The organism is Mycolicibacterium sarraceniae, from assembly GCF_010731875.1.
In the GTDB taxonomy this organism is placed as follows: domain Bacteria; phylum Actinomycetota; class Actinomycetes; order Mycobacteriales; family Mycobacteriaceae; genus Mycobacterium; species Mycobacterium sarraceniae.
Genome location: NZ_AP022595.1, coordinates 2,841,453 through 2,899,123, shown reverse-complemented (window position 1 = coordinate 2,899,123; position 57,671 = coordinate 2,841,453). Strand labels below are relative to the sequence as shown.

General features: G+C 63.1%; 36 protein-coding genes and 2 pseudogenes (2 of these 38 cut by a window edge). 11 read left to right on the top strand and 27 right to left on the bottom strand.

Features of this window, described 5'->3' with window-relative positions; translation table 11 throughout:
* The 6 genes from G6N13_RS14450 to G6N13_RS14425 form a co-directional block, all read right to left on the bottom strand.
* A protein-coding gene (locus G6N13_RS14450; RefSeq protein WP_456320139.1) for a non-ribosomal peptide synthetase crosses the window boundary here: on the bottom strand, positions 1–3,032 show its beginning. 9,484 nt of this gene lie to the left of the window's left edge; only the first 3,032 of its 12,516 coding nucleotides appear in the window; it begins with the start codon at positions 3,030–3,032; the stop codon falls past the left edge of the window.
* A complete protein-coding gene (locus tag G6N13_RS14445; protein ID WP_163698031.1) occupies positions 3,025–7,584 on the bottom strand; it encodes a non-ribosomal peptide synthetase in 4,560 nt (1,519 codons plus the stop codon). The genes G6N13_RS14450 and G6N13_RS14445 overlap by 8 nt, the downstream gene beginning before the upstream one ends.
* Positions 7,585–7,608: 24 nt before the next feature.
* A complete protein-coding gene (locus G6N13_RS14440; RefSeq protein WP_163698029.1) occupies positions 7,609–7,836 on the bottom strand; it encodes an MbtH family protein in 228 nt (75 codons plus the stop codon).
* A 245-nt stretch (positions 7,837–8,081) separates the two neighbouring features.
* Positions 8,082–9,350: a glycosyltransferase gene (locus G6N13_RS14435; RefSeq protein ID WP_163698027.1), complete on the bottom strand. Its 1,269-nt coding sequence runs from the start codon at positions 9,348–9,350 to the stop codon at positions 8,082–8,084.
* A gap of 2 nt (positions 9,351–9,352) precedes the next feature.
* Positions 9,353–10,102 carry a class I SAM-dependent methyltransferase gene (locus G6N13_RS14430; protein WP_163698025.1) on the bottom strand — a complete coding sequence of 250 codons (750 nt, stop codon included), beginning with the start codon at positions 10,100–10,102 and terminating at the stop codon, positions 9,353–9,355.
* Between the two features lie 14 nt (positions 10,103–10,116).
* Entirely contained in the window at positions 10,117–11,184 is a 1,068-nt protein-coding gene (locus G6N13_RS14425; protein ID WP_163702122.1) for a class I SAM-dependent methyltransferase, read from the bottom strand.
* Positions 11,185–11,511: 327 nt separating this feature from the next.
* On the opposite strand from G6N13_RS14425, the gene G6N13_RS14420 reads away from it, so the two are divergent.
* From G6N13_RS14420 to G6N13_RS14410, 3 genes and pseudogenes are all read left to right on the top strand, one after another.
* Positions 11,512–12,009, top strand: coding sequence for a DUF2505 domain-containing protein (locus G6N13_RS14420; RefSeq protein ID WP_163698023.1), 498 nt, complete (start codon positions 11,512–11,514; stop codon positions 12,007–12,009).
* A 155-nt stretch (positions 12,010–12,164) separates the two neighbouring features.
* Positions 12,165–14,367 (top strand): annotated as a pseudogene (locus tag G6N13_RS14415) (acyltransferase family protein).
* A 63-nt stretch (positions 14,368–14,430) separates the two neighbouring features.
* On the top strand, positions 14,431–15,495 hold the full coding sequence (locus G6N13_RS14410; protein WP_163702120.1) for an NAD-dependent epimerase/dehydratase family protein: 1,065 nt from the start codon (positions 14,431–14,433) through the stop codon (positions 15,493–15,495).
* 3 nt (positions 15,496–15,498) lie between these two features.
* Here G6N13_RS14410 and G6N13_RS14405 read toward each other — a convergent pair whose 3' ends face one another.
* The 5 genes from G6N13_RS14405 to G6N13_RS14385 form a co-directional block, all read right to left on the bottom strand.
* On the bottom strand, positions 15,499–16,686 hold the full coding sequence (locus G6N13_RS14405; RefSeq protein ID WP_163698021.1) for an acyltransferase family protein: 1,188 nt from the start codon (positions 16,684–16,686) through the stop codon (positions 15,499–15,501).
* Positions 16,683–17,951, bottom strand: coding sequence for a glycosyltransferase (locus tag G6N13_RS14400; RefSeq protein ID WP_163698019.1), 1,269 nt, complete (start codon positions 17,949–17,951; stop codon positions 16,683–16,685). Before G6N13_RS14400 ends, G6N13_RS14405 begins: the two co-directional genes overlap by 4 nt.
* Before the next feature lie 9 nt (positions 17,952–17,960).
* A complete protein-coding gene (locus G6N13_RS14395; protein WP_163698016.1) occupies positions 17,961–18,944 on the bottom strand; it encodes an NAD-dependent epimerase/dehydratase family protein in 984 nt (327 codons plus the stop codon).
* 45 nt (positions 18,945–18,989) lie between these two features.
* Entirely contained in the window at positions 18,990–20,372 is a 1,383-nt protein-coding gene (locus G6N13_RS14390) for a nucleotide sugar dehydrogenase (protein ID WP_163698014.1), read from the bottom strand.
* Positions 20,373–20,630: 258 nt separating this feature from the next.
* On the bottom strand, positions 20,631–21,911 hold the full coding sequence (locus tag G6N13_RS14385) for a glycosyltransferase (protein WP_163698012.1): 1,281 nt from the start codon (positions 21,909–21,911) through the stop codon (positions 20,631–20,633).
* Positions 21,912–22,106: 195 nt separating this feature from the next.
* Here G6N13_RS14385 and G6N13_RS14380 point away from each other — a divergent pair, with 195 nt between their 5' ends.
* Positions 22,107–23,744: a GMC oxidoreductase gene (locus tag G6N13_RS14380; RefSeq protein ID WP_163698010.1), complete on the top strand. Its 1,638-nt coding sequence runs from the start codon at positions 22,107–22,109 to the stop codon at positions 23,742–23,744.
* Here G6N13_RS14380 and G6N13_RS14375 read toward each other — a convergent pair.
* From G6N13_RS14375 to G6N13_RS14365, 3 genes and pseudogenes are all read right to left on the bottom strand, one after another.
* Positions 23,741–24,529 (bottom strand): class I SAM-dependent methyltransferase, encoded by a 789-nt coding sequence (locus G6N13_RS14375; protein ID WP_163698008.1) that lies wholly within the window; start codon positions 24,527–24,529, stop codon positions 23,741–23,743. The two genes, G6N13_RS14380 and G6N13_RS14375, sit on opposite strands and share 4 nt — an antisense overlap.
* An 88-nt stretch (positions 24,530–24,617) precedes the next feature.
* Complete coding sequence (locus G6N13_RS14370) at positions 24,618–25,949, bottom strand: PE-PPE domain-containing protein (RefSeq protein WP_163698006.1); 1,332 nt, start codon at positions 25,947–25,949, stop codon at positions 24,618–24,620.
* A 257-nt stretch (positions 25,950–26,206) separates the two neighbouring features.
* Positions 26,207–27,435: pseudogene (locus tag G6N13_RS14365) on the bottom strand (IS3 family transposase).
* Positions 27,436–27,901: 466 nt separating this feature from the next.
* On the opposite strand from G6N13_RS14365, the gene G6N13_RS14360 reads away from it, so the two are divergent.
* Positions 27,902–28,750: a glycosyltransferase family 4 protein gene (locus tag G6N13_RS14360; protein ID WP_163698004.1), complete on the top strand. Its 849-nt coding sequence runs from the start codon at positions 27,902–27,904 to the stop codon at positions 28,748–28,750.
* A 16-nt stretch (positions 28,751–28,766) separates the two neighbouring features.
* On the opposite strand, the gene G6N13_RS14355 is transcribed toward G6N13_RS14360, so the two are convergent.
* Positions 28,767–30,041 (bottom strand): glycosyltransferase, encoded by a 1,275-nt coding sequence (locus G6N13_RS14355; RefSeq protein WP_163698002.1) that lies wholly within the window; start codon positions 30,039–30,041, stop codon positions 28,767–28,769.
* Positions 30,042–30,335: 294 nt separating this feature from the next.
* On the opposite strand from G6N13_RS14355, the gene G6N13_RS14350 reads away from it, so the two are divergent.
* A complete protein-coding gene (locus G6N13_RS14350; protein WP_163698000.1) occupies positions 30,336–31,160 on the top strand; it encodes a class I SAM-dependent methyltransferase in 825 nt (274 codons plus the stop codon).
* A gap of 36 nt (positions 31,161–31,196) precedes the next feature.
* Positions 31,197–32,846 carry a GMC oxidoreductase gene (locus tag G6N13_RS14345; RefSeq protein ID WP_235677765.1) on the top strand — a complete coding sequence of 550 codons (1,650 nt, stop codon included), beginning with the start codon at positions 31,197–31,199 and terminating at the stop codon, positions 32,844–32,846.
* 12 nt (positions 32,847–32,858) lie between these two features.
* Here the strand turns inward: G6N13_RS14345 and G6N13_RS14340 are convergent, their stop codons facing one another.
* The 8 genes from G6N13_RS14340 to G6N13_RS14310 all read right to left on the bottom strand — a co-directional run bounded on the left by G6N13_RS14340 (position 32,859) and on the right by G6N13_RS14310 (position 40,752).
* Positions 32,859–33,857, bottom strand: a complete 999-nt coding sequence (locus G6N13_RS14340; RefSeq protein ID WP_163697998.1) for a Gfo/Idh/MocA family protein — start codon at positions 33,855–33,857, stop codon at positions 32,859–32,861.
* A 27-nt stretch (positions 33,858–33,884) separates the two neighbouring features.
* On the bottom strand, positions 33,885–34,928 hold the full coding sequence (locus G6N13_RS14335; protein ID WP_163697996.1) for a Gfo/Idh/MocA family protein: 1,044 nt from the start codon (positions 34,926–34,928) through the stop codon (positions 33,885–33,887).
* A 22-nt stretch (positions 34,929–34,950) separates the two neighbouring features.
* Positions 34,951–35,940, bottom strand: coding sequence for a Gfo/Idh/MocA family protein (locus G6N13_RS14330; protein ID WP_235677764.1), 990 nt, complete (start codon positions 35,938–35,940; stop codon positions 34,951–34,953).
* 54 nt (positions 35,941–35,994) lie between these two features.
* Positions 35,995–36,810: a TylF/MycF/NovP-related O-methyltransferase gene (locus tag G6N13_RS14325; RefSeq protein WP_163697994.1), complete on the bottom strand. Its 816-nt coding sequence runs from the start codon at positions 36,808–36,810 to the stop codon at positions 35,995–35,997.
* 85 nt (positions 36,811–36,895) lie between these two features.
* Entirely contained in the window at positions 36,896–37,687 is a 792-nt protein-coding gene (locus tag G6N13_RS24135) for an ABC transporter permease (RefSeq protein WP_170310450.1), read from the bottom strand.
* Positions 37,684–38,424 carry an ABC transporter permease gene (locus G6N13_RS24130; protein ID WP_235677763.1) on the bottom strand — a complete coding sequence of 247 codons (741 nt, stop codon included), beginning with the start codon at positions 38,422–38,424 and terminating at the stop codon, positions 37,684–37,686. Before G6N13_RS24130 ends, G6N13_RS24135 begins: the two co-directional genes overlap by 4 nt.
* Before the next feature lie 11 nt (positions 38,425–38,435).
* Positions 38,436–39,365: an efflux ABC transporter ATPase subunit, DrrA-related gene (locus tag G6N13_RS14315; RefSeq protein WP_235677762.1), complete on the bottom strand. Its 930-nt coding sequence runs from the start codon at positions 39,363–39,365 to the stop codon at positions 38,436–38,438.
* A gap of 124 nt (positions 39,366–39,489) precedes the next feature.
* On the bottom strand, positions 39,490–40,752 hold the full coding sequence (locus tag G6N13_RS14310) for a glycosyltransferase (protein WP_163697990.1): 1,263 nt from the start codon (positions 40,750–40,752) through the stop codon (positions 39,490–39,492).
* 87 nt (positions 40,753–40,839) lie between these two features.
* Between G6N13_RS14310 and G6N13_RS14305 the strand changes: the two genes are divergently transcribed.
* The 4 genes from G6N13_RS14305 (at position 40,840) to G6N13_RS14290 (ending at position 48,945) form a co-directional block, all read left to right on the top strand.
* Complete coding sequence (locus tag G6N13_RS14305; protein ID WP_235677761.1) at positions 40,840–42,219, top strand: condensation domain-containing protein; 1,380 nt, start codon at positions 40,840–40,842, stop codon at positions 42,217–42,219.
* Positions 42,220–42,733: 514 nt separating this feature from the next.
* A complete protein-coding gene (locus G6N13_RS14300) occupies positions 42,734–43,153 on the top strand; it encodes an MmpS family transport accessory protein (protein WP_163702111.1) in 420 nt (139 codons plus the stop codon).
* Positions 43,150–46,029 (top strand): MMPL/RND family transporter, encoded by a 2,880-nt coding sequence (locus G6N13_RS14295; RefSeq protein WP_163697988.1) that lies wholly within the window; start codon positions 43,150–43,152, stop codon positions 46,027–46,029. Before G6N13_RS14300 ends, G6N13_RS14295 begins: the two co-directional genes overlap by 4 nt.
* A complete protein-coding gene (locus tag G6N13_RS14290) occupies positions 46,030–48,945 on the top strand; it encodes an MMPL/RND family transporter (RefSeq protein WP_179964988.1) in 2,916 nt (971 codons plus the stop codon). It begins immediately after the preceding gene.
* Here G6N13_RS14290 and G6N13_RS14285 read toward each other — a convergent pair.
* The 4 genes in view from G6N13_RS14285 to G6N13_RS14270 are tightly spaced (at most 10 nt apart) and all read right to left on the bottom strand, a layout consistent with a single transcriptional unit that may run on beyond the window.
* Positions 48,942–50,378 (bottom strand): sugar nucleotide-binding protein, encoded by a 1,437-nt coding sequence (locus tag G6N13_RS14285; RefSeq protein ID WP_163697985.1) that lies wholly within the window; start codon positions 50,376–50,378, stop codon positions 48,942–48,944. The genes G6N13_RS14290 and G6N13_RS14285 overlap by 4 nt on opposite strands.
* A 10-nt stretch (positions 50,379–50,388) precedes the next feature.
* Positions 50,389–51,387 carry a dTDP-glucose 4,6-dehydratase gene (gene rfbB / locus G6N13_RS14280; RefSeq protein WP_163697983.1) on the bottom strand — a complete coding sequence of 333 codons (999 nt, stop codon included), beginning with the start codon at positions 51,385–51,387 and terminating at the stop codon, positions 50,389–50,391.
* Positions 51,387–52,256 carry a glucose-1-phosphate thymidylyltransferase RfbA gene (gene rfbA, locus G6N13_RS14275; RefSeq protein WP_163697982.1) on the bottom strand — a complete coding sequence of 290 codons (870 nt, stop codon included), beginning with the start codon at positions 52,254–52,256 and terminating at the stop codon, positions 51,387–51,389. The genes rfbB and rfbA overlap by 1 nt, the downstream gene beginning before the upstream one ends.
* A gap of 7 nt (positions 52,257–52,263) precedes the next feature.
* Positions 52,264–57,671: the 3' portion of a beta-ketoacyl synthase N-terminal-like domain-containing protein gene (locus tag G6N13_RS14270; RefSeq protein WP_163697980.1), read on the bottom strand. The gene runs 1,039 nt beyond the window's last position; 5,408 of the gene's 6,447 nt are visible here — the last part of the coding sequence; its start codon lies off the right edge, out of view; its stop codon occupies positions 52,264–52,266.

Here is a 57,671-nt window from a genome sequence, read left to right as displayed (position 1 = left end):
AGACCGGTATTGATCGCGGCGATCAGGCGCATCGCCGACAGGGAGTCTCCCCCCAGATCGAAGAACGAATCGTCGACCCCGATCCGCTCGACACTCAAAACCTGCTCGTAGATGCCGGCCAAGATCTCCTCGATGGCCGTGGTCGGCGCACGATAGCTGTTGGCGCCCTGAAGATCGGGCGCCGGCAGGGCTCGGCGGTCAAGTTTGCCGTTGACTGTCAACGGCAAGGCGTCAATAACCATGATCGCCGCAGGAACCATGTATTCGGGCAGCCGTCCGGCCAATGCGGAGCGCAGCGCGGCCGGATCCGCCGACCCGGTGATATAGCCCACAAGCCGTTTGTCGCCCGGACGGTCTTCGCGAGCGATCACGACCGCCTGTTCGACGCCGTCCAGCCCGGCCAAGACGGCTCGGACTTCGCCCAACTCGATGCGATAGCCACGGATCTTGACCTGCTCGTCGGCACGCCCGACGTATCGCAGTTCACCATCGGTGCCCCACCACACCAGATCCCCGGTGCGGTACATGCGCTCACCGGGCGCGCCGAAGGGGCACGCCACGAACCGGGAAGCACTCAGCCCCGCGCGCCGCCAATAGCCAAGTCCCGCACCGTTGCCCGCCACATACAAATCGCCGACCACGCCTGCGGGCACCGGACGCAGCCACTTGTCGAGGACGAAGAAGGCATAACTCGCCAGCGGAACACCGACCGGACTGACATCGCTGCCGGTGTCCCCGTCGACGATCTCCCGGAACGACGCGTGCACGGTGGTTTCAGTGGTGCCATACAGGTTGAGCAGCCGCGGGGTGCCAGGGTGACCGTCCAGCCACGTCCGAAGCCGCTGGGGTTCAAGGGCTTCTCCGGCGAAGATCACCGACTGAAGCTTCAGCTGCCGTCCGAGTTCGGGTTGCAGCGCGTCGGCGGTCTGCAATGCGTAGAAGGCCGAAGGAGTCTGGCTCAAAACCGTGACCCGTTCGCTGACCAGCAACGCGTGGAATTCTTCTGGACTGCGGGCAACCGACTCCGGCACCACCACCAAGCGCCCGCCGTACAACAGGGCACCCCACATCTCACACACCGAGACGTCGAAGGCCAATGAGTGCCACTGCGACCAAACCTGGCCTGCCACTTCCATGTTGGCGCTCATGGCTTCGAGCAGCTGAGTCACATTGCGGTGGGTGATCGCCACGCCCTTGGGAACGCCGGTGGTCCCCGAGGTGTAGATCAGGTAGGCGATGTCGTCCGGGGCGGGCTCAGGCAGCTTGCTGTCTGCGGCACTGAAGTCAGCGTAGGCATCGACGACGATATCGGCGATTCCGTGGGCGTCGATGACCTGAAGACCTTCGTCCGCCAGCCGCTGCGTCAGGTCGGCGTTGCTGATAGCCGCGGTCGGAGCGGCGTCGGCGAGTACGAGATCCATCCGAGCCGCGGGCGCCGACGGGTCGATCGGCACATACGCCGCCCCGGTTTTCAGGACAGCCAGAATCGCCACGATCGCCTCGGCCGACCGCGGCAACAGCAGGGCGACGCGATGGCCCGCGCCGATCCCACGGTCGGCCAACAGCAGCGCGAAGCGGCCGCTGGCCTGGTCGAGCTCGCGGTACGTCCACGACCGCCCACCCCACGTCAGTGCTAGGTCCTCGGGAGCGTGGGTCACCTGCGCGGCAAACATGGCCGGGATCGACATCGGTGGACCTACAGGCTGAGTCAGCACCGCCCGGTTACTCCACTGGTCCAGCCGGTCGCGCTCATCGCCGTCGAGCACATCGATTGCCGACAGCGGCCGAGACGGGTCTGCGGCCATCGCAGCCAGCACCCGTTGGAGCCGTCCGATCAGCCGGTCGATCTCAGCTTCGTCGAACACATCGGTGTCGTATTCGACACGCAACCTCAGTTCGGTGTCCGGCAGAGCTTGAATCGCCAGTGGGTAGTGGTTGTACTCCCGGTGGGCGAAGTCCGTGACGGTCAATCCATCCGTGCCGGAGAGTTTGGCGGCATCGATCGGATAGTTCTCGTAGACGAAGAAAGTGTCGAAGAGATGATCCTGGCCCGTGATCCGGTGGACCTCGCTGAGGGCCAGATGCTGGTGATCAAGGGTTTGGGCATAGGCGTGCTGCAGCTGGTCCAGCAGTTCGGCGGTGGTGGTCGCCGCCGTAGCGTGCGCCCGCACCGGCACCGTATTGATCAGCAAGCCGACCATCGAGTCGGCACCGTAGACCTCGTCTGGGCGTCCCGAGACCGTCGTGCCGAACGCGATGTCGTCGTGGCCGGTCAGCGACATCAGCAGCTGGGCGTAGGCGGCCTGCAGCACCGTGCTGACGGTGGTGTGGCAAGACCGCGCCAACTCGCCGAGGGTTTTGGTGAACTGCTCTGACAATGTGAATGTGGCGACGTCGCGCTGCCCTTGCTCGGCCCGGCCTGCGGGTCCGATCAGGGTCGGGGCATCGAAGCCGGCAAGCACCTCGGCCCATGCGGCACGCGCGGCGTCGAGGTCGCGCCCAGCCAGCCAGCTGATGAACCGGCGATACAGGGCCGGCGGAGGCAACCGCTTCCCGTAATAGCTGGCAAATATCTCTCCCAGCACGATCGGTAGCGACCAGCCGTCGAGCACGATGTGGTGGTTGGTCAGCACCAGCCGGTGCTGACCGCCCGCAGTACGGATCAGTGCGGCCCGAAAGGCGGGCTGATCGGCCAACTCACAGACGGCAACGCGTTCTTCGGAGTACACCCGGTCGATCTGCTGATCGAAGTCGACACCGGCCGCGGACAGGTCGATGTACCGCCATGGCACGACCGGGTCTGCCGGGATGATCTGGACCGGTTCAGCAAACCGCTGGGAGAACCGGGCGGCCAGGTTGGGATGGCGGGATGCCACGGCCTGCACTGCGGTGCCCAACCGGTCCTGATCGAGCGGACCGGACAAGGTGATGTACAGCTGCACCGCATAGACATCATCGCTGCCCTCTGCCGCGGTGCTCGCGAGGAACAGCAGCCCCTGCTGTAAGGCAGTCAGGGGTAGAACGTCAGCTATCCGCATATTGCCGCTGAAGTTCGTCGATCTGCTGCTGACTCAGGCCAACAGCGATATCAGATGGCGTCAAGCCGCCCCCACCCGCGCGCACATGCGCGCACAGGCCGGCAAGAGCGTCGAACCACAGCTGGCTCAACCGACTGACCTGCGCCTGATTCAAAGTCGAGGGCGCCCACGTCCAGGTGGCACACAGGAGCGGACCGAAATCGGTGTCCACCGTTCCGGCGTTGAGTTCCAGGGTGTGCACCAACGGTATCGGTGGGCGCACGCTGGGGCTGATAGTCGCCAACCCGTCCCAGCAGATCCGCCAATGCTCACCCGAGTCCTCGGTCGTCATCGCACCTTGGCGGCCCAGATAGTTGAACCCGATGGGCGGATCGGCGCTCTCCAAGTCCAGGTCATCATTCAGATAGCGCAGCAACCCGTAGTTAAGACCGTCCGGAAGTGCCAGAAGTTGCTCTTTAGCGTCCTTGATCACCGCGCCCAACCTCGCTTCACCTGCCACCACCTGCGACCAGTTCAGACCACCCAGGTCCAGTGACACGGGGTACTTCGCGGTGAACCAGCCCACGGTGCGGGAAAGGTCGATGTCGGCGGCCAATTCTTCGTCGCGCCCGTGACCCTCAACGTCGATACAGATCGGCGCACCGGACGTGCCCAGGAATTCCGCCAGTGCCAGGCCGAATGCGATCAACAGAATCTCGTGCACGCCGGTGTGAAACGCCGCGGGCACCTCACCGAGCAACATCAAGGTGGTCTCGACGTCCAGATTCGCCACCAGATCACCGGCGGTACGAAGTGTGTCCGTTTCGGGGCAAACCGCCGGCAGAGCCGCTGGCGTCGCCGCAACCTGCCGCCATGTGTCGGCCTCGTCCATCACATCAGAACGGTATGCGCGCTCGTGGAGCAACGATGCCCAGCGGGCGAATGACGTCCCCGACTCGGGCAAGGCCACCGGCTGCCCAGCTCGGTGCTGTGCCCAGGCGATGTTGAGGTCTTCCAACAGGATTCGCCATGACACTCCATCGACGGCCAGATGGTGCACGATCGCCACTAGCCGCCCCGTCGAGGTCACCCACAGCGCGCTCAGCATCACCCCGGCCGCCGGATTCAGCTGTGATCCGGCGTGCACGACAGCCTCATCTGACAGCGCCTCGACGGTATGGAGCCGCGAGCGGGCATCCACAGATCCGGCCTCGGGCACAGTCAACGACCAACCGCCCGCATCGTCCCGGTCGACGCGCAAGCGCAGTACCGCATGCCGGTCGAGCAAAGCCTGCAACATGACGAGAACGTCGGCCTCAGTGGTCCCCGCCGGCGCCTGAACCGCCACGGTCTGATTGAAGTGATCGACTGGGCTACCCGCGGCTTCCTGGCTTTCCAGCCAGCGGATGATCGGAGTGCTCAGCACCGGACCGACCCCGTCGTCGGCCACATCAGCGTTAACGTCGGCGACCACAGCCACCCGGGCCAACCGCGCCACGGTTTGTTCGACGAACAGATCACGCGGGCGGCAGAGCACGCCCGCGGCTCGCGCCCGGGCGACCACCTGCATCGACAGGATGCTGTCGCCGCCGAGCTCGAAGAACGATTCATCGACGCCGACCCGCTCGAGGCCCAATACCTGGGCGTAGATGGCAGCCAGGATCTCCTCGACCGCATCGGCCGGGGCGCGGTAGGACTCGGCGTCCTGGTACTCCGGTGCGGGCAGGGCCCGGGTGTCGAGCTTGCCGTTGACGGTCAGGGGCAAGGCATCCATCACGACGATGGCGGTCGGCACCATGTAGGCCGGAAGTCGCTCGCTCAGTGCGGTACGCAGGGCGGTCGCGTCGACGGCCCCGGTCGCATAGCCGACCAGGCGCTTGTCGCCGGGGCGATCTTCGCGGGCGATCACCGCGGCTTCCCGGACGCCATCCAGCTCGCTGAGCGCCGCCTGGATTTCGCCGAGCTCGATGCGGTAGCCGCGGATCTTGACCTGCTTGTCGGCCCGACCCACGTAGCGCAGTTGTCCGTCGGTGCCCCAGTACATCAGGTCGCCGGTGCGGTACATGCGCGCTCCGGGCTCACCGAACGGGCAGGCCACGAAGCGAGTCGCGGCCAGGCCGGGCCGGCCCACGTAGCCGTCGGCCAATCCGGCACCAGCGACGTAGAGCTCGCCGACGACACCGGTCGGCACCGGCTGCAGCCAGGTATCGAGCACAAAGAAGCCAAGGTGGGCCAGCGGCACGCCGATCGGGCTGACAGCGCTTGCGAGGTCCTCGGCGTGGATCTCCCGGAACGAGGCGTGCACGGTCGTCTCGGTGATGCCGTACATGTTGATCAGGCGCGGGCGCTGCGGGTGGCGCTCCAGCCACGTCCGCAACCGGGACGGTTCCAGTGCCTCCCCACCGAACACCACGGCCTCGAGCTTCAGCTGATCGCCGGCCTCGCGATTGGCGTCATCGGCGGCTTGCAAGGCATAGAACGCCGACGGCGTCTGGCTCAGGACGCTGACTCCTTCGGCGGCCAGCAGCGCGTGGAAATCCTCCGCGGAGCGGACCACCGCGTCGGGCACCACGACCAGACGACCGCCGTAGAGCAGTGCGCCCCAGATCTCCCATACCGAGAAATCGAAGGCCAGCGAATGACATTGCGACCACACCTGTTCCGCCAAGTTCATATCGGCGTCGAGGGTCTGCAGCAGCCGGGTCACATTGCGATGCGGGATCGGCACGCCCTTGGGCTGTCCCGTCGTGCCAGAGGTGTAGATGATGTAGGCGACGTCGTCGGGGCGCGGCCCCGGCACTGCCGAGTCGGCGTCGCCGGCGGTCTCGATATCGGTCACTGAGAGGTCGTGTCCACGCAGCCGCTCGGCCAGCGCGCCGGTGGTGATCGCGGCAACCGGAGCGGCATCGCTGAGCACGAATTCCATCCGCGCCACCGGCACCGACGGATCGATGGGCACATAGGCCGCGCCCGTCTTCACCACGGCCACCATCGCCACGACTGCCTGCGCCGAGCGCGGCAACAGCAACGCCACCCGCTGACCGGGGCCCACGCCCTTGCCAGCCAACACCCGCGCCAACCTGCTGGAGGCGTCGTCCAGCTCGCGATAGGTGATCGACTGACCCTCGAAGGTGACAGCCGCCGCATCGGGTGTGCGGGTCGCCTGGGTGGCAAACACGTCGGCGATCGACACCGGAGGGGCGACGGGCGCGGTCAACGCCGCCCGATTACCCCAGTCCTCATGCTGGGCGTGCTCACCGGCGTCGAGTGCCTCGATCGACGACAGCCGGCGCCCCGGGTCGGCGGCCATCGCCGCCAGCACCCGCTGCAATCGCCACGCCAAGTCGGCGACGTCGAACATGGAGAACAGGTGTCCGGCACCCAGGGTGCCAAGGAACAGATCGTCCCCGACACCGGAGAAGATCAACCCGAAGTCGCCAACGAAACCAGAGTTGGTCATCGTCGCGGTGGCGGCGACACCACCGAAGTCCAGCGAGAACGCGTTGGGAAAGAAATCGACGACGACCCGATCGGCGGACTGGCCCGGGTTGCGCAGCTGAGCCTTGCGCTCCAGGGCCTTCACCGGAAAACGCTGATGCTGCAACGCTTCCCGGATGCGCGCGTCGACGTGGGCACAAAAGTCGGCGACCGTCGATCCCGCCGCTACGGTCAGCACCAGCGGTACGAGCCCGGCGACCATGCCCGGGAGCGTCTTCGCTTCGGGGCTCACTCGTCTGCCGACCGGGAAGTCGAACACCACTTCCGAGCCCTCGCCGCACCAGCTGCGCATCAGCAGCGCCGACGCCGCGGTGATGATCGACGCTCGGGGCATATCCCAGCGCTGCGACAAGTCTTGAATCTGCCGAAGGATCGCCGGGTCCAGTCGCACCGGAGCGGTGCGGAAGTTGGCATCGTGCTCGTCGTCGGTCTGTGGTGCCCGGTAGTTCGATTCTGTGTCGGTCGGCAGATTCGCCAGCCAGTAGGCCTCGTCGTCGGTGTAGTCGCGCGACGCCTCGTATTCGGATTCGAAGGCGACTAAATCCTGCAGCGAACCGAAGAACGCGGGCGGAATCGGTTCGCCGGAGACCAGTGCGGAGTAGACCGAGGCAACCCGGTTACCGAACAGACCGATGCCCGCGGCGTCCATGACGAGGTGGTGGAAGCAGCCCAACACGAAGAACTCATCGAATCGGGTTTGGAACATCGCATATTTGAACAACGGGCCGGAGAACGGCATCGGGGTGCGCTGAATGGCGAGCGCCATTTCCTTGGCTTCCCGGACGGGATCCGCCGAACCGGTCAGATCGTGGAAATCGATCTCGATCTCGGGGTAATCGACCGCCCGCTGGAAGACCTGACCGTCCTCCTCGAAGCAGGTGACGCGCAGCGGTTCAGCTTCTTTCATCACCCGGCCGATTGCCCATTCGAGAGCGTCGCGATCGATCGAGCTTTCGATGTGCACCAAAAGGCCGACCTGCCACTCCGTGCCGGAGTGACCCATTTCCTGGTCAAGCCAAATATCGAGCTGGGCGCGTGTCAGCGGCAGCGCGCGGTCGTCACGTTGCATCGGATCTCCCGACCTCAGATCCACTTATCCAGATGCTCCGCCCAGAGCCAATCTCTCGCGCAGACTCTTCGGCCGGATATCGGTCCAGTTCTGTTCGATGTACTCTATGCACGCGGCCCGATCAGCTTCACCGAACGCCACCCGCCACCCTGCTGGCAAATCAGCAAATGCTGGCCACAGGCTGTGCTGATCCTCGTCGTTGACCAAGACGAAGAAGCTGCCCTCATCATCGTCGAACGGATTTATGGTCACCGCGTCTCCAGACCGTGAAGTCGATTGGGTAGAGCAAGTTCTAGACCATACTTCCCGGGTATGACCCATGTCACGAAGTTGAGTGTGACCCCCGTCACCCAATTCGTCACGACACGTGCGGCGCCACTCCAGCGATAGAAGTGACCTCAGGTTTCTCTCATTTCTTGCGCCGCCGTCAACTTCGCGACGGTTAGCTGGGGCGACGTTTCAGCCGTCGACAAAAACGACGGCCATTAGTGATGGAGTCAGCGCCCGGGCGTGGAGCGCGCGAATCTCTCGAGCAGATCGGCGGCCGCCGACGCGCTCTGCGCGGGTTCGGTGATCCGGGTGGCGAGGGCTTTGGCACGATCGGCGTAGTCCGGCACCAGGATGGTGCGCAGGTCCGCGACCAGCGACTCCTCAGTAGCCGTCGAAAATCGGCGCGCTGTCCCTACCTTCAGCCGCTTGACGGAGCTTCCTGAGACGGCGTGAGCCATATCCCAGTAGAGAATCACCTGAGGCACTCCGGCTCGCATGGCGATGGGTGTGGTCCCGGAACCGCCGTGATGGACGACCGCGCGGCAGGCGGGGAAAACCGTCGAATAGTTCAGGGTGCCGGCGAGCTTGACGTGGTCGAACTGCGGCACGTTGCCGAAGTTGGTCCCGGCCGCGCCAACCAGCGCACGCTCTCCTAACCGACTGCATGCTGAGGCGATCATCGCAATCGTTTCGCTCGGAGATTCAACCGGGATGCTGCCGAAACCGAAGAAGATGGGTGGAGTGCCCGCGGCAATCCAGTCCGCAACCTCACTGTCGTCCGGCGAGGAGAGTTCCAGCGTCAGGGTTCCGACGAACGGTCGCTGCTCACGGCACCGCGCCCACTCCTGTGCCAGTCCGGGGAAGCACGCCTCATCGTAGGCTTGGATCTCGAGCGATCCGCGCTCGGTGATCCGCCGCGGTGCTGAACCTTTCGACGGCGGTAGGCCCAGGTCGCGGCGCTGGGCATCCTCCACTTTCTTCGTCCCGCGCCAGGACATCCACCAGAACGCGGTCACAGCCGCACGGCCCAATCGGGCAGGCAGGAACGGCAGCACCTGGCCGTTGGGCCGCAACGGAAAGTAATGCAACGTGGCCATCGGGACGCCATAACGCACCGCAACGTTGGCGGCGGCATCTTCGAAGTTGATGCCAGTGAAAATCAGATCCGCCCCCTCGGCCATCGAGATGAGCGTCGCGCTCATGTCCTGCCATCCCCGCAGCAGCGGTCCCGCGATCTCGACCCGCGATCTGATCAGTTCGCGGAGTTTCCACGGGCTGCGAAAGAAGCAGGTCCAGAAATCTCGGTGGGCGTCGAGGACCGACTTCGAATCGGGACCGAACGCGACCGCTTGAGGACCAGCCGCCTCGGTGAAGGCCACGAGATCGGGGGGCACCGCCATCTGCACGTGATGCCCTCGCCGCACCAATTCGCGACCGACCGCAAGGATGGGCTCGATATCGCCGCGACTGCCCCAGGTCGCCAGTACGAATTTCACCGTTACGTCGCGGCCACCTCGCCGAGAAGCTGGTTGAGGTAGCGCGGTGGCTTCAGGTTCAGCAGGCGCTTGCGGTCGGCCTTGAGGTCTGCGTAGGTCAACGCCGCGACCTCTTGGACCGTGTAGGGCAGGGTCGACTCTGGTCTGCCTTTCCGAACGAACCCGACGCCCTGGTCGCACTTGAGAACGCCGACCACCAAATCGTCGTGGGTGCTGCGCAGCTCAACGATCGCCTTCCAGACATCGCCGTTCCAGATACCGATAGCCACCGGCCCTGACTGCGACTTCATAAACTCGTCCCACGATTCCGCACGGCGACCGGCCAGCTCGAACGGCGGGTTGCAGTCGTGCAAGAAGATGACACCGTCGTCTTTTAGGTAGCGCAGGGTGTTCTCGACGTCGCGCACCACCTGTTCATAGGTATGCAGCCCGTCGATCAATGCAACGTCGACGGGGTTGTGCTCGAGCAATTCCGCGTGGTTGCTGAAGAAGTCGTCGCTGGTCATCTCGAAGTAACGGGTGACGCGTGCCCTGGCGTCGGCAATCTCGCGGGTGCGCTGAGCGATCCGGAACGCCGGGTCGACTGCGATCTTCACGTCGGCACCGATCTTCTGGAACGCCTGCCCCCGTGACACACCGATCTCGAGATAGACGGGGCGCAGCCGCCCTTCGAGCGCACGCTGCACCGATCGGATCCGGTTGACCCCCGGCAGCGCGTCGGCCAGCTGCACCAATCCGCTATTGATATCCACCTAACGGTGTCCCTTCACTTGTCCGGGTTGTTATTACGTTGGTTGGTCCGGTCGAGGGTGCCCAGGCCCGTGATTTCGAGGCTGACAGATTTTCGCTGCCCAGCCGCACCAAGCATGAAGCCGATATCGCCTGTCGGTGCGCCAAGCCAGAACCGCCAGAAGCGCTTGCTGAAGAACGCCCACGCGAAATTACCGTTCCCGATCACCCAATACACGGCAACCGCGAGGAAGTAGTAGGGCACGCGCTTCCATGCCGAAGTGACCATCTCGACGTTCATTTCCCACATCTCGAGACCCCAGGCCCGGTACCGCCACTCCAGCTGATACTTGTTCTGGAACTCGTAGAAGGCCAGCATCTCGGCGTTGGTGACCAGATACTCGTCGAAGACGAGGATCGACCCTTCAACAAAGCGGTCCTTACAGGCCTCCAACGCATGCTGGCAGCTCTCGTAGGTGTCCAGATCCATGTGGAAAAGCCGGATCGGATCATCCGGTCTGCTCGCCAGGAACGGTGCCAGGGTGTCGTACGTCATCCCCTTGATAAATTGCACGTTTCGCCCCAGTGCGGCCGGCAGGCCGTCGGCGTCCAACGTCACGCCGGTATCGGGCATCAGGCGCTGGGCTAGGGGTTCGCTCAGTGAAAATGTTCCGCTCTTGATGACCATCTGGTCATCAACCTGCCAATCTTCGACAAGACCCTCAAAAGTGTCGAAACCGTAAACCGTGCGTCCGGAGGCATCAGCCGCCAAGCGGGTCGACCAACCGAGCCAGACACCCAAGTCGAGCAAGAGTTCCCGGGCATTCTGCGGCGACGGCGCAGCGAGTTGCGATGCCTCCCAGAGCAGGGTGTGCCCGCCGATCTTGCACCGTCTCAGATCCGCGAGCGAGCGGTGGATGAACGCGCGATACGCCTCGTCGTAAACCTTGATATCCCGGGCGTACAAATTGGGGATGTACCGGTCCCTGTTTCGATAAAACAAGCGGCCCCCCAGCAGCAGTATCAGAACTACACCAATCACGACCAGCACTACTGGCGCAAAAAAACATGCGATCGCTACGAGGACCGCGATGCCGACGAGTATCGCTTTCCAGACACGATGAATAGTCGTTCGCTCGACCGTCTTCCGATCAACTCCCGCGACCGCGCCAGCGCCCGATTCCTGAATGGGCTGGGCTCGTCGAGATGCGCGTGTCACCTGAACCTGCTAACTGGCTAACTGGGTGGTGGTTGGTCGGAGACAGACAATACCGCCTGACTCCGCGCCGTCAGCAGAATAGGCAAATCGCGTTCCTGCCTGCGGGAACGCGGTCGGCCGACCGACGCGAAAGGGGCTAATACCGTCCACAGTGCAAAAAAATCCCAGCGTTCGGTATCGCGACGGAGCGCGCTCAGGTAACAATCCTCTGCTATGCCGCGCTCATTCGACGTCGTTTCCGATTCCGCTGCCAGCGTGGAACAAATCCGCGCGGCCTTCGCCCGGGCGGATTACTGGCAGGCCCGGGTGGCCGGCGATGAAAGCGCCACCTTGGACTCACTGGTCGTCGACGACGACGGCATTGTGACGGTGCGCATCATTCAACAGCTGGGGCGGCGACTGCTGCCCGCGCCCGTCGCCCGGGTTGTCGGCGCAGACCTAAAACTCGTCTACTGCGAAACGTGGCAACCAGTCGATGACGGTCACGCGCGGGGTGAGAGCACCCTCTCGGCGGCGGGGCTGGGATCCAGCCAGGCAAAGAACTGGTTGGTGCCGACGACCACCGGTTCGCAACTACGCTCTGCAATACAAGTCCAGGTCAAGATCCCGTTTGTAGGCGGAACTGTGGAAAAGACCATCGGCGCTGGCCTGGCGGAGAGCATTCCGGCAACATTGCGCTTCACTAATAACTGGATCAACGAGCACAGCTGACACCGGGGCCGCGGGCAAAACTCGATGAACAGGCGGCGAATCAACACCAATTGATCGAATCCCCCATTTTTGGCCGGGAGAGGTGTGAAAATGCCACGTCTCTACGACGCGTTCCGCATTCAATCCCCAGCACGTTCCGCATTCATTCCGAGTAGGTGCCCTTGACCCAGGCTGACAGCGTTCGCCCTCCCCAGGAGGTCCCGAACCGAGGCTCTGAGCGGTCACCATTTCGCCCGGATATCGAGGGGTTGCGCGCCATCGCGGTAGTGGCTGTGGTCCTTTTCCACGCGCAGGTGCCCGGACTCGCCGGTGGGTTCGTCGGCGTGGACGTCTTCTTCGTCATCTCGGGTTTCCTGATCACCGGGGTGCTTTGGCGCGAAGCAAATTCCAGCGGGACAGTCGGCCTGCGCCGGTTCTACGGGGCGCGGGCCCGTCGGCTGCTGCCCGCCTCGGCCGCGGTCGGTGTCGTCACGATGATCGCCTCGTCAGTGTTGTTGCCCGCTATACAGGCCAGACCAGCCATCGTTGACGGCATCGCCAGTGCGCTGTACGTCAGCGATTACTGGTTCACGGTTCAGAACACCAGCTACTTCAATCATGGCCAGGCGCCATCGCCGTTCTTGCACTACTGGTCGCTCGGTGTGGAGGAGCAGTTCTACCTGGTGTGGCCGGCGTTGATCATTGCCACCGCATGGCTTATCCGGCTGGTACGCCGGCGCACCCGGACACAAGCCACCTCCTTGGCCCGCCCCTACCTGATCGTCCTAGCCCTGGTCGCGGTCATGTCCTTGCGCACTGTCACTGGTGGTCACCTACCTGGCAGCCGCCGCGGCCTTCTTCTCGCTGCCCACCCGCGCGTGGCAGTTGGCTCTCGGTGGACTGGTGGCCCTCACTGCATACCGCTGGCGCCGGTTGCCTGCCCGCACTTCGGTGGTCGTCGGTTGGACTGGGCTGGGCCTGGTCGTGCTGGCCTGCACCTGGTTGAACGATGAGGTGTTGTATCCGGGAATCGCCGCTTTATTGCCGACCGTGGGCGCAGTGCTGGTGATCGTCGCCGGCTGCGCACTGCCGACGGATGGCTGCGGGCGGCTGCTCGGACTGCCACTGATGCAGGCCACCGGCCGGATTTCGTATTCGCGGTATCTGTGGCATTGGCCGGTGTTGGTGTTTGCGCCGCTGGTGGTGGGCCACCCGCTGGGTCTGACCGGCAGGACTCTGGCTGCGCTGCTGGCCGCCGGGCTCGCCGTCCTCACGCTTCGGTTCCTCGAGAATCCCCTGCGCTTTGCCCCCCGCTTGCGCAACTCCCCCTGGCGCAGTCTGGGACTGGGCGCTCTCGCCACTGCGATCGCCGTGTGCGTCGGGCTGGGGCTGTTGAAAGTGGTGGTTGCGACGACGCCCGTCGGGCACGGCGGAATGGCGGCGCCGCTGGCCGTCAGTACGGCGCCGGTACCGCCGGACGCGAGCCCCGCCGTCTACACCGCCGCGGTGCGCCAAGCCTTCGCCCAAGTGCAAGCCGCAGTCGCGGCGTCCGTTGACGTCCAGCGCGTACCGTCGAACCTCGACCCGCCGCTTGCCGAGGCGGCGGCGGCCCAGCAGGGCCCGTTACCCGGAGGCTGCCTGCGCGGAGACAAGGAGGGTGGGCAGCCCGAGTGCACGACGGGTGATCTGGCGTCGGCGACCACAGTGGCCCTCGTCGGCGATTCGCATGCCGCACAGTGGAATCCGGCCTTCCAACGGGTCGCTGACCAGCGGCACCGGCGGCTGCAGACGATGGCCAAGGAAGGTTGCCCATTGGTGGACGTACCGATTGCCAAGCATCTACCCGGGCTTGTCGAGAGCATTCGGCACTGCGAGCAGTGGCGCGCCGAGATCCTCGCTCGACTGCGAGCCGAGCACCCGCAACTGGTCGTGCTCAGTGTCTGGCGGGGCTATGTTTCGGATAGCAATTTCCAGATCGGTTTCACGCCGTTTGACAAGGCGTGGGAGGACAGCCTGACGCGCCTGGTGGGACAGCTGCGCGATACTGGAGCTCAAGTGATGGTGCTAGGACCCGTCCCGAACCCTGGGTCTTTCGTGCCAAATTGCCTGGCCGCAAATATGGACGACGGGAGCGCCTGCTCACCTTCAAGGTCGGCCGCGGTCAACCAGCGCGGCATCGCAGCGGAGGCAGCCGCGACCACTGCCGGTGGCGGTCACTACGTCGATCTCACAGACCTTTTCTGCACCACCGACCAGTGCCCGGTGATCATTGGCAACTCTCTGGTCTACTTCGACACGAGTCACCTGACGCTGCAATACTCCCGGGCGTTGGCGCCGGTGATGGGCCCACTTGCTGACAGCGCACTCGCCAACAACTGACCACATACATCGGGCCCAGCGGCCCAAAAGATCGACCGGAGGTGTCGTCCCTTGTCTACATCGGTGCTCATCACCGGCGGGGCGGGTTTCATCGGGTCCGCACTCGCACGCCGCCTCGTTCAGGCCGGCTACGACGTCGCTGTGCTGGACGTGCTGCACCCGCAGGTGCACGGCGAGCACGCCACACTCGACCTACCACAGTCAGTGCGGATGTTCATCGGCGACATCACTCACGCACCCGACATGGATGCCACGCTTAGGCTGTTCAAGCCCGCCCAGATCGTCCATTTGGCGGCGGAGACAGGAACGGCGCAGTCACTGTCCGAGGCGACTCGGCACGGTTCAGTGAACGTGGTTGGAACGACGCAGCTCCTTGATGCCCTCACCCGCGCGGGACATGTGCCCGAACAGCTGGTGCTCGCCTCTTCACGGGCCGTCTACGGCGAAGGCGCATGGCGGTCCGGCACTCACACCTTCCATCCATCCCCCCGCAGCCATGCTGACCTAATGGCCGGTCTCTGGGATCCGCAAGGCCCGACGGGTGATTCCGCCGTGCCGCTGCCGAGTCGTGCGGGCAGCACCGACCCCCGACCGACCAACATCTACGCCGCGACCAAACTCGCCCAAGAGCACATCCTGACCGCTTGGACCGCCGCTCACGACACCACGTGCAGCGTGCTTCGCCTGCAGAACGTCTACGGACCGGGCCAGTCGCTGACCAATGCCTACACCGGAATTGTCGCCCTCTTCGCCCGACTGGCCCTACAGCGCCAGGTATTGGACGTCTACGAAGATGGCCGGATCCTGCGCGATTTCGTCTATATCGACGACGTGGTCGAGGCGCTCTTCGCTGCCGTCGAGAAACCCGCGGCACCAGCGCGTGCGGTCGACATCGGTTCAGGTGTGCCAACCACAATCCACGAACTCGCCAACACACTCGCCGCGATCTGCGGCGCGCCTGATCCAGTCGTCGGCGGGAAGTTCCGGGACGGCGACGTACGCGCAGCGCGATGCGATATCGAGTCGGCCATCGACGATCTCGATTGGCGGCCGACCTGGGCGCTCAAGGACGGACTGAGGGCCCTGCTGGTTTGGATCGCCGATCAGCCCGGCCTCGCACCGGACTGATCCTTACCCGGGCCGAGGCTCGGCGGGAGGGGCCGTGTCGCGTTGGGTAAGGCGTGACTTCCAGGACAGCGCACGCTTTTCAACCAGAAACCAGCTCAGCGCGGCAAGCGGGAGGGTGACGATGGCGGCAATCGTGGCGAACACAAAGGGATTCAGGACGAAAAGCCCACAGATGACCAACAACTGCTGCACCGGAAACGCGTATATGTACACGCCGTAGGACAAGTCGGTGCGCAGATTCAATCGCTTGCTGCGAATGAGCGCGCCCGATGCGAGGAGTGCGTAGGCCAGCGGGACCGCACCGATCAAGCGGTAATTGGACATCACGCTGGCCCCCAGAACAAGAACCACGCTCAACGCAACGAGCGACCAGCGGGCGGGGATTACGTTCCGGAAGTGATAAATGAGCGCTCCGGAAAAGAACATGAGAAAGAGGCGGGCAAGATTGCTCTCTTCAATCAGCAGGCTGGTCGCGAAGTCCAATGGCGCCGGCGTTGGCTGTGGCTGCAAGTCTGTCAATGACGGCAGCTGTATCGAGAAGAACAGCGCCACCGCCCACAACACGGGGATCACCCATCTCCGTCGCAGCAGTGTGGTGGCCCCGAGAACAGCGACGGTGAAGTAGCACAGCACCTCGAACTGCAGGGTCCACAGAGAGCCGTTCCACGAGCCCGGCCAGGGGATCTCGCTGGGTGTCCCGCCGATATCGCTCTGGGCCTGGATCACCACCAAGCCGTTTCTCAGCACGTAATCGAACGGGGCACGCGATAGCAGCAGCTTGCTCACCGAGCCGTGCTGTATCGCCACGGCGATCGGCGCGATGACAAACGCAACGACGATGAGGCAGATCCAGAGGCCGGGCAGGATCCGCAGTGCGCGTGCGACGAAATAGTCGCGCAGCCGCGGATGGCGAAACCAGCTCCAGGTGATCAGAAATCCTGAGATGGCAAAGAACCCATCGACGAACCCTTCTCCGAGCAGTCGCAGAGCTGGCGAAAACGACATTGTGTGACCCGTCAGCGGCCAGGAGTGCCACAGAATGACCCCGGTTGCCAGCGCCAACCGCCAAGAGTTCAGCGCGTTGTTCCGCGGATCGAATGCCTGCGCCAGGCTGGGAGCGCTCTTCATCAAACGCCCGGGCCGGCCAGCGGTTGCACGATCGGTGTTCGTCGTTTCCGGGTCGGCGCTCATACTGTTCCCCGTCCCGCGAACTGTTCCACAAGATCGGCAGCGGCCGCAATGCTCTCCGCGGCGGTGGTCATCTGAGCACCCAGCCCTCGAGCCCGGCTGAGGTAATCGGGGGCCAGAATTGTGCGAAGGTCCTCAACCAGTGATTCCTGTACGGTCATCGAAAAGCGCCGCCCAGCACCGACTTTCAGACGTTTGACCCGAGCCGCCCAGGCCGCCTGGTCAGGCAGCGTCCAGAGGATCAGAGTAGGGATGCCGGCACGCATCCCTGCATTGGTGGTGCCTGAGCCGCCGTGGTGCACGAGTGCGCGGCAGGCAGGGAAAATCGCCGCGTAATTGACCACGTCCACAACCTTGACGCCATCGGATTCGCCAATGTTAGTGAAATCGGATCCAGCGGCGCAGATCAACGCGCGCTGACCTAACTGCGCGCAAGCACCGGTGATCATGGCGAGGGTGTCGGCGGCAGATTCGACCCCAACACTGCCGAACGCGAAACAGATGGGCGGCTCCCCCGCCGCGATCCACGATGTCACGTCGTCGTCGTTGTCCGTCGGGAGCGCCATCGTCAGCGCGCCGACGAACGGCCGCTGGCCGTTCCATTTCGCCCATTCGGACGCCAGCCCGGGAAAACACACCTCGTCGTAAGCCTGGATTTCCAGCGAACCGCGTTCGGCGATCCGCCGCGGCCAAGGGCTGGTCGCCACGGGCAGACCGAGTTCGCGGCGCTGGGCATCCTCGGATTTCTTCGGCCCGCGCCAGGCCAGCCATTCGAACGCCGACATTACGGAGCGGCCCACCGGCGGCGGCAGAACCGGCAGAAGACGGCCGTTCGCCCGCAACGGAAAGTGATGCAACGTGGCGAACGGAATGCCGCAGTAGTCCGCGACATTGACCGCTACATCCTCGAAATTCATGCCAGTGAGAAGGAGATCGGCTCCACTCGCCAGCGATGTCAAAGTCGCGCTGACTTCCCCTCGGCTCTCGGTGAGCGGCTCCGAATACTCGCGTGATAGCCGGCCCAGTTCCCCGGTCCGAGTCCACGGCTTGTCGAATAAGCCGAGCCAGAAATCGCGGTGCGGATCCAGGACGCCCGCCATTGGCGGTCCGTACCGCACCGCCGTAGGCCCCGCGGCCTCGGCGAAGGCGACCATCTCAGGCGTGACGGCCATGTGCACGTCATGTCCGCGGCGAATCAGCTCGCGGCCAACCGCGACATAGGGTTCCACTTCGCCGCGCGTTCCCCAGTTCGCCAGGACAAATTTCAATGCAGATCCTTACCCTTCGAGATACCAGGGGTTGGCCCGCGCCCAGTCGATGGTGCGGCGAAGTCCTTCCTCGAGGTCAACCTGAAGTCGCCAGCCCAGCTCACGCTGTGCCTTGGTCGAATCGGGGATTCGGCGCGGGATATCCTCGTAGCGGGTCCCATATCGTTGAGCGGTGTCAAAGGCTGCGGTACTCGACACCGAATCGACATTCGCGATCTGGATCGCCAAATCAACAGCATCCTGCATGCTGGTCTCGGTCATGCTCCCGATGTTGAACACCTCACCGACCGCCGAATCACTGTCAGCCGCAAGTAATGTGCCGGCGATGGCGTCGTCGACGTAGGTGAAACACCGGGTCTGCTCCCCCGAGTCATAGAGCAGCGGCTCGCGGCCGTTAAGGATCCGGTGAATGCTCTTGGAGATGACGAAGATCGGATTCTGCCGCGGCCCATACACGTTGAAGAAACGCACAACCGTCACCGGCAGCCCGTAGGTGTCGTGCATCGCGAAAACCATGTGCTCAGCCATCGCCTTGCTGGTGCTGTAGCTCCACCGTGCGGTTCGGGTCGAACCGAGCACACGATCGTCGTCCTCGCGCCACGGCGTGGCCGGGTTTTTTCCGAACACCTCCGACGTGCTGGTGAAAACCACCCGCGCCCCGTGCCGACGGCTCAGCTCGAGAACGTTGCGAGTGCCGATCACGCTGACATCGACAACGCGCAGCGGATCCTCGACGTATCTGTTGACGCCCACCACTGAAGCCAGATGGAAAACCCTGTCGGTCTCGGGTGTCACGACCGCTTCAAGAGCGGAAAGATCGGTGACGTCGCCTTGAACAAAGCGAAAGTTGGGATACTGGTCGAAATCGATGCTGCTATCGCGGGTGTTCTTCGCGAAGTCGAAGACCGTGACCGAGTCACCGCGTTCCAGCAGCGCCGTGACAAGATGCGATCCGACGAAGCCGTACCCGCCCGTCACAACCACATTGGGCATGTATCTCTCATTTCGAGGTAGAGCTGCGGGTTGATGTCAGCGGCCTTATCGGCCGATGCCCTTGTAAACGAATCCTGCGGCACGCGCTGCCGCAGGATCGAAGCTGTTGCGGCCGTCGAGAAATACGCACCCGGCAGCGGTCAGTTCCGCGAGGCGGCCAAGCAAGACGTGGTGGAACTCGCGATGCCCAGCGAGGACTACCAGAGCATCGGCGTCCTTGACTGCCGTCTCGATGTCCGGCGTCAACGGGATCTTCGTGACCGTCTCGGCCTCCTCCCCGGCCACCCACGGATCATGAACCGACAGTTGGCAACCGGACTCCTCGAGCAGGTCGACGACATACTTGGTGGGCGTCAGGCGACAATCGCCGGTGTTGTTTTTGAACGCGATGCCCAGCACGGCGATCTTGCTGTTCTCGATTGTCTTGCCCTGATCAGCGAGCAGCTGCGTGAGCAGCCCGTAGGTGTAGGCCGGCATGGTGTCGTTGACGGTGCGCGACGTCCGCGGAATTTCCAGGTGTAGACCCAGCGACTCACCGAGGTGGTTGACGAACCACGGATCCTTGGTCAGGCAGTAGCCGCCCACCCCCATACTCGGTCGAAGGATATTGACCGGGCTGCCGCCCTTGGGCATGGTGTTGGCCGCACTGATCACTTGCAAGGCGTCGATCTCAAGCTTGTCGCACACCTTGGCCAGCTCGTTCGCCATCGCGATGTTGAGATCCACCCACATGTTATCGGCGAGTTTGACCATCTCGGCAATCCGCGGATCGTCGACGATAACCGAATCCACGCCAAGCGCGTGACGCCACAATGTGGCACAAGCCCGAGCGCTGCGCTCATCCACCGCACCCACAACGACCGGGATCGACGTCAGCTCGTGAACGGCCTGCCCTTCGGCTAGCCGCTCCGGGCAAAATGCCAACCCGAAATCGACCCCGGCCCGCAGCCCGGACGCCTCTTCCAGAATCGGCCGGACGAGAGTCTCGGTGGTACCCGGCGGCACCGTGCTCTTCAGAATCACCACGTGGCCGGGCTGCAAATGCTCGCCGAGGGCCCATGCGGCGTCCTTGATGTCGTCGACGATCGGCTCATAGTCCGGCCCCAGGGGGGTGCCGACATTCACGATGACAAAGTCGTTGTCCACGATGGCGCCGAAGTCGGTAGTCGCGCGAAGCCGCCCGATGCGGACGGTCTCGGCCACCAGCTCGCCCAGCCCCGGTTCCGCGATGGAGGTCTTGCCGACGTTGATGTCATCGACGACGCTCTGGCGAACATCGATGCCTGTAACCGGCCAGCCCCGATCGGCCAGCACGGCACCGATCACCGTACCGATATAGCCGAAACCGACCACTGCGATGCCCGACCGCATACCGCGGACCAACAAGTCGATCTCAGCGTCGCTGCGCCCGAACGCGCTCCTCGCCATGGGGTTCCTTGTCTTCAATCGCCGTAAGCTTCCGGTCCACCAAGGGGACCCGTAGTTCAACCCCGGCAACCTGCCCGCGCAGTTTAAATCAATCCCGCCTCACAAACCCGAATACCGAAATTTCCGCCATTCACCCAGGCCGCTCATTGCTAGCAAAGTTCTAGACTAGGTTGCAGTGGCCGTCGACGACTTCCGCAGGCAGTGGCCGGCACGATCGATGACAGCCCCGGACGACTGTCATCCTGAGTGATAGCCCTTCTAATTCGGCCGCCGACGCGAAGTGGACGTGCGTGCGAATTGCTCGACGTAATCGGCGGCGAGCGCTGCACTGTCGACGGGACGGGTCACTTGGCTGGCGAGCTCGCGCGCCCTGGCGCGGTATTGCGGAGCGAGAACGCGGTGCAGGTCGGTAACCAGCGAATTCTCGGTTGTTGTCGCAAACCGCCGGCCAGCGCCCACTTTGAGTCGTCTCAGCTGAGCCGCGAAAAAGGGCTGATCGGGCAAAGTCCACAGAATTAATTGAGGGACCCCTGCCCGCAGACACGCGGCCACGGTACCTGAGCCGCCATGATGAACGATGGCACGGCAGTCCGGGAAGATCGCCGCATAGTTCACCTGACCCACGATTTTGACGTGCTCGAACTGCGGCCCATTGCTGAAGTCTGTCCCACCGGCGCCCACCAAGGCCCGCTCCCCCAACCGGGCGCAAGCCCCCGCAATCATGGCGAGAGTCTCTGCGGGCGATCGCAGCGGGACGCTGCCGAACCCGAAGAAAATGGGCGGCGTTCCCGCAGCAGTCCATGAGGCAGCCTCGGCATCGGTTTCGGTAGGCGACGCCATCGCCAATGCGCCGACGAAGGGCCGGTGGGTACCCCACTTCGCCCATTCGGACGCCAGCCCGGGAAAGCACACCCGGTCATAGGCTTGGATTTCTAGTGAGCCCCGCGTGGCGATTCGGTGCGGCGCAGGGCTGGTGGCGTTCGCCAAGCCTAACTCGCGGCGCTGCCGGTTCTCGCCGCCTTTGGTGCCCCGCCAGGCCAGCCAGTCGTTCGCGGTCATCCCCATTCGGCTCAACGCCGCCGGCACCAACCGCATCAGCTGGCCGTGAGCACGCACTGGGAAGTAATGCAGCGTAACCAATGGAATGTCGTAATACTCAGCGACGTTCGCAGTCGGCTGTTCAAAGATGAGGCCTGTGAGCATCAGGTCAGCCCCGTCAGCCACCGACTTCAGTGTCCTGGTCATCTCCGCCCAGCACTGAATGGCGAACTCGTTGGTCTCGCGCCCCATCCGTGAGAGCTCCGAGATTTTCCAAGGGGTGCGCGAGTAACACGCGAAGTACTCGCGCTGCAGATCCAAGATCGGCTGCGAATCCAGCCCGTAGGCGACCGCCTCCAGCCCGGCGCTCTCCGCGAAGCCAATCAGGTTGGGCGGCACGGTCATGAGCACGTCATGGCCACGGCGCTGCAACTCGCGCCCGACGACAACCGCGGGCTCAACATCACCGCGACCGCCGTAGCTTGTCAGCACCAGTCTCATGGCGGGCCGAAACGCCTTCCGTCAATGCCGCGGCGACGCCGACAGCACCGAACATTATTAACTGGTTTCGCGACAGCCGGTAGCGCGTTTGGCAATTGCATTGCGGCCGAGGCGATAGCACCCCAGATGATACGATCCCGCTTCGTCCGAGCAGGCCATGTTTGGGGCCATCGCATCATTGCTGAGGAGCTTGATTTGGCTGACGGCGAACTGGACCCGCGCGAGGCAGAGCGCGTTGAGTGGGATGTGATCGTTGTCGGTGCCGGCATGGGTGGCGGCTTGCTGGGCCGCTCGCTGGCCCGATCGGGCCGCACGGTGCTGTTCGTCGAGAAGGGTCGCTCAACCCTGCCCGGAGCACCGGGAACAATCCGCGCGGCCATCCCGGAACTCGCCGAGCCGTGGGCAGCGAGGTCCGAACGGGACTACTACGACGCTCTTGCCCGGGCCGGCCGGTCCACCGACGAGATCGAGGACATCAGCGGGTGGCGCGCCAAGAAGTTCATACCATTCATCGGTAGCGGCACAGGCGGGTCCTCGGCCCTGTACGGCATGGTCTGCGAACGGTTCTTCGCACAAGATTTCACCCCCCGGCAAAACTTCGCCCATCCCGGCGAATCCACCGTGCCCGAGGCCTGGCCCATCAGCTACGAACAGCTCAGCCCCTGGTACGCACAAGCCGAAAAACTACTAGGAGTGCGCGGCCAGCCCGACCCGCTGCGCCCCGAGTCAACCGACGTCAACCTACCCGCCGCACCACCGTTTTCAGCCGACAACCAACCCCTAGTCGACTACCTCACCACCCGCGGACTCCACCCCTACCACCTACCGATGGCCTGCGACTACGTCGACGACTGCGGCACGTGTCAGACCTTCCTGTGCGCGCGGTCATGTAAGAACGACGGCGCCCGCAACGGAGTACTACCCGCCATCACCGAGCACGGCGCGAGCCTGCTCACCCAGTGCCGGGTAGTACGCCTGGACGCCGACCACACCCAGGTCCGACAGGTCATCTGCGAACACCCCAGCGGCACACTGGCCCTGAAGGGCAAAGTAGTGGTGCTAGCCGCCGGCGCACTGGCCACCCCACTGCTACTCCTGAACTCCCGATCCGGGCACTGGCCAGGCGGCCTAGCCAACGGCTCAGACATGGTGGGCCGCAACCTGATGCGCCACCTACTCGATCCGATCGAAGTCTGGCCGGAGCGCGGCCGCAGAATCGCCGCCCCCAACAAGGAGATCGGGCTCAACGACTTCTACTTCTTCGAGGGACAGAAGTACGGCACCGTGCAGTCGTTCGGCGCGTTGCCGCCGATGGAATGGATGACCAACCGACCTGGGTTGCGCGGCAAAGGGCTACGGCAGATGAGTCCCGTGGTGCGTCAGCTCTATGAGCGGATATTGACCGGTGGCCTGGTGCTCGCCGCGATGACAGAAGACCTTCCCTACCTGAACAACCGCATTCTGCCAGCCGAGCGGAGCGGCAGCAGCGGCCGTCAGCGGGTACGGATGCAGTACCGGTTGCACGCCAGCGAAATCAGCCGGCGCACAACGTTTTTACGACAGCTGAAAGATGTTTTCGCTCCGTTCCGCACACTCAGCCTGGGAAGCGGCAAAGATAATTCGAACCTTGGCCACGTCTGTGGCACGGTTCGCTTTGGCGCAGATCCCATGACCAGCGTGCTGGACCCGAACAACCGAGCGCACGAGGTGGAGAACCTCTATGTGGTGGACACGTCATTCTTTCCGTCCAGCGCCGGGCTGAATCCGAGCTTGACGGTCGCAGCCAACGCTCTGCGGGTCGCCGCGCACGTCAACGGAGCGCACTTCGGTTAAGCTCCGAACTCCAGCAGCGGTAGGGCCGCAACCGTCGGCCACAGTAGCTGGTCCAGTGCCGGGCCGCCGCGTGGGGGCGCTAGCCTGCGCACGGACTGAACCCCCGGCACAGTGGTGGGTAAGTCATCAATCTCCCGCGCGGAGAGACTGAATGGGGTCCGTGGCCATCCGCCCCGTAGCGCAGTCCAGATCCGGTGGCGTGCCAGACAGGCCTGAAACCTCGACGGCAAGTCGAAGATCATTCGGCCACCAGGGAAGCGGCGGGCGCATTCTCTGATTACACCGAGCGCTTCATCAGGTTGCAGATAAGGCAAGAGACCCTCGGCGGTGATGAACACCCCACCGCCCGCGTCTACCTGGTCCATCCAGCTGAAGTCCAGCACTGACTGGGCGGATGCCGCGATCCGGGGCGAGGCTGGCAGCAGTCGTTCTCGAAGCTCGATGATCGGGGGCAGATCCACAGTCAGCCAACGGAATTGGTGACCCACACCGGCTGCGTCCAGGCGCCAGAAGCTGGTCTGCAAGCCTTCGCCGAGGGCCACCACGACGGCTTCCGGATGGTCGGAAAGATAACGGCGAGCGGGGGCGTCGAACGCGAGCGCGCGTTGCGCGATGTCCTGGCGACCAGAGAGGATGAACTTGCTGAAGTCGTGATCAATCGAGTCGAGGAGCTGGATCGCCATCGGATCGTCGATGATGCCGCCGGGTCGGCGTGCTTCGTTGGCGCGGTTCCACAACGTCAACAGCGCCGTCTCGGGTAGCGTGATCATCTTTGCATCAGCCATCGCGCCACCGTAGCGCATTTGTCAGATCCATCTTGGCGTTACCGCAACGACTAGACGGTATGGGGAGGCTGGGGCCTCCCCATACCGTCTAGTGGGACGAGCGTGCGGCACGTCGGGCCGCCGACGATCGATCGGCACTGTGCCCGGGCGTCTTCGCCGAATCCGCTGTGGCAGATCGGCTCAACGGTCGGTGGGAGGACACGCCAGCGGTAGAACCGCCGTCCGCACGACGTGGCACGTCCTTCGCCTGGGGAGAAGCGGCATCCGAATCACCTTGTGGCGCAGGGTCACCGACCCCACGTGACACACGACGTGCCGCTGCTCGTGAGGTCGACTGGCTGGTCGCGGCCGGCGACGACGTGTCGGGCGATACCGCGCCAGCAGCATCCCCATCGTTGAGATACACCGCGGCGGGGCCGCCGACCCCGTACGGTCCAGGCCGCTGAGTGCCGAACGGGCGAACCCCAAACATGTCCTGTAGCCCGTTGTCCAAACCAGTCGGGATCGCCACGAGGAGATTCACCGCGAGGGCGACCGGGTTGGGCATGTACAGCGGATCGAACGCAGTCGGTTTTCCGGGGCTTATCGACCTGTTGTAACCCGCCTCCACGAGCACACGCAGTGGAGCGTCCAACACGTCAGCCAGGACAGGCCCCACAATCGGCACCTGTTGCAGTGGAACCAGCAGGGGCAGCACAGGCGTTGAAATCAAGTAGTAAGAGGTGTCGCCATACTTGCCCTGGTCAATGACTCCTGGCTCGTTAAGGCTGCGATTTGCGTAGGTCGGGTGAAGTAACACCATTCCCACGTACGCGTTGAGGTCGGCGAGCAGATTCAATGGATTCAATGGTTCGTCCGCAATGCCGTCATACTGCAATGCGGTATCGACTGTCGAATATTGCGTGTCGGTGGGCGATGGCACGGGTGTCTGCTCGGTGCGTTGCCCGGTAAGAAGAAAGGTCACTATTCCGGCAGGATCGCGCACGCTCAATCCACCATTAGGCCTCGTCGGGTCGCCGACCACCACGAATGAAATGTTTGGGCCCTCCCCAGCCGCGAACTGGGCTGCCAAATTGCGCTTCTCGGTCATGGCGATTTCGGCACTCTGCGAATACCCGAAGACCACGAACGTATCGGACGGACTCGGTGCCACCGACCCAATATTCTCGTTGTAGCCGCAGACCGTGGATGTGATGCAGCCATGGAGCGCGAGAACGCCTTCAGCGATCGACTCGGAAATGCTCGTACTGCGTTCAGGCGTGATCACTGCAACGCCGTTATATGGACCTACCGGAATGCCGGTCGGACTTTTTGCGGTGGATGAGGGCGACACGTAACCGTCCACCGCCGCCCTCGTGAACTGCGCGACGTACTCAATCGAATTCGGTGGAGTCGAAAGAGGTTTGCCAGTGCGACCCATAGCAAGGACTGTCGTGGCTGCGGCCGCTGCGAAGCACACGGACAGTGTCGACGCGACGCCGACGACCGCAGCGACCACTAGGGCTGACACAGCCATCACAGCTCGGCGCAACGCCACGTAAGTCCAACCCTTCCCGCCACCATTGTTAGCTGAGCAAACCAACACCCGAGACGGTAACACCCGAGCGTCAATCAGAATTACAGTCCCTCCGCAGCTAGTCGGGCCTTGCCCCCATGCAGTGGACACGGGATTTGTGGTTAGGCGGCTTCGGGCAGCGTAGTGATCGTTAGGTTCCTTTCGTAGGTCGCGGGGCTGGAATGACGGCATCGGGAGTGCCGTCGTTTGGTGTTATAGCGGGCCAGCCAGCCGAACACCTCGCGGCGCCAAACTCGCCGCGTCGGGCCAGCAGGACCGGTCTTGCAGGACCTCACGCTTGAGGGTGGCGTTGAACGATTCCGCGAGCGCGTTATCGGCACTTGACCCCACACCACCCATCGACTGGGTAACTCCAAGAGCTTTGCAGAGTCGTGCGAAATCCTTTGAGGTGTGTTGACTTCCGTGATCGGCATGGAACACAGCACCGGCCAGGCTGCCCCGTAGGGCGGTAGCGGCGTGCAGGGCGTCGGCGACGAGTTCGGTGCGCATGTGCTCGGCGATCGCCCACCCGCGACCCGCCGCGAGCAGCAGTCGATCACCGTGGCCAGGTACAGGTTGCCGCCGGTGGCCAACGGCAGGTAGGTGATGTCCCCGACATAGCGGGTGTTGATCTGCGTGGCGGTGAAGTCCCTGTTGAGCAGGTCGGGGACCTTCTGGTCGGCCGGATCAGCCACCGTGGTTTTCACACGCCGGCGGCGCCGGTAGCCGGCGATCCCGTGGCTGCGCATCACCCGGGCCACCCGCTTGTGGTTGACCCGCTCACCGTCGGGCACGCCGTCGTTGAGCTCGGCGGTGATCCGCGGTGCCCCGTAGGTGTTGTCCTCGTCGTGCACCACCCGGATCCGCTCGGCCAGCACCTGGTCAGCGGCCTCACGCGCCGCGCGGCCGTCAGCACCGGCCAGCCATGCGTAGAACGACGAACGTGCGACCTCCACGAGCGCACACAGCCACTTCACCTCGAAGGCGTGCAGGTGGTCGGCGACGAACTGGAAGCGGCTCACCAGTTCCTCTCCCCGGCGAAATATTTCGCCGCCGACCGCAGAATGTCCCGCTCGGTGGACAACCGGGCCTGCGTGGCGCGTAACGCCTTGTTCTCAGCCCGCAGCCGGGCCAGCTCCTGCTCCGCAGTCTCGCAACCCGGGCTCGCTGCCGCCGCCGAGGCCGACCGACAGCGCCGGATCGACACCCCGGCCGCCTTGCACCACGCCGACAGTGTCGCCTCACTGACACCGAGCTCGGCGGCGATCACCGTGATCGTCGCACCCTCGGTGTCCCGGTAAAGCGCGACCGCGTCACGCTTGAACTCATCGGGATAGTTTTTCCTTGCCATCGCGTTGGATCATCTCGCTTCCCCCAGGAACATCCCGGGATTGAGCGTGTCCAACACATGGGGTCAAGTCCCCTCCTCGCATACACTCTGCGCAATGTTCGCCGTCGATGCCGTGCGCCGCCTGGCAAATCAGCCTGGCACGACCAAGATTTCAGCCAGATCCAGCGCACTCTCCCGGGTAGTGGTGGTCTCGAACGTGAGCAACTTCGGCGGCGGCGGCATCGTCGGGTTTCGCGACATGCTCGTGGCGATTCGAGACGAGCGGCCTGACCTAGAGGTGATCGCCGTCCTCCCCCAGAAGGGCGACGTCGCAGACGCGTGCGCCGGACAAGGCTTCCGCACCGTCGTCGCATTGACACCGTGGTGGGCATTTGGCAAGTGGTGGCGAATCCAACGAGTTGACCCGCACGCACTGATCGGCACCCTTCCCTACAGCATGATTCTCATTCCAGGCATCGTTCGGGCAGTGCTGCTGTTGGCCCGATTACGACCGGCGATGGTGCTCAGTAACACGATGACCATTCCCGCACATGCGATCGCCGCCAAACTGCTCGGCATCCCTCATTACTGGGTAGTCCGCGAGTTCGGGAGAGATGACCACCACCTTTGGTTCCTGTTGGGATATCGCAGAACCGTCCGCTTGATCGGCCGGCTGTCAGAAACCGCGATATGCAATTCACACGCAGTCGAGAACGCGCTGCTCGCGGTGAATCCGACGATGAAGACCGAAGTGGTCTACCCGATCGTCGAAACCCCCCTCCGCACACCGCCAACGCGGCGCCCAGACCAACGCTTGCGTGCGGTGCTTATCGGCTACTTCTCCACCGGTAAAGGTCAGCCTCTGGCCATCGAGGCGGTCGCTGCTGCACGAAAGGCCGGTGTCGACATCGAACTCACGCTCGTCGGCGCCGGAAGCGAAAAACCGTTGCGCAAGCTCGCTCGACGCCTGGGCGTCGACGACTTGGTGACCATCAACGGGCCGACCAACGATGTCGGCGCTTATTGGTCCGCAGCCCATGTCGGCCTGATGTGCAGCCAAAGAGAAGCGTTCGGCCGCGTCACCGTCGAGGCCATGCGAGCCGGGCTACCTGTCTGCGGCACCGATTCGGGCGGCACTCCCGAGATCATTGATCACGGCGTCAACGGACTCCTCAGCCCTGCTGGGGACGCGAACACCCTGGCCGCCAACCTGATGTCGCTCGAATCCGACGAAGAACTGCGGCGCAAACTCGCCGACGGCGCGGTGGCCTCGGCCACGCGTTTCCAACGGCACCGTCACGACAAGGAACTCGCCGCCATCCTGGGCCTGACCTGAGGCCAACCCAGCAGGTTCAGCCAACCCGCTGCAGGCCCGCAAAATCCTCGACAAGGTCGGTAGCTGCCGCGGCACTCTGGGCAGGTGTACTCATGCGCGCAGCAATACCACCGGCCCGGGCAGCATATTCGGGGGCCAGTACACGGCGCAGATCGCCGACCAGTGTCTTGCGCGTGGTGGTGGAAAAGCGCCGCGCGGTACCCACGTGCAATCGCTTGATGGCGGTCCCGGAGACCGGCTGATCAGGAAACGTCCAAAGGATCAAGGTGGGCATTCCAGCGCGAAGTCCGGCAGCCACGCTACCCGCGCCGCCGTGGTGAACGACAGCACGGCACTGCGGAAAGATCGTTGCGTAATTCACCGCGGGCACGACCTTGACATGATCGAACTGCGGAAGATCACCGAAGTCAGTCCACCCGGAGCACACGAGCGCTCGTTCGCCTAACTCTGCGCAGGCGGCGCTGATCATCACGAGTGTGTCAGCGGCCGATCCGACCGAGATGCTGCCGAAGCCGAAGAAGATCGGCGGCGTTCCCTCAGCGATCCACGCCGAAACTTCCTCATCGACGTCCGTCTGCAACCCCAGCGTCAACATGCCGACGAAAGGACGTTGGCTACCCCACTTCGCCCACTCGGCCGCCACCCCGGGAAATACCAACTCGTCATATGCCTGGATCTCCAGAGCGCCGCGATCAGCGATCCGTTCGGGCCACGGGCACGTTGCCTTCGCGAGACCGAGTTCACGCCGCTGAGCGTCCTCGGCCTCCTTTATCGGACCGCTCCAGGACAGCCGTTCGTAGGCCGTCAACGCTCGCCGGCCCAACGGGGCCGGGAGAAGTGGCAACACCTGACCGTTGGCCCGCAACGGAAAGTAATGCAAAGTCGCCAGTGGTATGCCGTAAAACTCGGCGACGTTGGCGGCGAATTGCTCGAAGCCCACCCCGGCGATCACCAGGTCAGCCCCTTCGGCCAGGGACCTCAGGGCCCTAGTGGTCTCTTCCGTCCAACAGCGGGCCAGGAAGTCCCCGATGTCTCGCCCCAACCTGTCCAACTCCTTCATCCGCCAGGGGTTGCGAAAAAAACACGTCCAGTACCGACGCTGCGTCTCGAAGAGAGCCTGCGAGTCCAGTCCATATGGGATTGCCTCGATCCCGACCTTTTCCGCTAGCTTCACCAGATTTGGCGGAACAGCCATCTGCACGTCATGCCCCCGGGCCAGCAACTCGCGACCGACAACAACCGCGGGCTCAACGTCGCCGCGACTTCCGTACGCAGTCAGCACAAACTTCATCGCAGAATCTGTCCTTACAACTACTGTCCGCATACTCCGGATCAGGAGCATCGGTGGGTCATTATTACTTCTCCTCCGCGTGCCGGCGAGCAGTTCAGCCATTCAGCAAGTACGGGTCGGTGGGGATCGCGGGTTGCGGTAATCGCTACTCAACGAGTCATCTTCGGAGGTACTGTGTCACGCGCGTCAGTCAACATCACTCAATAGGTTCCGGCAGCAGACCCAAAGCAGGCGGACGGAACTGCGACCCACGGTAAGGGATCGATGGTATCTACCCAGCCCACTGCACGACGTTTGATCAATCTGGCGCTGATCCAGCGAGTTCTAGGGCGGCGCGACCACGCGGCCGAGCTTTGTTATGCGGCTCTGCGAACCCCGGACAAGCACTACTCCATGGCACATCTGCGAGCACACGAAATGCTCGCTCAACTGGAGTTTCCTGGTGAAGATTACCTTCAGATCATGGCCCGAATGCATCAACACCTGAGGCCGGACACTTACCTGGAAATCGGAATCGATAAGGGCCATTCCTTCGACATCGTCCGTCCAGAAACGTTAGCGGTGGGAATCGATCCCAACCCACAGTTGCAGAAGCCGCTGGGACCCAACCACCGAGTCTTCGCACAGACCAGCGATGATTTTTTCGACCAAAACGATGTGCTCGCCGAACTTGGCGGCAAGACCATCGACCTCGCCTTCATCGACGGGATGCATCAGGTCGAGTTCGCGCTTCGTGATTTCATCAATGTCGAGAAATACAGCACCCCGGATACCACCGTCCTGATTCATGACGTGTATCCGATCGATCCGACCAGCGCAGCGCGTGAGCGGTCGTCGCGATTTTGGAGTGGAGACATCTGGCGCCTGATCCTGATGTTGAAGAAGTACCGGCCAGATCTCTCAGTCAATGTGATCGGCACTCGCCCAACGGGACTCGGGATCGTGCAAAACCTCGATCCGCAATCCCGTGTCCTCTCCGACAACATCGACGAGATCCTCGAAGAGTTTCTCGCCCTCGACATCTCGGTACTCGACGGCCGCAAGGACGAGATGCTCAATCGCTTCACGAACGATTGGGCTTCTATCGCCAGGCTCATAGATACGCGTGGACGCGTTTGAACCTAATAGCCTCCGTCTCTGCTGTGGAGCTCGACTTTGGTTGACGGCGAACTGGACCCGCGCGAGGCAGAGCGCGTTGAGTGGGATGTGATCGTTGTCGGCGCCGGCATGGGTGGCGGCTTGCTGGGCCGCTCGCTGGCCCGATCGGGCCGCACGGTGCTGTTCGTCGAGAAGGGTCGCTCAACCCTGCCCGGAGCACCGGGAACAATCCGCTCGGCTATGGCCGAATTGGCTGAGCCTCAGGCGGCAAGGTCCAAGGCCGCCTATCTCGACGCCCTGGAACGAGCCGGCCGGTCCACCGACGAGATCGAGGACATCAGCGGCCGTTCCACCAAGAAGTTCATACCATTCATCGGTAGCGGCACAGGCGGGTCCTCGGCCCTGTACGGCATGGTCTGCGAACGGTTCTTCGCACAAGATTTCACCCCCCGGCAAAACTTCGCCCATCCCGGCGAATCCACCGTGCCCGAGGCCTGGCCCATCAGCTACGAACAGCTCAGCCCCTGGTACGCACAAGCCGAAAAACTACTAGGAGTGCGCGGCCAGCCCGACCCGCTGCGCCCCGAGTCAACCGACGTCAACCTACCCGCCGCACCACCGTTTTCAGCCGACAACCAACCCCTAGTCGACTACCTCATCACCCGCGGACTCCACCCCTACCACCTACCGATGGCCTGCGACTACGTCGACGACTGCGGCACGTGTCAGGCGTTTCTGTGCGCGCGGTCATGTAAGAACGACGGCGCCCGCAACGGAGTACTACCCGCCATCACCGAGCACGGCGCGAGCCTGCTCACCCAGTGCCGGGTAGTACGCCTGGACGCCGACCACACCCAGGTCCGACAGGTCATCTGCGAACACCCCAGCGGCACACTGGCCCTGAAGGGCAAAGTAGTGGTGCTAGCCGCCGGCGCACTGGCCACCCCACTGCTACTCCTGAACTCCCGATCCGGGCACTGGCCAGGCGGCCTAGCCAACGGCTCAGACATGGTGGGCCGCAACCTGATGCGCCACCTACTCGATTGGATCGAAGTCTGGCCGGAGCGCGGCTGCAGGATCGCCGAAGAGAATAAGGAAGTGGGACTCAACGACTTCTACTTCTTCGAGGGACAGAAGTACGGCACCGTGCAGTCAGCGGGCGCGATGGCCAAGCTGGCGCCGATGGAGATGTTGACCAACCAGCCTGGCTGGCTGCCCAAGGCGCTGAGCTTGGTGAGCCCGGCGGCCCGTCCGGTCTATGAACGCTTCTTCTCCGGCGGTTTGGTGCTGGCCTCGATCATGGAAGACCTCCCCTACCTGGACAACCGGGTACTGCAATCCGATCGCTCCGGCGTCGACGGGCGCCAGCGGCTGCGGTTGAGCTATCGGGTGCACCTGAACGAAGCCGCGCGGCGCACGACATTCCTAGGACGGTTGAACGAGGTCCTGTCGCCATATCGAACCCTCACTCTGCGGACGGGCGAGAGCAACACCACCCTTGGTCACGTCTGTGGTACGGTCCGCTTCGGCGTTGACCCCAAATCGAGTGTGCTGGATGGGAATAACCGGGCGCACGAGGTGGAGAACCTCTATGTGGTGGACGCGTCGTTCTTTCCGTCCAGCGCCGGGCTGAATCCGAGCTTGACGGTCGCAGCCAACGCTCTGCGGGTCGCCGCGCACGTCAACGGAGCGCACTTCGCCAGTTGAGTCTCGCGGAGCTCAGCTGGGCACCCGGATCGGCAGCCCAGCGGCGCGATAGATCTCGTCGATGACAGCCATGTTCTCAGCTGCGCCTTCCGGCGTCGTCTTGACAGGTTCGCCACGTAGCACCGCCCCGGCGAAGGCATCAAGCTGATAAGCGTAGGTCGGGCGCCGCGAGAACCATTCCACTCGCTTGCCATCTTTCGATTTGATGGACAACCGAGGAAATAGATGAGGCGCCGCCGGGCTAATCACGCGCAGCGCACCGCGCTCGCCGACGACCTTGGCTGTCGCCCGAAACAGCTGAGATGACCAGAGGGCGCAGCGGATCCGGCCGGTGTGCCCGTCGGCAAAGCGCACCTCGGCTGACATCGCCCGGTCGACCCGGGGGTCTTGCAGAGTCGCTCGCGCCGAGATGACTTCCGGAGTCGAACCGCCGAATGTGCGCAGCATGTTCACCACGTAGCTGCCGGCGTCCATCATCGCGCCACCGGCGAAGTCGTAGTTGTAACAGTTGCCTTTGAAATTGCCGAGCATTACGCACAGGTTGACTTCGACCCGTTGCAGTTTGCCCAACTCTCCGGAGGCGATGACCTGCTCGACACGCAAGGTCAATGGGTGGTAACGGAATTGGATCGCCTCCATCACCACTCGGTCGGTCTTGGCGGCTAAGTCGGCGATCTCACGGGCCTCCGCGCCATTGGCTGTGAACGGCTTCTCCACCAGCACATGCTTGCCCGCGGCGAGCGCGGCCTTCGTCCACATACCGTGCATGCTGGTGGGAACGAAAACGTAGACGGCGTCCACGTCGGGATCGGCGACCAAATCCTCATAACTGCCGTGCGCCCGGGCGATTCCGAACTTGGCGGCAAACTGCTCGGCATCGTCCAGACCGCGCGACGCAACTGCCGACACCTCGACCTCGGCATTGCCCTTGGCCGGATTGAGTAGTGTCGTAGGTACATAACTTGAAGCGCCCAAGACGCCAATACGCACCGGACCTTTGGTGTCAGACATGGCCCAGACGGTAGCAGGTGACCTGAGTCACTTGGCACGGGGAACGGAATCGTCGCCAGCCGGACCGTTTTCGGCGGTCGGCTGACGGGTCGGCAGTCCGGCGGCGCGATAAATCGCATCGATGACGGCCATGTTCTCGACGGCATCTGTCGGCGTTGTCTTCACGGGTTGGCCACGCAATACCGCCGCGACGAAGGCATCAAGCTGGTAGGCGTAGCTGGTACGCCGGCCGAGCCGCTCCACCCGCTTGGTGCCGGGCGATCGGACCGAAAGACGGTGGAACACCTGCGGCAACACAGGATTAAGTACCCGCAGCTCGCCGCGGTCGCCGATCACCTTGACGCTGATCCGCAACAGATCCGAGGACCACATCGAGCAGCGCATCCGTCCGGTGTGCTCGCGGTCGAACCGCAACTCCGCGGTCATCGCCCGATCGATCTGTGGATCGCGCAATTTTGCCTGTGCTGCAACAACTTCTGGAGTAGAACCACCGAATGTGCGGACCATGTGGACCGCGTAGCAACCGGCATCCATTGTCGCACCGCCCGCAAGCGCGTAGTCGTAGCGGATGTCGGAGAATTTTGGCAGCGGGAAACAGAAGTCTGCCTCCACCCGCTGCAGTCTGCCCAATTCTCCCGAAGCGATGATCTGCTCAACGCGCAATGTCAATGGGTGATAGCGGTAGTGGAAGGCCTCCATCACCACCCGGTCTGAGTCAGCAGCCAGTCTCGCGACCTCACGCGCCTCCTCGGCATTCGCGGCGAACGGCTTCTCACACAACACATGCTTGCCGGCTATCAGTGCGGCTGTGGTCCATCTGCCGTGTAAACCGTTAGGCAGCGGGATGTAGACCGCATCCAACTCCGGATCGGCGATGAGCGCCTCATAGCTGTCGTGCACGAAGGGGATGCCGTGTTTGGTGGCGAATTCAGTCGCGCGCGCGCGATCTCGTGCGGCTACCGCGGCCACAACGACATCGCGGTTTTCCCGAGCCGGTGCAACGAGCGCCTGCGGGGCGATCTGGGCAGCGCCCAGAATGCCGATTCGCACCCGAGCTGCGCTGTCAGACACGAGCGCGATGCTAACAGCCGGGTCAGCTCGGCTGGCGCGGTTCGAGCCCAGCGGCACGATAGATCCCGTCGATGACGGTCATGGTCTCGATCGCGTCCTGCGCTGACGTCTCGGCCGCTTCCCCGCGCAGAACCGCCGCGGCAAACGCATCGAGCTGGTAGGCATACGTCGTGCGCACGCCGAAGTTCTCGCTGCGTTTTCCGTTAGCTGATCGCACCGAGAACCGTTGGAAAGGGATCAGCGGGTTGAGGCGCAGTACACCCCGGTCACCAATCAGCTTGACGCCGAACTGCGGTCGCGCCGACGACCACATCGAACAGTGAATGCTGCCCGTCACGCCGTCAGCAAACCGCAACTGGGCGGTCATCGCCCGGTCAATCTGGGGGCCATGCAATTTTGCTTGTGCCGCAACAACTTCCGGGGTCGAACCCCCGAACACGCGGACCATGTCGACGGCGTAGCAACCGAGATCCATCACCGAGCCGCCGCCGAGCGAGTAGTCGTAGCGGGCGTGCGAGAACTTCGGCAGCCAGTGGCACCAGTACCCCTCCACCCGCTCGAGCTTGCCCAATTCCCCTGAAGCGATGGTCTGCTGCACCCGCTCAGCGAAGGGATGGTGGCGGTAATGGAACCCGTTCATCACCACCAGGCCAGACTCGGCGGCCAGCGTGGCGATCTCGCGGGCCTCCTGCGCATTCGCAGTGAACGGCTTCTCGCACAACACATGCTTACCTGCCCCGAGCGCGGCACGGATCCACCTGCCATGCAAACTATTTGGCAACGGGATATAGACCGCGTCCAGATTCGGGTCGGCGACCAGGGCGTGATAATTCTCATACACCCGCGAGATTGCGTGCTCGTCGGCGAACGCTTGGGCCCGGCACCGGTCCCGGGCCGCCACCGCGACCACCATGACCTCGCCGCTTTCCCTAGCTGGTTTGATTAGCGCGGCCGGGGCGACACGCGCGGCACCCAGGATGCCGATACGCACCGGCACCCCGGCTTCAGTCATCGATGAGGCGCGAACGCGTGTGCGTACTAATCATTTGCAGCACAACACGATTAGCTACTTCCGCCACAACACGCCCGTACCGTCGATATCGACGATCTCCGCGGTGATGCCATGCTTGGTGCGGTAGTCGGTGACCGCCAGTTCGCACGCCTTGACCGCCAGGTAGTCATCGACGATGCAGAAGCCGCCAGGAGCCAGCCGCGGGTAGAGCGCGTCCAGCGCCTGGATTGTCGATTCGTACAGGTCGCCGTCAAGCCGGAGGATCGAGATCTGCTGAATCGGGGCGTCGGCCAGGGTGTCTTTGAACCACCCGGGGAGGAACTTGACCCGGTCGTCGAGTAGCCCGTAGCGCTCGAAATTCGACCGGACGTCGGCTTCTGACACGCCGAGGATACCGGCGGCGAATTCCGCCCTGATCCCCTTGTCCGCCTTGTAGTTTTCGGGATCCGACTTCGGCACGCCCTGGAATGAATCAGCCAGCCACACATTGCGTGTGTCGTCCCCGTAGGCGGCCAGCACCGCGCGCATCAGAATGCAGGCACCGCCACGCCACACGCCGCATTCGATCAAATCGCCGGGAACCTCGTCCTTCAGGACGGTCTCGACACACTCCTGCAGGCTCGTGAGCCGCTTCATTCCGATCATCGTCTCGGCTTCAGCCGGCCAGTCCAGGCCCAATTCACGCGCGTTGTAATCACGCACGCCCGCACCTCTGAACCTGGGCAGAAAAGTGTTGACGGTCTTAAGCAGGAGGCGGCGCCGCAGCGGCCACTCGGATGGGGTTCGCTCATGCATCCCGAATCGAGTCAGGTTGCGCCGAAGCAGGTCGAGGTACAGCGATCGGACATCGTATGTGGTGGCGGTCAACATTGGCCTATCTCGCAGGGGTCACTAGCGGCGCTGATTCTAGACTTTCACTCCACGGCGGGGTGTCGAGTTTCCCAAGATCAGATCCTTAACGTCCATATTCGGCAGCTGCGCGGTATCTGCGAACTGCCAGCGGCCCGATTATTGCCGCGAGCACCAAACCCCAACCCACTGTCATCAGGAACGGTTCCAGTGCCGGACGGCCTTGGGCGAGTGCGCGCATACTCTCAACCGTCGGTGCCATCGGCTGGAGCTCGAGCAGAGGCCATGTCCACGAAGGCAGGGATTCAACGGGGGGCGATCCAGAGCTGGCGAACACCGCGCTGATGGCAGGGAGCCCTAGCCAGATCAAGGTGGCACCTTGCTCAGAGCGCACCGCAATGGCGGTTACCGCCATCGAAAACACCAGGACCACCAGCACCGGCACCAGCATGAATGGGATCACCGCCAGCCAACTGCCTTTGAATCGGAGCCCAAGCCCGATACCGACCCCGGTGATCACAATGGTTCCCAGCAACGTGCGTACGGCCTCGGCAAGCAGTCTGCCGATCAGCGCGCTGGCCCGGTGAACGGGCTGCACCCACAAGCGGCTGAGCAACCCACTTTTGCGTTGGGTCGGCAGGCTGAGGCCCGCCGCCAGAGCGCCAGAGAATGCACCTGCGATCGCGCACGTCGGAACCAGGCCGGCGAGACTGTCGGTACCAGTGATCTGCAGTATCGACTTGCCGACCAACAAATAGTAAGTAATCAGCAGAAAGGTCGGGAATAACAGAGCCTGCATCGGCACCGTCGGAGAACGTCGCCATTGGGTCAGCAGTTGCCTGGCGAATACCAGACTCTCAACGACTAGTGAACTGCGTAGTGGCACGTCCGCGGTCATCGCACTCGCCTTTGCATTCGCACTGCGACTGTCCCGAATATCAGCAGCAAGCCGAAGCACCATGCCAGACTCGCCGCCAGATTGCTCCCCACCACGTGGCCGGCGGCGAACCCCCGGAGGGTCTCTGTCACTAGCGACACCGGCTGATAAAGCACGAACGGATGCAGCCAGTCGGGGAACGATTCGGCCGGCGCCATCCCGGTGGACAGCATCACTAGCATCATCTGGGGAATCAACAACAGCTGGCTGGATGCCCCACTTCTGCCGATCTCCGAAGCGGCGACACTCACCCCAGTCGCGTCGGCCGCGAGCGACAATGCCAGCGTCAAAACGAGGACAAGAGCAATAAACGCCAGCGCGTAACCGAGGCCGCCGAACAACCGGAAGCCCAGTAGATACCCAACCGCGACTGCGGACGCCAAGGCTACGGTGCCGCGAAAGACGCAATACAACATACGGGCTACCAGCGGCGTCATCGTCGATATCGGCATCGTGCGCAGCCGAAGCCCTAGCTCGGAGGAATTGTCTCGGGCGGCCCGGTCAACGGTCGTCAGGGCACCGAGAAAGGTCACCTGGACGATGATGACCGGGAGCACATATTGGGGGTAGCCAATTCCACCGGTGTCGATCACGTTGCGCAGGGCAAGGTTGAACACAACGAAGTTGCCGACCGAAGCGAAGACTGCGAACGGCAGATCGTCGCGCATTGCGCTACGCACGATCCGCTCGGTCAGCACGGTAAGGGCGCTCACGCAGTGACCTTGCCGGTCAGATGCAGGAACACCTCGTCCAGAGATGGTCTACGCAGCGAAATATCGACTAGCTCCACGCCGAGCTGGTCGACTCGGCGAAACACCTCGGTGACTGTCGCCATACCGTTGGGCGCCAGTACGGACACGGTGTTCTCTTCGTAGTCAGCCTGGACGTCCTTCAGATCGGCCACCACGGCGACGATCTTGGCTAAGTCGTCCGGATTGACCGGACTCACGGTGCAGTAGCTCATTCCCACTCGGCTCTTGAGGTCGTCGGCGGTTCCGCTTTCGACGACACGGCCTTCGTTCAACACCACGATAGAGTCGCTGAGCACATCTGCTTCTTCGAGATACTGCGTGGTGAGCAGGACGGTGACACCGTGCCCCTTCAACGCCGAAACCAAATCCCACACAGAGCGGCGGCTACGCGGGTCCAGCCCAGTAGTGGGCTCATCGAGGAACAGCACTTTCGGCGAAACCACCAGGGCTGCAGCGATATCGATACGGCGCATCATGCCGCCTGAATAAGTAGTCACCAGCCGATCAGCGGCATGTGTCATATCAAATTGCTCGATCAACACCCCTGCCCGCAGGTGGGCATTCTTGCGCGACATGCCCCGCAGCCTGGCAAACATCACCAGATTTTCCCGACCGGTCAGCTGCCAGTCGAGCGCAGCGAGCTGCCCGGTCATGGCAATACTCGAACGGACCTTCGCCGCCTGCCGCACCACGTCGTAACCGGCCACGACAGCACGCCCGGTCGTGGGCCGCAGCAACGTCGACAGGATGTTGATCATCGTCGTCTTCCCCGCGCCGTTATGACCCAGCAATGCGCACACCGACCCAGTAGGGACTGTGAGGCTCACATTCTGCAGTGCGCTTATTCCCCCGTCGAATGTCTTGCCTACCCCAACCAGCTCAATCACGAGTGCAGACGATACAACCGATGGATAGGAATCCGAGCCGGAAACCGGCAGATCGACAACGACGTAGAGGCTTTCTAGCGAATCAGCGTGTCGCGCCATACACCTTCACTCGCGTTCACTCGCTTCAGCCGCGACCCCCGGCAAAACGCTCGAGATGATCGGCGGCGGCGGTCACGCTTTGCGCGGGTGTGGCCATCCGGGGGGCCAGCTCGCGGGCCCGCGCGGCGCACTCGGGGGTGAGAATCGTTTGCAAATCAGCCACCAGCGTCTTCTCGGTGGCGCTCGAAAATCGCCGAGAGGTTCCGACTTCCAACCGTTTAAGGGCAGCGCCCCAGATCACCTGCACGTCGGCCATCCACAGCACCAGCGTCGGGACTCCGGCACGCAAACCCGCCGCCGTGGTTCCGGCACCCCCATGGTGTACGACGGCACGGCAGGACGGGAAAATCGTCGCATAATTCACCGCACCGACCACTTTGACATGGTCGAACTGCGCGACATTGCCGAAATCGGTCCATCCGGCACCAATCAGGGCTCGCTCGCCGAGCTGCGCGCAGGCACCGGCGATCATGGCGATCATGGCGGCCGGTGAATCGACCGGGATGCTGCCGAATCCGAAGAAGATCGGCGGTGTTCCCGAGGCAATCCACGACGCGACATCCTCGTCGGCGTCGGTAGCCAACTCCAACGTCAGGGTGCCGACAAAGGGTCGCTGCCCATCCCATTTCCGCCATTCATGAGCTAGGCCCGGGAACAGCACGTCGTGGTAAGCCTGGATCTCCAAGGAACCCCGTTCCGCGATCCGATCCGGCACCGGGCCGGACGCCCGCGGGAGACCCAATTTGCCGCGCTGCGCGTTGGCGATCCTGCTTACCCCGCGCCAGACCAGCCATTCGTAGAGCCGCATCGCTGAGCGGGTTACCGCCGCCGGCAGATTTCCGGCGAGCCGACCGTTGACCCGAATCGGAAACCACAACACGGTGGCCAGGGGAATCTGACAATATTCTGCGACGTCTGCAGCAAGCTCCTCGTAGCTGACTCCTGTGACGAGCGCATCCGCGCCTTCAGCCAGTGACACCAGCATCGTCGTCATGTCCGCCCACGCCTGGATGCCCGGCTCACGGGATTCACGGAAGTGCCGGACGACGTCGCGAACTCGCCAAAAATTACGGAAGAAATACGCCCAGAAATCCCTGGTGCCTTCCAGCCAGATTTGGGTGTCCGGCCCGTACGCGACGGCGGCCAGGCCAACGGATTCGGCAGAGCCGATCAAGTCAGGCGGCACGGCCAGCTGTACGTCATGCCCCCTGCGCATCAGCTCGCGGCCGAGCGCAATACCGGGCTCCACGTCGCCGCGAGTGCCGTAGAAGGCCAGTACCAATTTCATCGGCGACACGTTAAGTCTCGGGTCGTGACCTCAGCAAGCACGCCATGTTCCAGGCATGGGTTCGGCTACTGTGTCGGGGTGTCCGCTATGGGGAAGGGCCTCACAGACGCCAGCGCGCAGCCGGACAATCTGCTCCATCTCGTTGACCAGGCGTTTTACATGGGGCATAGCGCAGCAGGCCAGCAGGAGCTGATGCAGGTGTGTTGGCTCTACCTGCATCCCGTCGACCTCGATGCAATCAGGCGCTTTCATCAGGGTCTTGGGAACGGGCTACTGGGACGGCTCATCGAACGTTCTCCGCTGCCGTTCGGTCGATATAGATGGGTCACCGCCGGGGGACCGACTCCACTCGATATCACCGAGCCCGCCCGCCCGCGGGCCGAGCTCAGCGAGTGGTTCAACGAGCGCGCACGCCTCCCTTTGAATCCAGAATCTGGGCCCGGGTGGCGCCTGAGTGTCCTTCCCCTGACCGATGGCTCGACCGCAATCACCCTGGTGATCTCGCATTACGTGCTCGACGGGATCGGCGCCGTTCTTTCCGTCGGCGAAGCACTGCTGGGCATGAAGCGCGATCTCAACTATCCCCCACGTCGATCACGTCCTCAGGTCCGTGGCGCTGTTCAGGACGCCCGCCAAGCAATCCGGGACACCCTCGCAGTCGGCCGGGCGATCGCCGCAGCGATCAAAGAAGCACGCCGACGTCAACGGGAGGACTCGCGGTCGGCGGCACCGGAGCCCCTCGCCATCAGCGAAAGCGGCACCGACGACCCGATACAGGTGCCCAACGCCTGGATGTTCGTCGACTTCAACCAATGGGAGGCTCGGGCGGCAGCCCTCGGTGGAACGAGCAGCACCCTGGCTGCCGGGTTCGTCGCGAAACTTGCCGAGCGAATGGGACGTCCGCTTGGCCCGGACGGGACCGTAGCCGTGCAACTCGTGGTCAACGACCGGACCGCCGAGGACACCCGTGCGGTAGCGGTCGCGTTCACCCGGATCCGCATCGACCCAGCGCGGGTGACGACGGATCTAAGTACCGCCCGCGCTGACATCAAACAGGCACTCAAGACGCTGAAGGACGAGCCGGACGAATTGTCGCCACGGCTCGCGCCGCTCACGCCGTTCACCCCTAAACCTGCCTGGCGACAGATGATCGACTGGGCCATCGACGACCCCGACCGGCCAGTGGCCTGTTCCATTCTCGGCGACGTCGGCGATGTGGTAACCCGGATCGACGGCACCCTCTGCGAATATGCCTACTGCCGCGGAACGAGTCAGCATCTGACGCGCCGGTGGCTGGAACGTATGGGCGGCCAATTACAGGTATTGGCGGCCAGCTCGGCGGCAGTCGGCAAGATCCAGATCAGCATCCAGGCCTACCAGCCTGGCACCGTCACGACGAAACGTGACCTTCTGGAACTCGCGGAGCGCACCTTGTCCGAATTCGCGCTGACCGGCGAGTTCGAATAGTCCAACGCCCTCGTTTCGGCGGGCCCAAAATCCGCACGCACTAGCGAACGACACAGAGACTTCATACTTTGCCGAAACACGTTATGCCTAGCGGGACGTGCGTTACGATTCCGTCTCGCGTTGCGAAAGAGTCGTCTTGGAAGCGGTGCGGACACTCGATTCTCGACGCACTTAGCCGGAGTATCAGAGGCAATGTTCCTTTGTGGGAACCCCCCTCAGTGGCCTATTGACCCGCACGACAATCCCGGTAACGTGAGGGGGTGCCGACGACCGGGCAGATCGAAGTTCGACCTACCGGCAGGAAGGTAGAAGGGTGGATGTAGTGGTCGAAGGCAATATGCCCGACGTTGAGCCATCCCGCTCGGATGTCGCGACCGACGGCTTCCCCGTCGCAGACCACCACCCTGACGAAACCTTCGCAGCGGAATACCCTGAACCGTCCCCCGCGGTTCAGCGCTCAACTGGATCTCCAAAAAAGCAGCGTCGAAGTGCAGGATCAGCGCTCTTTGGACTACTGGCGCGACTTTGGATTCCCCTGCTCATCGCCGCCGTCATCGGCGCAGGTGGATTCACCGTGTCGCGGCTTCACGGCGTCTTCGGGGCCGAGACATCCACCCCGTACAGCGACACCAAGGTAAACCCGGGCAAACCGTATAACCCTAAGCACATCAGGTACGAGATTTTCGGAGCGCCGGGGACGCTAGCCGAGATCAGCTTTTTCAACGGCGACGGTGACCCGGAGCATCAGGTAGACGTCGCCCTACCGTGGTCGTTCGAATTCCCGCTTACCACAACCGGCAGCATCGGGAGTGTCGCCGCCCAAGGTGATAGCGACATGATCGGCTGTCGCATCATGATCGACGGCAAGGTCAAGTCCGAGAAGATCACCAATGAGGCGAGTGCGTTCGCCTCGTGCGTACTGAAGGCCGCATGACCAATCACCAGCTGTCCGAACGTCCGGGAGCGGTAGCCCGGGGAATCCGCAGATTCGCCATTCTCATCATCTTGGGCTGGTTGGCGATCGTTGCAGTCTTGACCACCCAGGTCCCCTCGGTGGAGCAGGTCGAGGCAGAGAACTCGGTATCCCTCAACCCCTCTCAAGCGCCGTCGATCAAGGCTGCGTTGCGCATGTCGAAGGATTTCGAAGAATCCCCCGACGGAAACGTCGCGACAATCGTCCTAGAGGGGCAACAACCCCTGGGCGACGAGGCGCACCAGTATTACGACAATTTACTTCGCCAACTCAAAGACGATCCGAAAAATATTCAGCGTGTGCAGGATTTCTGGGGTGACCCAGCCACCCGAGACGCCGTACAAAGCGACGATGGCAAAGCCGCATATGTGCAGCTGACCCTTACCGGCAATGCGGGTGAACCCGCGGGAAACCAAGCGGTTTCGGCCATTCAAAAGATCGTTGCGCAAACGCCGGCTCCACCTGGAGTCAAGGCGTACGTGACAGGGCCCGCAGCGGTCATTGCGGATATGGGTAACAGCGGAAACCGGACGATTGCGATCATCACGATCGTCAGCATCCTGGTGATCCTGGTGATGTTGCTCTTCGTCTACCGCTCGATCAGCACCGTGATTCTCCTGTTGCTGGTGGTCGGGATCGGCCTGCAGGTTGCCCGAGGAAGCGTCGCCTTCTTGGGCCACCACGGACTGCTTGGCCTAACCACCTTCTCGGTCAACCTGCTGGTGTCAATCGGGATCGCGGCGGGAACCGATTACGCAATATTTTTCATGGGCCGCTATCACGAAGCGCGCCAAGCCGGCGAAGACCTGGAAACAGCGTTCTACACGACTTATCGTGGAGTCGCCAAGGTCGTCCTAGCCTCCGGTTTGACGATCGCCGGCGCGGTCTACTGCATGAGCTTCACTCGAATGCCCGCGTTTCAAGCCATGGCTCTACCCGGCGCCGTAGGCATATTGGCCGTCATCGCGGTTTCACTCACATTATTTCCGGCAGTTCTTGCCGTCGCAAGCCGGTTTGGCCTATTGGAGCCGAAGCGAAAAAACACGGATCGCGGATGGCGGCGAATTGGCACCGCGATCGTGCGATGGCCAGGTCCCATTCTCGCGGCATCGATAGCAGTCGCGCTTGTCGGGCTGTTGACGCTCCCTGCATACAAACCCGACTTTAATGACCAGAACTTCCTTCCTTCGGGCATCCCAGCCACCGACGGGATTGCAGCCGCAAAACGGCATTTCCCACCTTCGGCATTGCAGGTACCCGATATCGTGCTCGTCGAGGCCGATCACGACCTTCGCACTCCTGCGGATTTCTTGACATTGAACAAACTCGCAAAGGCCATCCTAGCCGTCCCGGGCGTCGCCAAGCTACAGGCCCCCACCCGGCCAGGGGGAACCCCGGTCGCACACGCGACAATCCCTTTTATGATGAGCATGCAACAAGCCGGACAGCAGCAGTTCATGGTCTTTCAGAAATCGCGCATGGAAGACATGAAAAAGCAAGCAGAAATGTTGGGCGAAACCATCACAATCATGCAGCGCATGTATGAGCTCATGAAGCAGATGACGGCCACGATGCACTCCATGGTTGAGAAAACCCACGAAGTGCAAGAGATCACGCTCGAGTTGCGGGACCACATTGCGGATTTCGAGGATTTCTTCAGACCAATCCGGAATTATCTCTACTGGGAACCGCATTGTTACGACATTCCCCTCTGCTGGTCAATCCGAGGGATTTTCGATACACTCGACGGAGTTGACGCTCTTAGCGATAAGATGCGCGACCTGGTCGGTAATCTCGATCAACTCAATGTGATCATGCCGCAGATGATCGCCGATTTCCCAGAGATGATCGCGATCATGAAGACCATGCAGGGCATGATGCTGACTATGCATAGCACCATGTCTGGTGTGTTCGGCCAAATGGACGACGCAAATGCTAATCCAACCGCCATGGCAAAGGCGTTTGACGCCGCTCAAAACGACGATTCATTCTACGCACCACCAGAAGTTTTCAAAGACGCCGACTTCCAACGGCTCATGAAGACATTCATATCCCCGGACGGGAAAGCCGTCCGCATGTTCATTTCGCAAAAAGGCGACCCCTCATCAGAAGAAGGCGTAGCGCGGGTCGACGAAATCAAGACGGCTGCCGAGGAGGCGCTCAAGGGAACGCCCCTGGAGGGCTCCGCAATCTTCGTTACCGGTGCGGCGGCACTGGTGAAAGACACCACTGAGGGTTCCAGCTACGACCTCATGATCGCGGTCGTAGCGGCGATTTGCCTGATTTTCATCATCATGCTGATCATGACGAGAAGCCTGATCGCCGCACTGGTGATCGTCGGAACGGTCTTGCTGTCCCTCGGCGCATCTTTCGGGCTATCCGTCCTTGTCTGGCAATACCTGTTGGGCATCCAGCTGCACTGGTCCGTCCTCGTGATGGCAGTGATCCTGCTTTTGGCGGTGGGATCCGACTACAACTTGCTGCTGGTCTCTCGGATGAAGGAAGAAGTGGGCGCCGGAATCAACACCGGCATCATCCGCGCCATGGCCGGCACCGGCCGAGTTGTCACCAACGCCGGCCTGGTATTCGCATTCACCATGGCTTCCATGGTGGTCAGCGATTTGGTTAGCATCGGCCAAGTCGGCACGACGATCGGTTTGGGCCTGCTGTTCGACACACTAGTCGTGCGCGCCTTTATGACACCGTCGATCGCGGCCATTCTTGGGCGCTGGTTCTGGTGGCCACAGCGAGTACGACCACGCCCTGCCAGCACAATGCTTCGGTCCTCCGGACCTCGCCCTCTGGTGCGCGCCTTGTTGCAGAGCCAGCAGCAGTAGGTGGCGGATCCACAAGTGCAGGACAAGGCCGCTTTCGCGCGGGTGATTCGCAAGTCATCTGTGCTCATCATTCTTGGCTGGGTCGCCTTGACGTTGCTCGTGACGTTCAAAGTCCCGTGGCTGGAGACTGTAGGCCGAGACCATTCCGTCCCATTGGCGCCCCGCGATGCCCCGGCAGTGCAGGCCATGCAGCGTATTGGCGCGAATTTCCAAGAGTCCAACTCCGATAGCTTCGCGATGCTCTTAGTGGAAGGGCAACAGCCACTCGGGGACGAAGCCCGCACGTACTACGACACGGTGATTCGCAACTTGCGGAGTGATCCGGCGCACGTCGAGCACATTCAGGATCTGTGGGGAGATCGAATCACCGCGGGGGCCGCCCAAAGCCCTGACCAAAAAGCCGTATACGCACAACTGAATTTGGCCGGCGACCAGGGCACCACGCTGGGCCACGAATCTATTGCCGCAATCCGTCATATCGTTGAACAGACGCCACCCCCACCCGGCGTTAAAGCGTATGTCACCGGGCCGGCGGCGCTTGCCAGTGATATGCAACTCGCCGGTGACAGGTCCATCCTGAAGATGACAGCCCTCGCCGGACTCATCATTTTCATTGTATTACTCATTGTCTATCGTTCGATTATGACCGTGCTCATGTTATTGCTCACGGTTGGTATCGAATTACTCATCGCGCGGGGTATCGTCGCGTTTCTCGCTGATCGTGAGATCATTTCACTATCGACGTTTGCGATAAGCCTACTGGTGGCGCTCGCAATGGCTGCCGGAACAGATTACGGGATATTTTTCTTCGGGCGCTACCAGGAGGCGCGACAAGCCGGCGAAGACAGGGAAACGGCCTACTACACAACATTCCGCAGTGTGGCGCCGGTGGTGTTGGGCTCCGGTTTGACTATCGCCGGAGCCATGTTGTGCCTGCGTCTGACCCGGCTGCCCATCTTTCAGACCATCGGCGTGCCGTCTGCCATCGGATTGCTCGTCGCTGTCGTGGTCGCGCTCACGCTGATTCCGGCGGTATTGGTGGTCGGCGGCCGTTTCGGCTTCGCTGACCCCAAGCACCGGATCAAGGCTGGCAGGTGGCGAAGGATCGGCACTGCGATCGTCCGCTGGCCGGTGCCGATACTCACCGCGGCGCTGGCAATAACCCTGATCGGACTGATCGCACTGCCCGGCTATGTCACCAGCTACAACGATCGTGCGTACGTGGCGGGCGATGTGCCGGCCAATGCGGGGTACGCGGCCGCGGATCGCCACTTCAGCCAGTCGCGAATGCTGCCCGAAATTCTGATGATCGAAACTGATCACGATATGCGAAACCCGACAGACTTTCTTATATTGCACAGACTTGCCAAGGCGATTTTCAAGGTTCATGGAGTTTCGCGGGTACAGGGCATAACCCGGCCCGAGGGGACGCCAATCGAACATACGTCGATACCTTTTCTCATTGGTATGCAAAACGCGGGCATGCAAGACAGCATGAAATTCATCAAGGGCCGCGTCGATGATATGCGCAAGATGGTGGACATGCTGTCCAGGCAAATCGTCCTGATGAAGCATATGTACGAATATCAAAAACAGCTCAATGCCATCACCCATAATTCGATTGGCGTGACAAGAGACCTGACTGCCCTGGTCTCCGATATGCGGGATTACGTCGCGCTGTTCGATGATTTTTTCCGACCCATTCGTAATTATTTGCACTGGGAGCCGCACTGCTACGACATTCCGATGTGTTGGTCGATTCGGTCGCTGTATGACGCGCTCGACGGCATCGATGGGCTCTCCGACAAAATGAAAGAGCTCTTGGCCGATGCGGTAAGTATGGACGACCTGATGCCGCAGATACTCGAGCAGATGCCGAAACTGATCGCGGTCCAAGAACAGATGCGGACAATGATGCAAACCATGGTCAGCACCATGTCCGGCAGCTTTGGCGTCTTGGACGACACGACCGAGAACACCAACACGATGGGACAGGCATTCGACTCAGCAAAGGATGACGATTCGTTCTATCTGCCGCCAGAGGTGTTTCAGAACGCAGACTTCCAGAAGGCGATGAGTTCCTTCTTATCTCCCGACGGCAAATCAGCCCGATTCATCATTTCCCAAAAGGGTGATCCCTCAACGCCTGAGGGCATCGCCCGTATCGACAAGATCAAGCTTGCGGCCAGCGAAGCGCTCAAAACGACTCCCCTGTCCAGCGCCAAGATTTATATCGCCGGTCCAGCATCGACATACAAGGACTTTCAGGATGGTTCCAAATACGACCTTTTGATCGCGGTCGTCGGTGCGCTCTGCCTGATCTTCGTGATCATGCTCGTACTCACGCGAAGCTTCATTGCCGCGCTGGTCATCGTTGGCACGGTCGCGCTCTCGCTGGGCGCGTCATTCGGGCTATCGGTGCTGATATGGCAATACATCCTCGGCATCAAACTGCACTGGATGGTGCTACCCATGTCGGTGATCGTGCTCTTGGCCGTCGGCTCCGACTACAACCTGCTGCTGGTGTCCCGAATGAAAGAGGAACTTGGCGCTGGCATCAAGACCGGCATAATCCGGGCGATGGGCGGCACCGGCAAGGTCGTGACCAACGCGGGCTTGGTGTTCGCCTTCACGATGGGGGCGATGGTGGCCAGCGATCTGCAGATCATCGGCCAGGTCGGCACCACCATCGCTCTGGGATTGCTGTTCGACACCCTAGTGGTGCGATCGTTCATGACACCGTCGATCGCCGCGCTGCTCGGCCGGTGGTTCTGGTGGCCGCAGGTTGTTCGTCCGCGTCCCGCCAGCTTCATGCTTCGCGACTCCGGGCCCCGTCCGGCGGTGCGCGCCCTGCTGTCGGCACCGGAGGAGCGCGAGGAGGCGGTCACCGCCGCGCTCCCCAAGTCGTCGGGCTAGCTGGTCACTCGCGCCTCGCGGACTTCTGCCGCAACGTAATTCACCAACGTCTCGTCAGCGGTGGCCGGCACGAATCCGGTGGACTCGATTTTCGCCAGGTCCAGAACACCGCGGAGGGGCCGCGGCGACACCGGATTCGTGGCCGTGCCGAAGTACTGCTCGGTCGATACACCAGTCACCCGGCGCGGATCGTGGCCCGCCAGCTCGAACGCGCGTCGCGCAATATCGGCCCATGAGGTATCCGGGCCTGCCCCCGTCACGTTGTACGTCCCGTACGGCGCACGACTGGAGAGCAGGTGGCGGATCGCCCGGGCCAGCTCGGTGGTGAACGTCAGGCGGCCGATCTGGTCGTCGACCACCGCCGGATCGACACCCTTCTCGGCCAGAGAAAGCATGGTGCGCACGAAGTTTCGGCCCTCGCCGATCACCCACGAGGTACGCAAGATGTAGTGCCGTGCTACCGTAGCGATGACCTGGTCGCCGGCAGCTTTCGTCTGCCCGTACACGCCGAGCGGGGCCATCGGATCGTCCTCGCGGTAGGGCCGCGTTGACGTGCCGTCGAACACATAGTCAGTCGAAACGTGCACGACAGTCAGCCTGTGCTCGGATGCGACCCGTGCCAGATTCGCGACGCCGGTGACGTTGGCGGCCCACGCGGCAACACGCCCCTCGGCGGTCTCGGCTACGTCCACCGCGGTGAAGGCCGCGGCGTTGATGATCGTGCTGTACTCCTGCCACGGGCGCGCCGAACCGAGATCGCCTGCAGTGAGATCGAATTCAGGCAAGTCGACGAACTCGACATGCGAAACGCCGGCGTAGGACTCGCGCAGCGCCCGGCCCAGTTGCCCGTTGGCACCGACAACCAAGATCTTGCGTGGCTGGACGGGGACGACCTCGGACAGCGGCCCCTGGGCCCGGTCCTTGGCCGACAATTCTGCTCGCTCCAGGGGGATGGGCCAGTCGATCGCAATGGTCGCGTCACCCGGGTTCAGCGAGGTGTAGACGCCGTCCGGTGAGTAGTGATCGTTGACCAGATAGGTGTAGGCAGTGTTGGGCTCCAGCGTCTGGAATCCGTTGCCAACACCCTGCGGAACGAAGACCGCACGCGAGGGGTCTATCTCGGCAGTAACCACCGTCCCGAACGTCGGGCCATCGCGCAGGTCGACCCACGCGCAGAAGATCCGTCCGGTGGCGACCGAGATGTACTTGTCCCACGGTTCGGCGTGGATACCGCGCGTGGTGCCTGCCGATTCGTTGAACGACACATTGTTCTGAACAGGCCCGAAATCGGGCATTCCGGCGGCCACCATTTTTTCGCGCTGCCAGTTCTCCTTGAACCAGCCGCGGTTGTCGCCGTGAACCGGCAGATCCCAGATGGTCAGACCCGGGATGGCCGTGCTGACCGCGCGCAGCGTCTTGCCGAGCTCCGTCATCGCTCCCCTGTCATTGCCCCAACCGGGCGTAGAAAGCCTCAGTGGCATCTTTGGCGGGCGCCCACCAGTTTTCGTTGTCGCGATACCACTCGATCGTCGCCGTCAGCCCGTGCTCGAAGTCGGGATACCTTGGCCGCCAGCCGAGTTCGTCGCGCAGTTTGGTCGCATCGATGGCATACCGCAGGTCGTGTCCGGTCCGGTCCGGGACTTTCTCGTAGCCGTCGGCAGCATGGCCCATGATCGAGAGGATCAGTTCGACGACGGTCTTGTTGTCCTTCTCCCCGTCGGCGCCGATCAGGTAGGTCTCCCCGATCCGGCCTCCTTCGAGAATCTGCAGCACCGCCGAGGAATGGTCGTCGGCGTGGATCCAGTCGCGCACATTGAGGCCGTCGCCGTACAGCTTCGGGCGGCCGCCGCGCAGAACGTTGGTGATCTGGCGAGGGATGAATTTCTCGACGTGCTGATACGGGCCGTAGTTGTTCGAGCAGTTTGAGATTGTTGCCGACAGCCCATAGGAACGGATCCAGGCCCGCACCAACATATCGCTGCCGGCCTTGGTCGACGAATAGGGCGACGACGGGTTGTACGGGCTGGCCTCGGTGAACCGGCCCGGATCGTCCAACTCCAGATCCCCGTACACCTCGTCGGTCGAGATGTGGTGATAGCGAACCCCGTACTTGCGGACCGCCTCAAGCAATGTGAACGTGCCGACCACATTGGTATGCAGGAACGGCTGCGGGTCGTTCAGCGAATTGTCGTTGTGCGTCTCGGCGGCATAATGCACAACAGCGTCTGCCGCTGCCACCAGCTTTTCCACAACGCCGGCGTCTGCGACATCACCGTGAACAAAGTGGACCCGATTCTCTGGTAACTCAGACAGCGACGCGAGATTGCCCGCGTAGGTGAGTTTGTCCAGCACGGTGATGTGGTGGTCGGTGTGCTCTACCGCGTAATGCACGAAGTTCGATCCGATGAACCCGGCACCTCCGGTGACGAGGAGCCGACCCATTATGCATCCCTTTCGAGCAGACCCAGCAGATATGTACCGTAGCCCGATTTGACCAACCCATCGGCACGATCCCGCAGCTCGTCGTCGGTGAGAAAGCCTTGGCGCCAAGCGATTTCCTCGGGCACGCCAATCTTCAAGCCAGTACGGCGTTCCATGGTGCGGACGAAGTCGGCAGCGTCGGTCATCTGGTCGAAGGTACCGGTATCCAGCCACGCTGTCCCGCGAGGCAGTACCTGAACCCGCAACCGTTCCTGTTGCAGGTAGGCGAGATTGACATCGGTGATCTCGTACTCGCCCCGATCACTCGGGGACAGATCGCGGGCAATCGACACCACGTCGTTGTCGTAGAAGTACAGCCCGGGCACCGCGTAATTGCTCTTCGGTCGTTTGGGCTTCTCCTCGAGCGACACCACCATCCCGGCGGGATCGAATTCGACGACGCCGTATGCCGATGGCTCGGCCACCCAGTACGCGAAGATCGCGCCACCGTCGACATCGGCGAAGCTCTTGAGCTGCGTGCCCATACCGGGCCCGTACAGCAGGTTGTCTCCCAATACCAACGCAACCTTGTCGTTGCCGATGAAATCGGCGCCGATGGTGAAGGCCTGAGCCAGCCCGTCCGGCGACGGTTGCTGGGCGAAGGTAATAGACACACCGAATCGCGACCCATCGCCCAAGAGTCGTTCGAAACTCTCCGCGTCGTGCGGTGTCGTGATCACCAGAATGTCTTGGATACCCGCCAGCATCAGCGTTGACAGCGGGTAATACACCATCGGCTTGTCGTACACCGGCACCAATTGCTTGGATACACCCAGCGTGATCGGGTGGAGGCGGGTGCCTGAGCCACCCGCCAGGATTATTCCGCGCATCGCACTATTATGACCGCGCCACGACGCGCACACCCATCCCGCGCGTCTCGTAGATGCACAGATCGTCGCACCAGAACCGGCCGTCAAACACAACCAGCACTCCGCTGTCATCACGTTCCACGGACAGGACTTCGATCTCGGATCGAGTGCGCTTGTTGGTCGGCGTCACCTGACCGCGGAACTTCCAGCTGAACACCTGGTCCAGGGCGACGGGCTCGAATGCGTAACCGTCACCGGCGGGGGCATGACCGGACAGCCGGGCCAACGCCCGGGCCGCCTGCTGCATGGCCTCCAGGCCGAGCGAACCGGGCTGTACCGGATCCTGGAAGAAGTGCGCCTTGAAGAACCACGCCTCGGGAGTGACGTCGTACTCGGCGACCAGCCGGCCCAGGCCGGCTGCTCCCCCACCCGGCCAAAAGTTGACCCGGTCGAGAACCTGGAGGCGGCCCTGGTCCAGCCATGGAGCGCCGTCGAGTTCCTCAGCCCGGTAGGACAGTGCGACCGGGGCTGCTGCCGAAAGTGCTTCCAGCGCAGCCGGGTCCGTCCGCAGGCCCACCTGATTCTTCAGCGCCTCAGGGCTGAAGAATCCGAACGCTGTCTTCATCGTCATGACGACCTCGTCGTCCTGAGTGCAGATGACGTCGAAGAATACGATCGTCGAGCCGGCGCCGTCGGCGAAGCGTTCCAGTGTCGAGGTCACCCGCAGGGTCCCGACGCGAGCGGGACGGCGCTGCACGACCTCACCGCCGTCGAGGTTGCGGAACACCACATCGTCGGGACGATTGGCGGCGAAGCCGTTGTACGAGGACAGCCAGCCGCACGGCTGCAGCAGGATCTCGATCAGCACCGGCATCGGTACCGCGTCAACGTGGGCGTCCCCGAAATACCATTCGCCGGCCGGCACGTCGTATTCCGCGACGACGGTGCCGCCCTTGGTCGGCACCCCGGGCGGGCTGGACACGCTGAGCACCCGCGACATGAAGTGGTAGGGCTCATCGGGTAGCCGTGGTGCGCGGCGCGTTCCGTCGAACGGCGCGTACAGCGCTCCGAACGCATCCGACGGCATGCCACGCCCGCAGGCCAGCAGTGCGCCCTGATCGCCGCGAACATCTTTGGTTCCGGCCAGGATCTGCACCGGACCGGGCGCACCGGGAGGCATCGGCCAGTCCGGCACCAGACGCATGCCGAAACGCCGGGCGTGGAACACCTTGAAACCGTCGCTGCGGCACAGCAATGCCGCGAAGACGATCGGCGTCGGGCCGTCGATGATCTCCTCGATGAACACCTCGTAGTCGAGCATGTGATCGGCGTCGGGAGTCACCTGACCGCGGCACACGAACCGCGCCATGTCATCCGGGACGGGCTCAAACCGCCAGCCGTCACGCTCGATGGTGAAGCCGTAGGCAGCCATCGCGAAGGACAGGGCCTGGGTAGCCGCATCCGCCATGAGTGTCCCGGGCATGCAGGGATCATTCTTGAAATGCCCGTCGTAGAACCACATGTCCTTGGGCACCGCGGCGGTCGCGCGCAGATAGCCGCGGCCCCAGGGTCCGCCGTTCGGATCGAATTCGGCGATCTCGTCGATCAGCCGCAGTTTGCCGGTTGGCAGCGACGGCGTCCGGGTATGGGCGGCCGCCCGCTCGAAACCGGCACCGAAGCACCGGAACGCGTGGCCGTCAGTGAACGCATCGAGATCATCCCGGCTGAAGGAACGCTTCTGGGTGACGACGGGCGGCTCGTCACGAATGGCACCATCGCGCGGCGCATCGTCGGCGGCGTCCCATAGGACCCCGTCCGACTCGGCAAGCTCGGCATCGGAGAAGAAGCCGGCTTGCCCGTTGCGCACCGAGATCATCAGCCGGTCGCCGATGTAGCAGTCGTAATGGAAGAAGAACAGCCGCGTATCACCGGTTTTCGCGTGACCGTCAATGTGGATCTCATAGTGCAGCGTGTCACCGCCCTTGGGCAGCTCACCCATGAACGTCAGATCACAGCCGAGCAGGCGGTACACGCGCTCGCTGCGGTTACTGAAATCCGCGCCCAGCCACGAGGCCAGCAGCAGGTCGGCCTGGCCGCTCTCGATCACCACACCCGGTGACATCCGGCCGTTGTGGATGTACCACGCATTCGGGTCGACGTCGGTCTCGGTGACGATGAGACCGGTGCCCATGGTGCCGGGTTCACCCTCGATGCTCATGACTCGATCGGCCAGCAGCAGCGGCGGCTCCGGCATCCGAACCAGGCGCTCGTACTGGTCGTATTCGGCGAACTTGGGCCCCATAACCTCCGAAACCTTGCCGCCGGCAAGGATTTCCAGCTGCGCACGGGACCAGAGCGGCTCTTCGGTCTTCGCTGAACGCCTGCTCAGCGCGGGCGTCACCGGCGGCGCAGGAGGTGGCGGCGGAGGAGGTGGCGCACTCGGTGCTGGTGCCACCGGTGTCGGCACACTCGCCACCGGTGCGGCCGCAGGGGCGCTCGCAACGGGCATCGGTGCTGGGGCATACGCCGCTGGCGCACTAGCGACCACCGCCGGCGCTGATCCCCGTCGTCCCGACACCAACGCGAGGAGATCACCGCGCGACTTCAGGAAGGACTGGTGGGCTTCTGCCTGCCGGTCCAGGAACGCCGAATGCGCATTGCTGACCGAGGCAACCAGATTCAGCGCTGCGGCCGTCTGATCGCTGACCACGGCGGCGGCGGGGGCGACCGGCCTGGCGATCACGGTCGTCGTCTCCGGCGCCGCTTGGACGACTACCTCCTGGGCGATGACCAGCGATGCGAGCTGGGCCGGCGCGGGCGGCATGACTTGAACACTTCCGTGGTCCACTTCGGGCATGGGCGGTGCACTCTCAATCCTGGACGCTTGCGGCGTCGAGACATTCTTGGGCGCTTCAGGCGCCGGGACGATATCGGGCCAATGAGCGGCCAGCGTCAGCTTGCGAGTGTTCCCCGAGGGTGCCGCCTGACCTTGGTCACGCAATTGCTGAATGCGCGCGTCGAATGCGCTGACGTCGACCGGTAGCCCGTAAACCCAGAGCTTGCCAACACTTTCGGCCAGCGCTCGCAGCCCACGGCGTTCCTGGGGATCCAGCGCAACCGCCAGATGTGGGCGATCACCAAGGATTTTCGACACCGCTTGCGTCAAGATGGCGCGCGGCCCGTGCTCGACGAAGATACGGACCCCGTCTTCCCATGCTTGGAGAACCGTCGCGGGGAAGTCGATCGGCTCGAGGGCCTGCCGGGTGATCGCCTCGGCGGCGGCTTCCCGGGTCGGCACATAGGCGCGGTTGACAGCGTTGGTGTAGAACCGGATATCCGGCACCTCGTGCGTCTCTCGCGTGTGAATGTTGCGCCAGGTGTCGGCGAACGGCGCCATCGCTTCGCAGTGGATGACCATGTCCAGACCAAGGGGTATCGCAGTCGCGCCGGGAACGGCGTCGATCACCCGTCGGCACGCTGCGGGATCTCCGCCGATGACGCAATCATCCGGCGCCTGAACAATTGTCATATAGGCGCGCGGTTCGAGCGCCAGCGCCGCATCGACGAGCGGCCGGGGTGCGGTGATACGCCAGCACTCCCACGGGGCCGGTTGGTCACCGAGCCCCCAGTAGGCCGCCGCCACCCGACATTCGCCGGTCAGCTCATCGCCGTACATGCCCGACGCCTCGATCTCATCGAGCATCGGTTCCAGGTCGCTCCAGACCCCAAAGGCCATCAGCGAGTTGGTCTCGCCTGACGAAAGACCAATCGCAGCAGTAGGTTTGAGGCCGAGAACGGTCCGGGAGAACTCCGCCTGCGACTGACAGACCAGAGCACAACCGGTCAGCTGGGTGCGTGGGTCCAGGGTGGTGATCCCGTCGCCGTGCAGAGCACGGGCCAAATCGCCGACGCCGGAGAAGCGTTGGGTGAGTGCATCGCCGATCTCGGGCCACGCGAACAACAGCTCACGCCCGGCACCCGGGTAGGCCGCTGCTGCGCCCGTGAAGGTGAAGGCAAGTTCGCCGGTGGTCGGGGCTTCGGCGAACGCGATGCCCGGAACGACCGGTGCCTCGCCACGTTCGAGCCGCTGCACGGCCTGTTGGCGAAGCGTGTCCACTCCGGCCTGGCTGACCCCCACCAACGAACACCGCACCGGCCCGCTGCCACCTGGTTCGCCGCGGTGCAGCCGGCTCAACAGATCGGCCCTGCTTGAACCGGCGTAGCGCTCCGAGACCGGAACGACGCCAAGCGCCAGTGGCTTTGGCGCACCGGCCGCGGACACCGTGATGCCATCGGCACGTCCACCCAGCGCCTCCACCCACACCGCCGCAGTGGTACCGCCCGGTGCCGGCTGCGCACCGGCACGATCCACCCGCACCCGCGCCCGCACGGCCTCTGCGCGGGCGGCGATCTCCACAGCAGCGCTGGCCGCGTGGGTGCGGCCGATCCGCTGCGCCGCGAAGTTCGGATCGGTCGCGATCGGCTCGTCGTCGGTATCGATGACGGCGACGATCTCGTCGCCCGCGGCTTCCGCGTCGGCGCGGCGCTTCAGGACGAACGCCACGGCCGCGTCACCGTGCGCGATGCTCGTATCGGCGTCCAGTGCGTCGGCCGCGCGTGAATGTGCTGGCTCGCAACACATATCGACCCCACCGGCGACGACGGTGTCGAGTTCTCGGTACCGCAACGCCCGAATAGCGATCTGCAGCGCGGTGATCGCCGACAGCTCTTCGGTGGAGACGGTGAAGCCGAACCCGCGAAAGTCACGCTGGGCGTGGATGCGATTGGCGGGGATGTTGGGCATGGTTCCGATGACACCGTCAGCGGTCAGCTGCGGCGCGGCCTCTTTGTTCGCCGCCAGCCACTGGTCATTGTCGGTGTTCAGCACCCGCAGCCGCTGGCGACCGATCATGGCATCGCAGCCCATACCGACGAACACCCCGGTACGGTCCGGGTCCAGCGTCACATAGCGCAATGCCTGCCCCGCCGCGGCCAGCATCACCGTCTGCTGACTCAGGCTGCCGGCGAGCTCCTTTGGCGGGAACCCCAGGCCCGCAAGGTCAAGCTCGACGGCGTCGAGCGGAGTGGGCTGCGCCTCGGGTCCCAGCACACGGCGACGGAATGCGTTGGCACCGCGTGCGTCGCCAGTGACCACACCGATTCCGCAGATGACGATCTCGTCGGTGGGCGGCCGCTGCCGCGCGACCGAACCGCGTGGCCCCCGGTAGTTCTCGACGATCAGGTGCGCGTTGTTGCCGCCGAACCCGAAGTTGCTGACTGCGGCGCGCTTGACCGGTCCTTCCCATGGCGTGGGCGTGGTGACCAACGTGAACGGTGTGCCGGCCAGCTTCTCGGTCGGCTTCTCGCACAACGTCGGCGGAAACGTCGACGCCTGCATGGCGGACAACACATTCACCAGGCTTGCCGCGCCGGACA

Coding starts and splice junctions, on each gene's coding strand:
- G6N13_RS14445 (WP_163698031.1), bottom strand. CDS start 7,584: ATGCAACGTGACGACCGCGCGCTGCCGCTGACACGCGCCCAGCTCGAT.
- G6N13_RS14420 (WP_163698023.1), top strand. CDS start 11,512: ATGCCGCGCTCATTCGACGTCGTTTCCGATTCCGCTGCCAGCGTGGAA.
- G6N13_RS14405 (WP_163698021.1), bottom strand. CDS start 16,686: ATGAGCGCCGACCCGGAAACGACGAACACCGATCGTGCAACCGCTGGC.
- G6N13_RS14395 (WP_163698016.1), bottom strand. CDS start 18,944: ATGCCCAATGTGGTTGTGACGGGCGGGTACGGCTTCGTCGGATCGCAT.
- G6N13_RS14390 (WP_163698014.1), bottom strand. CDS start 20,372: ATGGCGAGGAGCGCGTTCGGGCGCAGCGACGCTGAGATCGACTTGTTG.
- G6N13_RS14385 (WP_163698012.1), bottom strand. CDS start 21,911: ATGAGACTGGTGCTGACAAGCTACGGCGGTCGCGGTGATGTTGAGCCC.
- G6N13_RS14375 (WP_163698008.1), bottom strand. CDS start 24,529: ATGGCTGATGCAAAGATGATCACGCTACCCGAGACGGCGCTGTTGACG.
- G6N13_RS14370 (WP_163698006.1), bottom strand. CDS start 25,949: ATGGGTCGCACTGGCAAACCTCTTTCGACTCCACCGAATTCGATTGAG.
- G6N13_RS14355 (WP_163698002.1), bottom strand. CDS start 30,041: ATGAAGTTTGTGCTGACTGCGTACGGAAGTCGCGGCGACGTTGAGCCC.
- G6N13_RS14340 (WP_163697998.1), bottom strand. CDS start 33,857: ATGTCTGACACCAAAGGTCCGGTGCGTATTGGCGTCTTGGGCGCTTCA.
- G6N13_RS14330 (WP_235677764.1), bottom strand. CDS start 35,940: ATGACTGAAGCCGGGGTGCCGGTGCGTATCGGCATCCTGGGTGCCGCG.
- G6N13_RS14325 (WP_163697994.1), bottom strand. CDS start 36,810: ATGTTGACCGCCACCACATACGATGTCCGATCGCTGTACCTCGACCTG.
- G6N13_RS24135 (WP_170310450.1), bottom strand. CDS start 37,687: ATGACCGCGGACGTGCCACTACGCAGTTCACTAGTCGTTGAGAGTCTG.
- G6N13_RS14310 (WP_163697990.1), bottom strand. CDS start 40,752: ATGAAATTGGTACTGGCCTTCTACGGCACTCGCGGCGACGTGGAGCCC.
- G6N13_RS14305 (WP_235677761.1), top strand. CDS start 40,840: ATGGGGAAGGGCCTCACAGACGCCAGCGCGCAGCCGGACAATCTGCTC.
- G6N13_RS14295 (WP_163697988.1), top strand. CDS start 43,150: ATGACCAATCACCAGCTGTCCGAACGTCCGGGAGCGGTAGCCCGGGGA.
- G6N13_RS14285 (WP_163697985.1), bottom strand. CDS start 50,378: ATGACGGAGCTCGGCAAGACGCTGCGCGCGGTCAGCACGGCCATCCCG.
- rfbB (WP_163697983.1), bottom strand. CDS start 51,387: ATGGGTCGGCTCCTCGTCACCGGAGGTGCCGGGTTCATCGGATCGAAC.
- rfbA (WP_163697982.1), bottom strand. CDS start 52,256: ATGCGCGGAATAATCCTGGCGGGTGGCTCAGGCACCCGCCTCCACCCG.